The organism is Streptomyces sp. KL109B, from assembly GCF_030766935.1.
Taxonomy (GTDB): domain Bacteria; phylum Actinomycetota; class Actinomycetes; order Streptomycetales; family Streptomycetaceae; genus Streptomyces.
The window spans coordinates 687,414-744,402 of the sequence record NZ_JASERL010000002.1; the positions used below are offsets into that span (position 1 = coordinate 687,414).

Annotated in this window: 47 protein-coding genes and 1 pseudogene (2 of these 48 only partly in view); 20 read left to right on the forward strand and 28 right to left on the reverse strand. The window is 71.4% G+C overall.

Going from position 1 to position 56,989, the window contains the following annotated elements; all coding sequences use genetic code 11:
* From pucL to RBJ65_RS08940, 8 genes are all read right to left on the reverse strand, one after another.
* Window positions 1–687 carry the 5' portion of a factor-independent urate hydroxylase gene (gene pucL, locus RBJ65_RS08905; RefSeq protein WP_306323940.1) on the reverse strand. 249 nt of this gene lie to the left of the window's left edge, so only the first 687 of its 936 coding nucleotides appear in the window; it begins with the start codon at window positions 685–687; the stop codon falls past the left edge of the window.
* Between the two features lie 5 nt (window positions 688–692).
* Complete coding sequence (uraH, locus tag RBJ65_RS08910; protein WP_306323939.1) at window positions 693–1,112, reverse strand: hydroxyisourate hydrolase; 420 nt, start codon at window positions 1,110–1,112, stop codon at window positions 693–695.
* A 20-nt stretch (window positions 1,113–1,132) separates the two neighbouring features.
* Window positions 1,133–1,639 (reverse strand): 2-oxo-4-hydroxy-4-carboxy-5-ureidoimidazoline decarboxylase, encoded by a 507-nt coding sequence (gene uraD, locus RBJ65_RS08915; protein WP_306323938.1) that lies wholly within the window; start codon window positions 1,637–1,639, stop codon window positions 1,133–1,135.
* A gap of 172 nt (window positions 1,640–1,811) precedes the next feature.
* Entirely contained in the window at window positions 1,812–2,123 is a 312-nt protein-coding gene (locus tag RBJ65_RS08920) for a helix-turn-helix domain-containing protein (protein ID WP_306323952.1), read from the reverse strand.
* Between the two features lie 74 nt (window positions 2,124–2,197).
* Window positions 2,198–2,470: a hypothetical protein gene (locus RBJ65_RS08925; RefSeq protein WP_306323937.1), complete on the reverse strand. Its 273-nt coding sequence runs from the start codon at window positions 2,468–2,470 to the stop codon at window positions 2,198–2,200.
* A 49-nt stretch (window positions 2,471–2,519) separates the two neighbouring features.
* Window positions 2,520–4,145 carry an ABC transporter substrate-binding protein gene (locus tag RBJ65_RS08930; protein WP_306323936.1) on the reverse strand — a complete coding sequence of 542 codons (1,626 nt, stop codon included), beginning with the start codon at window positions 4,143–4,145 and terminating at the stop codon, window positions 2,520–2,522.
* A 1-nt stretch (window position 4,146) separates the two neighbouring features.
* A complete protein-coding gene (locus RBJ65_RS08935) occupies window positions 4,147–6,438 on the reverse strand; it encodes a hypothetical protein (RefSeq protein ID WP_306323935.1) in 2,292 nt (763 codons plus the stop codon).
* On the reverse strand, window positions 6,435–7,223 hold the full coding sequence (locus RBJ65_RS08940) for a hypothetical protein (protein ID WP_306323934.1): 789 nt from the start codon (window positions 7,221–7,223) through the stop codon (window positions 6,435–6,437). The genes RBJ65_RS08935 and RBJ65_RS08940 overlap by 4 nt, the downstream gene beginning before the upstream one ends.
* A gap of 239 nt (window positions 7,224–7,462) precedes the next feature.
* Here RBJ65_RS08940 and RBJ65_RS08945 point away from each other — a divergent pair, with 239 nt between their 5' ends.
* The 3 genes from RBJ65_RS08945 to RBJ65_RS08955 all read left to right on the forward strand — a co-directional run bounded on the left by RBJ65_RS08945 (window position 7,463) and on the right by RBJ65_RS08955 (window position 10,936).
* The gene (locus RBJ65_RS08945) at window positions 7,463–8,299 is read left to right on the forward strand and encodes a TIM barrel protein (protein ID WP_306323933.1); all 837 of its coding nucleotides are present in this window, start codon (window positions 7,463–7,465) and stop codon (window positions 8,297–8,299) included.
* A gap of 86 nt (window positions 8,300–8,385) precedes the next feature.
* Window positions 8,386–9,282, forward strand: a complete 897-nt coding sequence (locus tag RBJ65_RS08950; RefSeq protein WP_306323932.1) for a 2-hydroxy-3-oxopropionate reductase — start codon at window positions 8,386–8,388, stop codon at window positions 9,280–9,282.
* Window positions 9,283–9,478: 196 nt separating this feature from the next.
* Window positions 9,479–10,936, forward strand: a complete 1,458-nt coding sequence (locus tag RBJ65_RS08955) for a catalase (RefSeq protein WP_306323931.1) — start codon at window positions 9,479–9,481, stop codon at window positions 10,934–10,936.
* Window positions 10,937–11,336: 400 nt separating this feature from the next.
* On the opposite strand, the gene RBJ65_RS08960 is transcribed toward RBJ65_RS08955, so the two are convergent.
* Complete coding sequence (locus tag RBJ65_RS08960) at window positions 11,337–11,894, reverse strand: TetR/AcrR family transcriptional regulator (protein WP_306323930.1); 558 nt, start codon at window positions 11,892–11,894, stop codon at window positions 11,337–11,339.
* 87 nt (window positions 11,895–11,981) lie between these two features.
* On the opposite strand from RBJ65_RS08960, the gene RBJ65_RS08965 reads away from it, so the two are divergent.
* Window positions 11,982–12,479, forward strand: coding sequence for a hypothetical protein (locus tag RBJ65_RS08965; protein ID WP_306323929.1), 498 nt, complete (start codon window positions 11,982–11,984; stop codon window positions 12,477–12,479).
* Window positions 12,480–12,596: 117 nt separating this feature from the next.
* On the opposite strand, the gene gcl is transcribed toward RBJ65_RS08965, so the two are convergent.
* Window positions 12,597–14,384: a glyoxylate carboligase gene (gene gcl / locus RBJ65_RS08970; protein ID WP_306323928.1), complete on the reverse strand. Its 1,788-nt coding sequence runs from the start codon at window positions 14,382–14,384 to the stop codon at window positions 12,597–12,599.
* Window positions 14,385–14,668: 284 nt separating this feature from the next.
* On the opposite strand from gcl, the gene RBJ65_RS08975 reads away from it, so the two are divergent.
* Together RBJ65_RS08975 and RBJ65_RS08980 are read left to right on the forward strand one after the other, a co-directional pair.
* The gene (locus RBJ65_RS08975; RefSeq protein WP_306323926.1) at window positions 14,669–15,361 is read left to right on the forward strand and encodes a hypothetical protein; all 693 of its coding nucleotides are present in this window, start codon (window positions 14,669–14,671) and stop codon (window positions 15,359–15,361) included.
* A gap of 71 nt (window positions 15,362–15,432) precedes the next feature.
* The gene (locus tag RBJ65_RS08980; protein ID WP_306323925.1) at window positions 15,433–15,939 is read left to right on the forward strand and encodes a GNAT family N-acetyltransferase; all 507 of its coding nucleotides are present in this window, start codon (window positions 15,433–15,435) and stop codon (window positions 15,937–15,939) included.
* 58 nt (window positions 15,940–15,997) lie between these two features.
* Here the strand turns inward: RBJ65_RS08980 and RBJ65_RS08985 are convergent, their stop codons facing one another.
* Both RBJ65_RS08985 and RBJ65_RS08990 read right to left on the reverse strand, forming a co-directional pair.
* Window positions 15,998–17,620, reverse strand: coding sequence for an AMP-binding protein (locus tag RBJ65_RS08985; RefSeq protein ID WP_306323924.1), 1,623 nt, complete (start codon window positions 17,618–17,620; stop codon window positions 15,998–16,000).
* Complete coding sequence (locus RBJ65_RS08990) at window positions 17,617–19,308, reverse strand: AMP-binding protein (RefSeq protein ID WP_306323923.1); 1,692 nt, start codon at window positions 19,306–19,308, stop codon at window positions 17,617–17,619. Before RBJ65_RS08990 ends, RBJ65_RS08985 begins: the two co-directional genes overlap by 4 nt.
* A gap of 193 nt (window positions 19,309–19,501) precedes the next feature.
* Here RBJ65_RS08990 and RBJ65_RS08995 point away from each other — a divergent pair, with 193 nt between their 5' ends.
* Window positions 19,502–20,371, forward strand: a complete 870-nt coding sequence (locus RBJ65_RS08995; RefSeq protein WP_306323951.1) for a helix-turn-helix transcriptional regulator — start codon at window positions 19,502–19,504, stop codon at window positions 20,369–20,371.
* A 48-nt stretch (window positions 20,372–20,419) separates the two neighbouring features.
* On the forward strand, window positions 20,420–21,064 hold the full coding sequence (locus RBJ65_RS09000) for a LysE family translocator (RefSeq protein WP_306323950.1): 645 nt from the start codon (window positions 20,420–20,422) through the stop codon (window positions 21,062–21,064).
* 15 nt (window positions 21,065–21,079) lie between these two features.
* Here the strand turns inward: RBJ65_RS09000 and RBJ65_RS09005 are convergent, their stop codons facing one another.
* Window positions 21,080–22,183, reverse strand: coding sequence for a winged helix DNA-binding domain-containing protein (locus RBJ65_RS09005; RefSeq protein WP_306323922.1), 1,104 nt, complete (start codon window positions 22,181–22,183; stop codon window positions 21,080–21,082).
* A gap of 115 nt (window positions 22,184–22,298) precedes the next feature.
* Here RBJ65_RS09005 and RBJ65_RS09010 point away from each other — a divergent pair, with 115 nt between their 5' ends.
* From RBJ65_RS09010 to RBJ65_RS09020, 3 genes are all read left to right on the forward strand, one after another.
* Entirely contained in the window at window positions 22,299–23,459 is a 1,161-nt protein-coding gene (locus RBJ65_RS09010) for a magnesium and cobalt transport protein CorA (protein ID WP_306323921.1), read from the forward strand.
* An 87-nt stretch (window positions 23,460–23,546) separates the two neighbouring features.
* On the forward strand, window positions 23,547–23,951 hold the full coding sequence (locus RBJ65_RS09015; protein ID WP_306323920.1) for a hypothetical protein: 405 nt from the start codon (window positions 23,547–23,549) through the stop codon (window positions 23,949–23,951).
* A 131-nt stretch (window positions 23,952–24,082) separates the two neighbouring features.
* Window positions 24,083–25,606 (forward strand): glycosyl hydrolase family 18 protein, encoded by a 1,524-nt coding sequence (locus RBJ65_RS09020; RefSeq protein WP_306323949.1) that lies wholly within the window; start codon window positions 24,083–24,085, stop codon window positions 25,604–25,606.
* A 108-nt stretch (window positions 25,607–25,714) separates the two neighbouring features.
* Here RBJ65_RS09020 and RBJ65_RS09025 read toward each other — a convergent pair whose 3' ends face one another.
* The 4 genes from RBJ65_RS09025 to RBJ65_RS09040 all read right to left on the reverse strand — a co-directional run bounded on the left by RBJ65_RS09025 (window position 25,715) and on the right by RBJ65_RS09040 (window position 30,435).
* Window positions 25,715–28,267, reverse strand: a complete 2,553-nt coding sequence (locus tag RBJ65_RS09025) for an MFS transporter (RefSeq protein WP_306323919.1) — start codon at window positions 28,265–28,267, stop codon at window positions 25,715–25,717.
* Entirely contained in the window at window positions 28,264–28,818 is a 555-nt protein-coding gene (locus tag RBJ65_RS09030) for a MarR family winged helix-turn-helix transcriptional regulator (protein WP_306323918.1), read from the reverse strand. The genes RBJ65_RS09025 and RBJ65_RS09030 overlap by 4 nt, the downstream gene beginning before the upstream one ends.
* Before the next feature lie 136 nt (window positions 28,819–28,954).
* A complete protein-coding gene (locus tag RBJ65_RS09035) occupies window positions 28,955–30,157 on the reverse strand; it encodes a beta-ketoacyl-[acyl-carrier-protein] synthase family protein (RefSeq protein ID WP_306323917.1) in 1,203 nt (400 codons plus the stop codon).
* Window positions 30,154–30,435: an acyl carrier protein gene (locus RBJ65_RS09040; RefSeq protein WP_306323916.1), complete on the reverse strand. Its 282-nt coding sequence runs from the start codon at window positions 30,433–30,435 to the stop codon at window positions 30,154–30,156. Before RBJ65_RS09040 ends, RBJ65_RS09035 begins: the two co-directional genes overlap by 4 nt.
* A gap of 84 nt (window positions 30,436–30,519) precedes the next feature.
* On the opposite strand from RBJ65_RS09040, the gene RBJ65_RS09045 reads away from it, so the two are divergent.
* Window positions 30,520–31,233 carry a lysophospholipid acyltransferase family protein gene (locus RBJ65_RS09045; RefSeq protein ID WP_306323915.1) on the forward strand — a complete coding sequence of 238 codons (714 nt, stop codon included), beginning with the start codon at window positions 30,520–30,522 and terminating at the stop codon, window positions 31,231–31,233.
* A gap of 31 nt (window positions 31,234–31,264) precedes the next feature.
* Here the strand turns inward: RBJ65_RS09045 and RBJ65_RS09050 are convergent, their stop codons facing one another.
* Together RBJ65_RS09050 and RBJ65_RS09055 are read right to left on the reverse strand one after the other, a co-directional pair.
* Window positions 31,265–32,755: a hypothetical protein gene (locus RBJ65_RS09050; RefSeq protein ID WP_306323914.1), complete on the reverse strand. Its 1,491-nt coding sequence runs from the start codon at window positions 32,753–32,755 to the stop codon at window positions 31,265–31,267.
* Window positions 32,752–34,182 carry a lipase family protein gene (locus RBJ65_RS09055; protein WP_306323913.1) on the reverse strand — a complete coding sequence of 477 codons (1,431 nt, stop codon included), beginning with the start codon at window positions 34,180–34,182 and terminating at the stop codon, window positions 32,752–32,754. The genes RBJ65_RS09050 and RBJ65_RS09055 overlap by 4 nt, the downstream gene beginning before the upstream one ends.
* A gap of 293 nt (window positions 34,183–34,475) precedes the next feature.
* Between RBJ65_RS09055 and RBJ65_RS09060 the strand changes: the two genes are divergently transcribed.
* On the forward strand, window positions 34,476–35,651 hold the full coding sequence (locus tag RBJ65_RS09060; protein WP_306332120.1) for a hypothetical protein: 1,176 nt from the start codon (window positions 34,476–34,478) through the stop codon (window positions 35,649–35,651).
* A 98-nt stretch (window positions 35,652–35,749) separates the two neighbouring features.
* Entirely contained in the window at window positions 35,750–36,490 is a 741-nt protein-coding gene (locus tag RBJ65_RS09065) for a DUF4239 domain-containing protein (protein ID WP_306321540.1), read from the forward strand.
* Window positions 36,491–36,506: 16 nt separating this feature from the next.
* Here the strand turns inward: RBJ65_RS09065 and RBJ65_RS09070 are convergent, their stop codons facing one another.
* Complete coding sequence (locus tag RBJ65_RS09070; protein ID WP_306321541.1) at window positions 36,507–38,078, reverse strand: hypothetical protein; 1,572 nt, start codon at window positions 38,076–38,078, stop codon at window positions 36,507–36,509.
* Between the two features lie 715 nt (window positions 38,079–38,793).
* Here RBJ65_RS09070 and RBJ65_RS09075 point away from each other — a divergent pair.
* Window positions 38,794–41,814 carry a glycoside hydrolase family 3 N-terminal domain-containing protein gene (locus RBJ65_RS09075; RefSeq protein WP_306321542.1) on the forward strand — a complete coding sequence of 1,007 codons (3,021 nt, stop codon included), beginning with the start codon at window positions 38,794–38,796 and terminating at the stop codon, window positions 41,812–41,814.
* Between the two features lie 134 nt (window positions 41,815–41,948).
* Window positions 41,949–42,365 (forward strand): annotated as a pseudogene (locus RBJ65_RS09080) (SRPBCC family protein); the annotation flags it as partial.
* A gap of 87 nt (window positions 42,366–42,452) precedes the next feature.
* On the opposite strand, the gene RBJ65_RS09085 reads toward RBJ65_RS09080, so the two are convergent.
* Window positions 42,453–43,694, reverse strand: coding sequence for a glycoside hydrolase family 6 protein (locus RBJ65_RS09085; protein ID WP_306321543.1), 1,242 nt, complete (start codon window positions 43,692–43,694; stop codon window positions 42,453–42,455).
* A gap of 249 nt (window positions 43,695–43,943) precedes the next feature.
* Here RBJ65_RS09085 and RBJ65_RS09090 point away from each other — a divergent pair, with 249 nt between their 5' ends.
* Window positions 43,944–44,483 carry a GNAT family N-acetyltransferase gene (locus tag RBJ65_RS09090; protein ID WP_306321544.1) on the forward strand — a complete coding sequence of 180 codons (540 nt, stop codon included), beginning with the start codon at window positions 43,944–43,946 and terminating at the stop codon, window positions 44,481–44,483.
* Between the two features lie 27 nt (window positions 44,484–44,510).
* Here the strand turns inward: RBJ65_RS09090 and RBJ65_RS09095 are convergent, their stop codons facing one another.
* The 6 genes from RBJ65_RS09095 to RBJ65_RS09120 all read right to left on the reverse strand — a co-directional run bounded on the left by RBJ65_RS09095 (window position 44,511) and on the right by RBJ65_RS09120 (window position 52,104).
* On the reverse strand, window positions 44,511–45,119 hold the full coding sequence (locus tag RBJ65_RS09095) for a dihydrofolate reductase family protein (RefSeq protein WP_306321545.1): 609 nt from the start codon (window positions 45,117–45,119) through the stop codon (window positions 44,511–44,513).
* Between the two features lie 298 nt (window positions 45,120–45,417).
* The gene (locus RBJ65_RS09100; protein ID WP_306321546.1) at window positions 45,418–46,572 is read right to left on the reverse strand and encodes an XdhC/CoxI family protein; all 1,155 of its coding nucleotides are present in this window, start codon (window positions 46,570–46,572) and stop codon (window positions 45,418–45,420) included.
* Window positions 46,573–46,617: 45 nt separating this feature from the next.
* Window positions 46,618–48,069, reverse strand: a complete 1,452-nt coding sequence (locus tag RBJ65_RS09105) for an NCS2 family permease (protein ID WP_306321547.1) — start codon at window positions 48,067–48,069, stop codon at window positions 46,618–46,620.
* Between the two features lie 167 nt (window positions 48,070–48,236).
* Window positions 48,237–50,630: a xanthine dehydrogenase family protein molybdopterin-binding subunit gene (locus tag RBJ65_RS09110; protein ID WP_306321548.1), complete on the reverse strand. Its 2,394-nt coding sequence runs from the start codon at window positions 50,628–50,630 to the stop codon at window positions 48,237–48,239.
* Between the two features lie 5 nt (window positions 50,631–50,635).
* On the reverse strand, window positions 50,636–51,214 hold the full coding sequence (locus tag RBJ65_RS09115; protein WP_306321549.1) for a (2Fe-2S)-binding protein: 579 nt from the start codon (window positions 51,212–51,214) through the stop codon (window positions 50,636–50,638).
* The gene (locus RBJ65_RS09120) at window positions 51,214–52,104 is read right to left on the reverse strand and encodes a xanthine dehydrogenase family protein subunit M (RefSeq protein ID WP_306321550.1); all 891 of its coding nucleotides are present in this window, start codon (window positions 52,102–52,104) and stop codon (window positions 51,214–51,216) included. The genes RBJ65_RS09115 and RBJ65_RS09120 overlap by 1 nt, the downstream gene beginning before the upstream one ends.
* Window positions 52,105–52,471: 367 nt before the next feature.
* On the opposite strand from RBJ65_RS09120, the gene RBJ65_RS09125 reads away from it, so the two are divergent.
* Together RBJ65_RS09125 and RBJ65_RS09130 are read left to right on the forward strand one after the other, a co-directional pair.
* Complete coding sequence (locus RBJ65_RS09125) at window positions 52,472–54,211, forward strand: PucR family transcriptional regulator (RefSeq protein WP_306321551.1); 1,740 nt, start codon at window positions 52,472–52,474, stop codon at window positions 54,209–54,211.
* Between the two features lie 164 nt (window positions 54,212–54,375).
* A complete protein-coding gene (locus RBJ65_RS09130; protein WP_306321552.1) occupies window positions 54,376–55,152 on the forward strand; it encodes a hypothetical protein in 777 nt (258 codons plus the stop codon).
* A 303-nt stretch (window positions 55,153–55,455) separates the two neighbouring features.
* On the opposite strand, the gene RBJ65_RS09135 is transcribed toward RBJ65_RS09130, so the two are convergent.
* The gene (locus tag RBJ65_RS09135) at window positions 55,456–56,238 is read right to left on the reverse strand and encodes a GntR family transcriptional regulator (protein ID WP_306321553.1); all 783 of its coding nucleotides are present in this window, start codon (window positions 56,236–56,238) and stop codon (window positions 55,456–55,458) included.
* 137 nt (window positions 56,239–56,375) lie between these two features.
* Between RBJ65_RS09135 and RBJ65_RS09140 the strand changes: the two genes are divergently transcribed.
* Window positions 56,376–56,989, forward strand: the 5' portion of a protein-coding gene (locus RBJ65_RS09140) for a (2Fe-2S)-binding protein (protein ID WP_306321554.1). It continues 241 nt past the right edge of the window; only the first 614 of its 855 coding nucleotides appear in the window; its start codon is at window positions 56,376–56,378; its stop codon lies beyond the right edge, outside the window.

Sequence of the window (56,989 nt, forward strand, 5' to 3'; positions counted from 1 at the left end):
CAGCGAGTACGTCTCGACGAAGGCCTGGAGGATGTGCTTCTTCGACTGCTCGTACGACTTGTTCCAGTTGGGCGTGCGCTCGTCGTTCTCGCCCGTCCAGCTGTGCCGCCACCACGTCGAAAGAGACGTGGCGAGGATGCGGTCGTAGTCCTCCTGGAGCGTCGTGTACTTGTCCTTGATGTAGCCCCAGAACTCGGAGTTCGTGGTGTTCATCACGGTCAAGTCCTTGAGCCCGGACAGGACTTCGAACTTCTCGCCGTCATAGGTGACCTGAACGAGGCGCGTCTCCTGGCCCTTGCGGACGAAGGAGTGCTTGACCTCGTCGGCCCCGATGAACTTGGAGCCCGCGTCCGAGCCGGCGATCCGCTCCCAGGAGTACTCCTCGATGCGGATGCGCGCCCGGTGGATGGACGGCTGGCTGTCGACGAAGTGCCGGGCGAGCTCGATGCCGTAGCCCTCCGCGGACTCGATGCCGTGCTCCTTGGCGAACGCGAAGCAGGTGTTCTTCGTCGTGTCCGTCGGCAGGCAGTTGGCGTTCGACCCGGTGAGGTGGACGTCGTCGAGGTCACCGCTGAGGGCGACCGAGACGTTCAGGTCCTTGATGTGGTGGGTGTCGCCGTCCCGCGTGATCTTTACGACTCGGTTCTCGGCCTTGCCGTACTGGTTGGATCCCAGAATCGTGGGCATGTCTGCTAGCTCCCTCGGTAAACGGAGTAGCCGAACGGGTTGAGCAGCAGCGGCACGTGGTAGTGCTCGCCCGGCTTGACGGCGAACGTGATCGCCACCTCCGGGAAGAACGCTCCGGTCGTGTCGCTGTCCCGATTCGCGGGGGCGTCCTGCTGCGCATCGGCTTGCTGGATCCGCGCGTTGGCGGACTTCTTGTCGAAGTACGCCTCGGTCTCGAAGTCGAGGCGTACGTGGGTGGTGCCCTCCGGCAGCGCCGGCAGGTCCTTGCAGCGCCCGTCCGCGTCGGTGGCGCTGCCGCCGAGCGCCTGCCACTCGGCGGCCGAACCGGCGCGTGCCGCAAGGGAGATGGCGACGCCCTCGGCGGGGCGTCCGATGCTGGTGTCCAGAATGTGCGTGGACACCGATGCGGTGGTCTCGGTGCTCATCAGGCGTTCGTTTCCTGTTCTTACGGCGCTTCTACGATGCGGGTGAGGCGGATGCGGTTGATCTTGCCGAGTTCGGTGCGGACGATCTCCCGCTCCTGCTCGGCGGTGTGGCCGATCCGGTCCTTGAGCGCATCGAGCATCTGCTCCCCGGTGGCGCCGGTGGCGCAGATGAGGAAGACGTGGCCGAACTTGTCCTGGTAGGCCAGGTTGAGTTCGAGCATCTCCTTCTTGAGTTCCTCGGAGGCGCCCGACATGCCGCGCTGTTCGCGCGACGACGTCGGGTCGCCGGGCTTCGGGCGGCCGATCGGCGGGTGCCCCGCCATCGCCTCCGCGAGGTCGTCCGCGGTCAGCTCCGCCATGGCGTCGTCACTGGCGGTGAAGAGGGACTCTGCTGAGGTGAAGGGGCGCTGGGCGAGGAGCTTGCTCCCCCACGCCGATGAAGCACACACCTCGTGGAGCTCGGCCTGGGCCGCGCTCTCGTCCGAGGCGTTGAACCGGGTCAGACCCGGCGTCGAACCTGAAGTCACGGGGTGCCTCCGTGGCCTTGTGCTGGACGGGCTGCAGATAGCTAACGCCCCCGGAAACACCACGTCAACAGTTTGTTGAAAACTCGGAGTTACAAAAAACCGCCGTCCGGATATCGGACGGCGGTGCGGAGACGTGTTCCGGAGGCTGCTCCAGAGGCTGAGACGTCCCAGGTCAGGAGGTCTTGTCCCTGTTGAGGTAGTTGTAGACGGTGAAGCGGGATACGCCAAGGGCTCCGGCCACGGTCTCCACACCGTGCCGCACGGAGAACGCGCCCCGTGCCTCCAGAAGCCGTACGACCTCCTGCTTCTGCTTGCGGTCGAGCGCGGACAGCGGCTGCCCCTTGGTGCGCTCCATCGCGGCCAGGATGTGGTCGAGCGAGTCCGCCAACTGGGGCAGTCGCACGGCCACGACATCGGCCCCCTGCCACGCCAGGACGACGTCGTCGGGGCTCGCGCCCGCGGGCGGCACCATCTCCCCGCCCATGGCGTCGACCAGCGGCTTCACCGCTGTGATGAAGGCGTCACCCGTGGTGTCCCCGGTGGCGTCCCCGGTGTCGTTCACGCGTCGTCACCCTTCCCCGTCACCGTCGCGTCGCCCACCACGTTGACCTGCAACGAAATCCGTGTCGCGCCGCTCGCGAGACTGCGGCGCAGCAGGGCGTCGACCGCGGTGAGGACCTCGTCCGCGCCACCCTCCGCCGTATTGCCGAACGGCCCCACGTCGACCTCGTCGAGATCCGCCGCCTCGATGACCCGGCGGGCCGCGAGCGCGTGCTCGGGCGCCTCCTCCAGGTCGAACGGCTCCGTCGTGAACTCCACTCTCAATCGCACGCGTTCAACCTAACGTGTGCGCGGCGATTACCGGGAGCCACCGTGACGATCAAAGTGCGGGGCACTTGCTGTGCGGGCGCTCGTAGGTCCGGTAGAGCGGGGCGCCGCTCCGGTTCTTCTCCGGGAAGGTCACGATCGGTACCGGTTTGCACACGGGCCACTGTCCGACTCCGGCGTTGTCCGCGTTCTCGTCTGCGTCGACGAACGTGAAGTCGCCGCCCGCGGCCTGCACGCACATGGCGCAGTCGTCCTGCGGGCTGCCCTTGCGCAGCTGGCCCTGGATGTCGTCGTCGCTGACCTCGCGGTCGCCGCTCTCGCTGGACTGCTTCACGGCGTTGCTCACCGCGGCGAGGGCGTCGTGGTACATCACGGCGTAGCCGTCGTTGAGGGCCCGCTTCCCGGCGTCCGTGAAGGAGCGTTCGTAGGCGCTCGCGAAGCGTCCGAAGTGCCGGGGCGTCTCTCCTTCGCCACGCTCCCAGCGGGGCGCGTCCACGGCCGCCGCCGTCACGATCCGGATGTGCAGCCGGTCCGCCTTCTCGCGGATGGCCGGGCTCTCGGTGACCGGGTCGCGGGCCGTGCTGACGCGCAGGATGCGCAGCGGGTCGTCGGGCCCGTACCGGCAGGAGCCCGTGTGGTCGATGGCGTCCACGAAGGGCTGCAGGTCCGCGTCGCGGCCGGCCAGGAACACCGTCCTGGTGCCGACTTCGCACATCGCCTCCACCGACTCCTTGAAGTCCTGCTTGTCACCCCGCTCCGGACCCTTTTTGCCCTGGTACGTCTCGATCGTCCGGCGCACCGCGTTGTTGGTGAGGCCGTAGTCCGCGCCGAACTTCTTCAGCATGACTCCGCGCAGGTCGGAGACGTACTTGTCGTCCCGCTCGTCCGCGATCATGAACGCCTTCTCGCGGTCGACGTCGGTCCGCTCCGCGTACTGCTTCAGGGCGTCGACGAGCTGGGCGTTGGAGGGCGACACCTTGAACAGGTACGGGTTCTCCATGTCGGTGGCGCTCAGCGCGGCGCTGACGGACGGGATCCCGGCCTTTTCGAGGCCGCGCACGGAGGCGAGGGTCCTGCTGTCGCTGTTGGGGAAGCCGACGGCGGCGACGACGGGAGCGGCCACGCCGTCCCGGCTCCGGGCGCTCAACTCCTTGACCACGTCCGGCCAGTAGCCGAGGTACTCGCCCACGTTGGCGAAGAGGAGCTGGATCGCGCTGCGCCTGGTCGTCGAACCCTTGTTGTGCTCGTACTGCGCGACGTACGCGCCCTGCAGCGCGTGCAGGATCAGCGACTTGGACATGGCCGCGCCTTCGGTCTTCTGGCTGTACGGCATGACGACGGCGACGCTCACCACCTTGCGGTGCGGCGACGCGCTCGCCCGCGCCTTCGCGTTCTCGCGCGCGATGCGGTCCAGGACGCCCTTCAGCTCCGGTTCGAACGCGTACGGCCGCGCGGTGACGCCGACGCACTCCCCGGCCTCCCCCACGCGCCGCAGCTCGTGGTCCGCGGTGCAGTAGGTCCGGCTGTCCAGGTACGCGCCGACACCCCACCAGGCCCCGCCGCCGACGAGCGCCCCCACCAGCACCCACAGCGCGATCACGTCGATCAGGCCGAGCACCCGGAACCGCAGCCGCCGGGGCAGCCAGCGCCAGGTCCTGCGGTCCGTCCAGCGCCTCACGTCATCCTCCCGTCCGCGGCTGATCGCCCTGCCAGCTGCGCTCAAGCGGCCAGTCCTCGCCGTCCCGCAGGGCCCGCGGCCAGCGGACCGCGGCCTGGGCGAGGACCGCACGCCCGGTCAGGTGCTGGGCGGAGAGGAACGACAGGTCCTGGCCGATCCGCGCGGTCAACACCCGGTCCGCCTCGGCGAGTTCGTCGGCGGAGTACCACAGGGCGTGCAGGAGGCGGTGGATCGCCTGCTTCTCCAGGCCCGCCTCCGGGTCGGCCTGGAGCTGCTGCCGGTCCCTGCGCCCCTTGCCGACCTCCTGGCACTGCTCGAACCACAGGTCGCCGGGCGGGCGCGGCGCGTGCGCCACGGTCCGCAGCGTGCGCAGCCACCCCAGGGCGTCGCCGTCGGAGCGTACGAACTCCGTGTGCAGCCGGTCGACGACCTCCTGGGTCTCGCCGCCGGACAGCCGGTGCCACAGGAAGCGGGCCCACTCGTCGCGCCCGGCCCGCCCCGTACGGCTCTCGGCGCGGCGCCTGTGGTGCTGGGCGAGCAGCCCGTGGGCGTCGCTCCAGCCGACGCCGCCCGCGCCGCGCCCGCTGCGCATCTGGTGCACGAGCAGGGCGCGCAGGAAGCGGTCCGTGATGAACGGCCGGCTGCCGGGCCCGCGCGACCAGCGCTCGCGTTCCAGCTGGGCGGCGACGCCGTCGGCGGCTGCCAGGTCGTCGATCCGCCGCGGCACCCACCGCTCGGCGAGCTGCTCGGCCGCCTCCCGGTCCCAGGCCAGCGAGAACAGGCACAGCTCGTCGTGGTTCTCGCTGCCGACGAGGGTGTTGAGCAGCCGCCAGATGACGGACTCGCCGGCGCCGCCGGGCTGGTCCAGGTCGAGCAGTTCCTCGGCGGCCACCCACTCCTCGCCGCGCGCCTTGTGCACGACGGCGTCGCACATGCGGCGGGCACCCATGGGGTGGCCGCGGGTCAGGTCGTGCAGCGCGGTCGCGATGTACGGGTCGAAGGTGACGCGCTCGTCGCTCCTGAGCATGCGCTCCAGGTGCTGGGTGTCGAGCGGCGGCAGCGGCAGCATCAGCACGCCCTCGGACGGCTCCTCGCTGTCGCGGCTCCAGCGGGTGCGCGCGCCGACCTCCTGGAGGGGCTGGCGGGTGGCCTGTGTGTACGGCGCGGTCTCCTGCTCGTCCTCGGGCGTCTCGTCATCGTCGTCGGCGTCCCCGCGCAGCTCCGTGGCGAGTACGACGACGGGGTCGCGGGCGCCCTTGACCTGCAACGCCCGCTGTTCCAGGAGGAGTTCGAGGAAGTCGCGGCCGGGGTCGGTGTGCACGTTGTCGAGCAGGATCAGCGGCCTTGGGGCGCGGTTGCCGCGCCGCAGCCTGCCGTAGCGCACGTCCCGGAGGAACGCGGCCATCAGCATGCGCTCGACGCCGCGCCGGAAGCCCCGGCCCTGGTGGAACTCCTGGCAGAGCCGGGCCACGGCTCGCGCGCGCTGCGCGGAGGGGACGCGGGGCGGTTCGGTGTGCGCGTCGGGCGGCATGCCGCGCAGCCGGTTGTCGCTCTCGCTGCGGTGGGTCTCGTACCAGCTGACCAGCTCGCGGGGGCCGAGCCTGCGGGTGCGGCGGCGGTACTGGCGGCCGAGGTAGGTGCGCACGGCCGCCTCGGGGAAGTCGGCCGGGTCGGGCGAGCCGCCCTCCGGGGGCGCGGGCAGCGCGGGGCGGAACAGGGCGTCCCAGGTGGGCGGGGGTTCGCCGGTCGGCCAGGGGCCCATGAGGGCGGCGGCGTGCCGGTCGGCGACGTCGAGTTCGTCGTCGATGCCGGGGCGCCGGGCGGAGATCACGGCGAGCAGTCCCGCGGTGGTCCTGGGGAAGCGCAGGCGGCCGAACCCGGCGACGGGGAGCGACAGTTGGCGGACCAGCTCGACCAGCATCTCGACCGTGTACGAGTTGTTGGCGATCTCGGGCCCCACCCTGGCCCGCTCCTCCAGGTCGGTGCAGTTGATGCGGGCGAAGGGGACGCGCGGTCCTGGGTAGGGGCCGGTGTCGGGGGCGTAGGCCCGCTGGAGGTCGTTGAGCATGGCGCTCTTGCCGGTGCCGTGCCGCCCGCTGAGCAGCACGACGGGCAGGTCGTCGGCGAACTCCTGGTGGCGGCGCCTGCGGTGGCGCTCGCGCTCCAGGCCGATGAGGCGGGGCACGAGCTGGCGCAGCAGGGGCTGGCGCGCGTACACCTCGGGTATCTGGTCGTCGGTTTCGGTGACGAGCCCCCCGCCGCCGTGTCCCCCGTGTCCCCCGTGGTCGGTCACGGCAGCCTCAGTATCTGCCGGATGAGTTCGGCCGCGAGGCTGGTCGCCATGTCCCGGCCCTCGGACTGCAGAAGGTTGCCCGCGCGCTCGAAGAAGCCGCGCACCGCGCTGTCGTCCGGCCGGCCACCGCTGCGGCTCACGTCGGTCAGCTCACCGGCGAGTTCGACGACCTGACGCAGTTCGCCGTCGCTCGCGGACAGGTCGGGGCGGGACGCCTGGACGAGCTGGGCCAGCTCCTCGTACGAGATCACCACCCCGGCCCCCTGCTCCGCCGGGCTGACCCGCACGGGTGTGGGCAGTTCCAGGTGGGCGCCCGCGTACTCCAGGTCCTCCATGGGGAGTTGGCGCCCGCAGTAGAAGGCCTCGCTGGCCCACAGGAAGTCCTCGGGGTTGGACCCGTCGCCGCTGCGGTGCTTACCGGCCCGGTCCCAGTACGCGAACAGGGCCGCCTTGGCGTAGCGCCGCCTGGCCTCCCGGTCGGCGTACGCCTCGTCCCAGACGGCGACCTCCGCGAGGCCTGCGGCGGTCGGGGAGACGAGGGGCGGGTCGGCGCCGGAGTCGTTGTGCTCGGTGAGCCAGCCGAGCGCGGCGAGGCGCTCCACCACATCGGCGACCAGGTCCACCGTGCACCGCTCGTGCGCCGCGAACTCGGCGCTTGCCACCCGGCTCGCCCCGCCCGTGCCGGTCCGCTCGACGAGCCAGCGCAGGAATCGCGCGGACGCGGCCCCCGCCTCGTCGTAGACCGGTGACAGACCATTCGTCGGAACCGACCTCGATCCGCCCATCTCCCCCAACTCCCGTGACCGGCAACGGGCGTTCACCTTCCCCGAACTTCGAGGCCAAACACGTGTCATACGCCGGTTTCTTGAACCTCAAACACCCGCGTGAACGGGGCGAATTTCGACGGACCCTCTTGACAGCCACGAGCCCTTACAGGCAATCTTCCATCAAGTAGAAACGAACTTCCGCAATACGAAATTAACGGAGTTCGACGACTTCGAAGATGAAGGGAGCGCCGACCCCCATGGGATTCGCAGACCAGCGCTTCAACGTCAACCTGTCGATCCTCTTCACGGAGCTCCCGCTCCTGGAGCGCCCCGCGGCGGCGGCCGCGGCGGGCTTCACGGCGGTCGAGCTGTGGTGGCCCTGGGTCGACGCGCCCACCCCCGAGCAGTCCGAGCTCGACGCCCTGCGCGCCGCGATCAAGGACGCCGGCGTCCAGCTCACCGGCCTGAACTTCTACGCGGGTCAGCTGCCGGGCCCGGACCGGGGCGCCCTGTCGATCCCCGGCGAGGAGAGCGAGAAGTTCCGCGCGAACATCGACGTCGCGGCGGACTTCGCCCAGTCCCTCGGCTGCACGGCGCTCAACGCGCTCTACGGCAACCGTGTCGACGGCGCCACGGAGCAGGAGCAGGACGAGCTCGCCCTGGAGAACCTGGTGCTGGCGGCCCGCGCCGCCGACCGCGTCGGCGCCGTACTCCTCATCGAGGCGCTGAACGCGCCGGAGTCGCCGAAGTGCCCGATCGTGAGCGCCCCCAAGGCGATCGAGATCGTGGACAAGGTGAACGCGGCGACCGGCCTCGGCAACGCCAAGTTCCTGATGGACCTGTACCACCTGTCCATGAACGGCGAGGACCTCACGGCGGTCATCAGCGCCTACACCGACAAGACGGCGCACGTGCAGATCGCCGACAACCCGGGCCGCGGCGCCCCCGGCACCGGTTCGCTGCCGCTCGAGGAGCTGCTCGACCAGCTGAAGAAGGCCGGCTACGAGGGCTACGTCGGCCTGGAGTACAAGCCGGGCGACGCCCCGAGCGCCGAGTCCTTCGCCTGGCTGCCGCACGAGCACCGCGCCGCCTGAGCCGTCGCCCGACGCCTCGGCGAGCACCTCGACGGGCGCCAACTCATCGACGTACAAGCCTTATCTGAGCTTTTGGAGTCACCCTCATGAGCAACAACCTCCCCAAGGTCGCGTGGATCGGTCTCGGCATCATGGGCTCCCCCATGTCGGAGAACCTGATCAAGGCCGGCTACGACGTCACGGGCTTCACGCTGGAGCAGGACAAGCTGGACCGCCTCACGGCCGCCGGCGGCACCGCCGCGAAGTCGATCGCCGAGGCCGTCAAGGACGCCGACGTCGTCGTGACGATGGTTCCGGCCTCCCCGCAGGTCGAGGCCATCGCCTACGGCCCGGACGGCATCCTGGAGAACGCGAAGTCGGGCGCCCTGCTCGTCGACATGTCGTCGATCACCCCGCAGACCTCGGTCGACCTGGCAAAGGCCGCCAAGGACAAGGGAATTCGCGTCCTCGACGCCCCCGTCTCCGGTGGCGAGGCCGGCGCGATCGAGGCCGTCCTGTCCATCATGGTCGGCGGTGAGCAGGCCGAGTTCGACGAGGCCAAGCCGCTGCTCGACGCGCTCGGCAAGACCATCGTGCTGTGCGGCCCGCACGGCTCGGGCCAGACCGTGAAGGCCGCCAACCAGCTGATCGTCGCCGTGAACATCCAGGCGTGCGCCGAGGCCGTGGTCTTCCTGGAGAAGTCCGGCGTCGACCTGAAGGCGGCCCTGGACGTCCTCAACGGCGGCCTGGCCGGCTCCACCGTGCTGACCCGCAAGAAGGACAACTTCCTCAACCGGGACTTCAAGCCGGGCTTCCGCATCGACCTGCACCACAAGGACATGGGCATCGTCACCGACGCCGCCCGCAATGTCGGTGCCGCGCTGCCGGTCGGCGCCACCGTCGCCCAGCTGGTCGCGTCGCTGCGCGCCCAGGGCGACGGCGGCCTGGACCACTCGGCGCTGCTGCGCTCGGTCGAGCGCCTCTCCGGCGACCAGCCCAAGTAAGTCCCCCCAGACTTCCGGGCCGTGGCGGCGCTGACACCTGTCCTGTCGCGCCCAGGCGTCGCCGCGGCCCGGAACCAGTATTCGCGTACCCATAACTTCAACAAACTGTTGACGTAGCAGTTCAGGGGTCCTTACGCTCCCTGACATCGACAGCTCCATCGTCAGCAGCAACTGCACGGAAGGTCGCCTCGAACCCATGCCGAAGCGTGTGCTCACCACCGAGTCCGGCGCCCCAGTCGCCGACAACCAGAACTCCGCCACCGCAGGCGTCGGCGGCCCGATCCTCCTTCAGGACCAGCACCTCCTGGAGAAGCTCGCCCGCTTCAACCGCGAGCGCATCCCGGAGCGCGTGGTGCACGCCCGCGGTTCCGGCGCGTACGGCTACTTCGAGGTGACGGACGACGTCACCGACTACACGTACGCCGACTTCCTGAACACGGTCGGCAAGCGCACCGAGGTCTTCCTGCGCTTCTCGACCGTCGCCGACAACCTCGGTGGCGCGGACGCCGTCCGCGACCCGCGCGGCTTCGCCCTGAAGTTCTACACCGAAGAGGGCAATTACGACCTCGTCGGCAACAACACCCCGGTCTTCTTCATCAAGGACCCGCTGAAGTTCCCCGACTTCATCCACTCCCAGAAGCGCGACCCGTTCACGGGCAAGCAGGAGCCGGAGAACGTCTGGGACTTCTGGGCGCACGCCCCCGAGGCCACGCACCAGGTGACCTGGCTGATGGGCGACCGCGGCATCCCGGCGTCCTACCGCCACATGAACGGCTACGGTTCGCACACCTACCAGTGGACGAACGACAAGGGCGAGGCCTTCTTCGTCAAGTACCACTTCAAGACGAACCAGGGCATCCGCTCGCTCTCGTCCGAGCAGGCCGCGGAGATCGCCGGCAAGGACGCCAACTCGCACCAGACGGACCTCCTCCAGGCCATCGAGCGCGGCGTGAACCCGTCCTGGACGGTCTACGTCCAGCTGATGCCGGCCGCCGAGGCCGCGGACTACCGCTTCAACCCGTTCGACCTCACCAAGGTGTGGCCGCACAAGGACTACCCGCTGCAGCGCGTCGGCCGCCTGGTCCTCGACCGCAACCCCGACAACGTCTTCGCCGAGGTCGAGCAGGCCGCGTTCTCCCCGAACAACTTCGTTCCGGGCATCGGCCCCTCCCCCGACAAGATGCTGCAGGGCCGCCTGTTCGCCTACGCGGACGCGCACCGCTACCGCCTCGGCGTCAACCACACGCAGCTCGCGGTGAACGCCCCGAAGGCGACGCAGGCGAACAACTACGGCCGCGACGGCGCCATGGCCACGAACGCCTACGCCCGCGCCCACAAGAACTACGAGCCGAACTCCTTCGACGGCCCGACCGAGACCGGCCGCCCGCTGGCCGCCCCGCTCGCCATCAACGGCCACACGGGCACGCACGAGGCCCCGGCCCACACGAAGGACGACGACTTCTTCCAGGCCGGTGAGCTCTACCGCCTGATGTCGGAGGACGAGAAGGGACGCCTGGTCGCGAACATCGCGGGCGGCCTCTCCCAGGTCTCGCGCGACGACATCGTCGAGAAGAACCTGGCCCACTTCCACGCCGCCGACGCCGACTACGGCAAGCGCGTGGAGGAGGCGGTCCGCGCCCTGCGCGAGGACTGAGCCTCCCGCTGGACTGCGTACGGGGACGGCGGGAGGTCGCCCCGTACGCAAGGCCCCGCAGCGTTTTCGTGACCCGGATGAGGGGTGGTCACGAGAACGGCTGTGGGCGGACGAGGACCGCGGCGGCTTGTGCAGCGTACGAGCCAGTGCGGTGGTGAAGGTTCACCGCTCCCCTTTCGACCTGAGGAAGGGCGAACGGAGAACCGTCGTACGACAGCCGCCGCGGTCCCAGCCAACTCCTGCTCTCCGTCCGGTGGCGCGCATGCATGTTCCGCCAGTCGCGCGCCGTCGGACGGCAACAACTCCCTCCCACCGAACCAGAGCCCCGGGTACGACGGTCCGTACCCGGGGCTCTTCGGCGTGCGCGAGGGCGCTGCCCCGAGCACCCCGTCACCCGAACTCAGTCGCGCGGGAGGAGGGAGTGGAGTCCCTTCCGCAGCCGTTCGGGCTCCATGTCCCGGTCGGTACGGAGGTGGTCGACGACGTCGGCGCGCATCGCGGTGAAGACGATGTGGGCCAGGTAGTCGCTGTCCGCGGCGGGACGGGCGGCGCGGATCCTCCGGCGCAGCTCCTGGATCCACCATTGGCTCGCCGGGTTGGCGTAGTAGGCGTCGGGGCCGCGGTGCTCCAGCGCCCGGATGAGGGTGCGGTTGGCGAGGACGAAGTCGAACAGGGCGTCGATGAAGCAGTGCAGGGCGTCCTCGGGCGGGCCTCCGGGGCCGAGGGGCGCAGGGCCGTCAACGGCGGCGTCACGCAGGGCGCTCACCCGGGGCGCGAGCACCGCTTCGACCGTCCCCGTGAGGCTGCCGAAGTGGCGCAGGACCGTGGCCTTGCCGACGCCGGCGGACTCCGCGATCCGCGCGAGCGTCACGCGGCCGCCGTCCTCCTCGCGGAACAGCACGTCGGCGGCGCGCAGCACCGCGGCGCGATTGCGGGTGACGTCCGCCCGCTCGACCACTCCCACCAACTCCCTTGCTGAAACGGTCCGTTGGTCCGTACCGTATCCCGAACCAAAACGGACCGACGGACCGATTCGAGGTGGGGCATGAACCAGGACGCTTCCGAGGACGCCGCCGAACAGGCCAGGGCCCAACAGGAAGCCGCCCAGGCGATGATCGATGACCTTCGCTCCCGGCCGCCCGAGCCCTACGCGGACCGCCGGCCCGTGCCACGCGTCATCGACGTCGTCGGGCGCCGCAGCGGCCTGCCGCGGCCGTTCGGCGTCAACGTCACCGCCATCGACGGGCACTTGTACGTGTGCTCCTCGACGCGCTCACGGGATTGGGTCCGCAACCTGCTGGCGGCCGGCCACTGCCGCGTCGAGCGCGACGCGCCCGACGGCGCCGATACCGAGCGCCGCCCCGTCCTGGCCGAGGGACAGGAGGCCGCCACAGCCCTCGCGGTCTATCTGCCACAGACCGGATACCGCGACCCACGACTGCCGTTCGAGCCGGACGCCCCGGTCGACGAGATCGCCCAACACGTCCACGCGACGGCCGTGCTGCGGCTGGATCCCGTCGAGGAGACCACGGCCACCCGTTGACGGCCCGACGCCGCGCGAGCTGAACCGCCCACGCCACCCACGCCCCCACGGCGCGGCAAAAGGCGGGCCCCCGGTTCGCGTGGAACCGGGGGCCCGCCCTGAGACGTGGTGCGAGTGTCAGACCTTCAGCGGGCGCACGGACGTGGGCGCGTGGCCCGGTTCCGTGGCGAGCTCCTCGAACTCCTTGACCGCGCTGATGTCGGCCGTCGGGCTCATGGAGATGTTCGTGATGCGCTCCAGGATCGCCTCGACGACGACCGGGACCTGGAACTCCTGGGCCATCTTCTTGGCCTGCTCGAAGGCGGTGCCCAGCTCGTTCGGGTCGGTCACGCGGATCGCCTTGCAGCCGAGGCCCTCGGCGACCTTGACGTGGTCGACGCCGTAGACGCCCAGCTCGGGGCTGTTCTGGTTCTCGAACTCCAGGTTGACCTGGAAGTTGATGTCGAGGCCGATCTGGGCCTGGCGGATCAGGCCCAAGTAGGCGTTGTTCACCAGGACATGGACGTACGGGATGCGGTGCTGGGCGCCGACCGCCAGCTCCTCGATCATGAACTGGAAGTCGTAGTCACCGGAAAGGGCGACGACCTGCGTGTCCGGGTCGGCCTTCGAGACGCCGAGCGCGGCCGGGATCGTCCAGCCGAGCGGGCCCGCCTGGCCGCAGTTGATCCAGTGCCGCGGCTTGTAGACGTGCAGCATCTGCGCACCCGCGATCTGCGACAGACCGATGGTCGTCACGTACCGCGTGTCCTTGCCGAACGCCTTGTTCATCTCCTCGTAGACGCGCTGCGGCTTCATGGGGATGTCGTCGAAGTGCGTACGGCGCAGGAGGGTCTCCTTGCGCTCCAGGTGCGAGGCGACCCACACGGAGCGGTCCGGCAGCTTCCCGGCCGCCTTCAGCTCCTTCGCCACCTCGACGAACAGCTCAAGGGCCGACTTGGCGTCGGAGGCGATCCCGTAGTCCGGCGCGAAGATCTTGCCGATCTGCGTCGGCTCGATGTCGACGTGCACGAACTTCCGCCCCTCGCGGTACACGTCGAGCTTGTAACCGGTGTGACGGTTGGCCCACCGGTTGCCGATGCCGAGGACGAAGTCCGACTCCAGGAACGTGGCGTTGCCGTACCGGTGACCGGTCTGCTGGCCCACCATGCCCGCGTTCAGGTCGTGGTCGTCGGGGATCGTGCCCCAGCCCATCAGCGTAGGAATGACAGGGGTGTTGGTGATCTCGGCGAACTCGACGAGCAGGTCGCTCGCGTCCGCGTTGATGATGCCGCCGCCCGCGATCACGACCGGGCGCTCGGACTCGACGAGGAGCTTGATCGCCTTCTCGATCTGCGCCCGGCTCGCGGCCGGCTTGTAGACCGGCAGCGGCTCGTACGTCTCCGGGTCGAACTCGATCTCCGTCTGCTGGACGTCGATGGGGAGGTCGATCAGGACCGGGCCCGGACGGCCCGAGCGCATCAGGTGGAAGGCCTGCTGGAAGATGCCCGGGACCTGCGCGGCCTCCAGGACCGTGACCGCCATCTTCGAGACCGGCTTGGCGATCGTCGCGATGTCGACGGCCTGGAAGTCCTCCTTGTGGAGCAGGTGCGTCGGCGCCTGGCCCGTGATGCACAGGATCGGGATGGAGTCCCCGGTCGCGGAGTACAGGCCGGTGATCATGTCGGTCCCGGCGGGACCCGAAGTGCCGATGCAGACACCGATGTTGCCCGGGTTGGCCCGGGTGTAGCCCTCGGCCATGTGCGAGGCGCCCTCGACGTGGCGGGCGAGCGTGTGGTCGATGCCACCGCTGGCCTTGAGGTCCTTGTAGAAGGGGTTGATGGCGGCACCGGGCACGCCGAACGCGTTCGTGACGCCCTCGCGCTTGAGGATCTCAACGGCCGCGCGGGCGGCGGTCATTCGAGCCATGAGTGCTCCCGACTCCTGCTGTGACTGCGTACGCCAGTGCGCCTGTGCGCCTGGCTGTACGTCTACGGCTACGGCTGTGGCTGTCGGATTCGCGCTCCCGTCGCGCCCCGCGGCGAGCTCTGAATTCCGTCTCCCCAGCCCCACGATCAACTTCCATGATGTGGAAACTAGGTTCTGCTATATGGAAGCAATGTAGAGGGGGGCTTTGGAGGCCGTCAAGGGTGGATGATGAGACGGACGTCGAGTCGATCCGTTTCCGGGGCGGGAGCGAGGGGGGAGTTGCCATGGCCGAGCCCGTACGACTGCGCTGTCCCACCTGCCGCCGCGAGCACCTGTACGCTCCCCCGGCCCTGCCCTGCGCCTGCGGCGCGCCCGTCGCGCCCCCGATGGTCCGCGACGCCGTCCCCGTACCGGTCTCCGACCGCACCTGGGACGACGACTGGGTCACGCTGCGCTGCCCGCTGTGCGGCCGCCACGACCGCTGGCCCCGGCCCGAACTGGGCTGCGCCTGCGGCACGGTGCTGCGCGTCCCGGTCCACGACGACCAGGCCCCGGCGCCCACCCACATACCGCTGCCGCGCACGGCCGCGCCGCCGCGTCCCGCGTTCCAGCCCGTCGCCATCCGCACCGCCCGCGACGCCGTGACCGCCGTGGCGCTGTACCTGCGCTGGCTCGGCTACGACGACGTACGCAGGGCCGACCAGCGCCCACCCTCCGGCATCGGCCTCGCGGCGCGCGGGGTGCTCGCGCAGGTCGAGCCTTCGGTGCGGCCGGCGACGCTGCGCGACGTGGAGTGCCTGTGGCTCCAGGCGATGACGGAGTCCGCGACCTGCGCCTATTTCTCGCTGGCCGGATACACGGACGAGGGCCGCACCCGCGCCGACGCGCTCGGCGTCCCGCTCTTCGTGCTCGACCTGGCCGGGGTGCCGCAACCGGTGAACAGCCCGGCGGACGAGCTGATCGCGGGCGGGGCGTAACCGGGCCTGGCGTGGGCTCGTGGCGGCGTAATACGGGTGAGCGGGCGCTCCGGCGCCGACATACTTGATACGTGATCATTCGCCCCGCCGAACCCGCCGACCTGCCCCGCCTCCAAGCGATCGAGACGGCGGCCGGAGAGATCTTCCGTACGCTCGACATGGCCGCCGTCGCCGACGACGCGCCGCCCACGATCGCCGAGCTGGAGCGCTACCGGCGGGCGGGGCACGCCTGGGTCGCCGTCGAGGACACCGGAACCGTCGTCGCGTACCTGGTCGCGGAGGTGGTGGACGGCGCCTTCCACATCGAGCAGGTCACCGTGCACCCGGACGCCGCCCGCCGCGGCGTGGGTCAGGCCCTGCTCGCGTGCGCCGCCGACTGCGCGCGCGACCAGGGCCTGCCCGGTCTCACCCTGACCACGTTCACCGACGTGCCGTGGAACGCCCCGTACTACGAGCGCCTCGGCTTCCGCCGGCTCACCGGGGCCGAACTCACGCCGGGCCTGCGCGCGATCCGCGCGGCGGAGGCGGAGCACGGCCTGGACCGGTGGCCCAGGGTGTGCATGCGGAGGGAGCTGTAGGCCGGCCCCCTGCCTCTGGTTGTCGGTGCCTTGGTTATCAGTACCTTGGTTGTCGGTTCTACAACTCCCCGTACCCCTCGCGGAGTTCCACCTTCCGGACCTTCCCACTGACGGTCATCGGGAACCGTTCGAGAAGGCGCAGCCGGCTCGGGATCTTGTAGTGCGCGAGCCGGTCGCGGCAGAAGGCGCGCACGTCGTCGAGGGAGAGCGTGTCCGCGGGGTCGCGCAGGATGACACACGCGAGCACCTCCTCGCCGTACTTCTCGTGCGGCACGCCCACGACCTGCACATCCGCGATCTTCGGGTGCCCGTACAGGAACTCCTCGATCTCGCGCGGCGAGATGTTCTCGCCACCCCGGATGATCATGTCCTTGATGCGCCCGACGATCTGCGCGTACCCGTCCTCGCGGACGACGGCGAGGTCGCCGGTGTGCATCCACCGCCCCGCGTCGATGACCTCGGCGGTCTTCTCCGGCTCGTCCCAGTAGCCGAGCATCACGCTGTACCCGCGCGTGCACAGCTCCCCGGGTTCGCCGCGCGGCAGCGTGACGCCGGTGACCGGGTCGATCACCTTGACCTCGATGTGCGGCAGGACGCGGCCGACGGTGCCGGTGCGCCGCTCCAGGTCGTCGTCGCGCCGCGTCTGCGTGGACACCGGCGACGTCTCGGTCATCCCGTAACAGATCGACACCTCCGCCATGTGCATCTCGGCGACGACCCGCTTCATCACCTCGACCGGGCACGGCGAGCCCGCCATGATCCCCGTACGCAGGCTGCTCAGGTCGTACGTCGCGAAGTCCGGCAGGTTCAACTCCGCGATGAACATGGTCGGTACGCCGTACAACGAGGTGCACCGCTCCTGCTGTACGGCGCTCAGGGTGGCGACGGGCTCGAAGGACGGCCCGGGGACGACGATGCAGGCACCGTGCGAGGTGGCCCCCAGATTCCCCATCACCATGCCGAAGCAGTGGTAGAAGGGCACCGGCAGACACACCCGGTCCTGCTCGCTGTAGCCGACCGTCTCCCCCACCCAGTACCCGTTGTTGAGGATGTTGTGGTGGGAGAGCGTGGCGCCCTTCGGGAAGCCGGTCGTGCCGGAGGTGTACTGCAGGTTGACCGGGTCGTCGCAGGACAACTCGGCTTCCCTGGCCGCCAGTTGCCCGGCCCCGACGGAGCTCGCCGCCGCCACGAGCGCGTCCCAGCTGTCCGTCCCGATGAACACCCGCTCGCGCAACGAGGGGCATTCATGGGCCACTTGACGTACGAGTTCCCGGTAGTCGGTACCCTTGTGCTCGGTCGAGGCGACGAGCAGCGAGACACCCGACTGCTTCAGCACGAACGCCAACTCATGGGCCCGGTACGCCGGATTGATGTTCACCAGGACCGCACCGATGCGCGCGGTCGCGTACTGCACGAGCACCCACTCGGCGCAGTTGACCGCCCAGATGCCGACGCGGTCCCCCTTGGCGATGCCCCGGGCGAGCAGCCCGCGCGCCAACTCATCGACGTCATGGTCGAATTGGGCGTACGTCCAACGGCGCCCGCTCGGCACGTCGACGAGCGCCTCGCGCTCCGGCCACGCCTCGGCGACCCGCCGCAGGTTGGCGCCGATGGTGTCGCCGAGGAGCGGCACCTCGCTGGTCCCGTGGGTGTACGACAACTCCTTTGCCGGGCTGGTCACTTGAAGTCCTCCTCGCGGTACTCGGCGGCCGAGCCCTTGGCGGTGGCCTCGCGCAGCTCGATACGGCGGATCTTCCCGGAGACCGTCTTGGGCAGCTCGCCGAACTCGATGCGGCGCACGCGCTTGTACGGGGCGAGGACCGCGCGCGAGTGCTCGAAGAGCAACTTGGCGGCGTCGGCGCCCGGTTCGTACCCCTCGGCGAGCACGACGTACGCCTTCGGGACGGCGAGCCGCAGCTCGTCGGGGGCGGGCACGACGGCGGCCTCGGCGACCGCCTCGTGTTCGAGGAGGGCGCTCTCCAGCTCGAAGGGGCTGATCTTGTAGTCGCTGGCCTTGAACACGTCGTCGCTACGCCCCACGTAGGTGAGGTACCCGTCCGCGTCGCGCGAACCGATGTCGCCGGTGCGGTAGTAGCCGCCCGCCATCGCCTCGGCGGTCCGCTCCGGGTCGCCGTGGTAGCCGACCATCAGGCCGACGGGACGGGCGGCGAGGTCGAGGCTGATCTCGCCCTCGTCGGCACCGGGACGCCCGGTCACCGGATCGAGCAGCTCGACCTTGAAACCGGGGCTCGGGCGCCCCATGGAACCGGACTTGAGGCGCTGGCCAGGACTGTTGGACACCTGTACGGACGTCTCGGTCTGCCCGAACCCGTCGCGGATGGTGATCCCCCAGGCCCGCTCGACCTGCTCGATGACCTCCGGGTTGAGCGGCTCACCCGCGGCGACGACTTCCCTTGGCGGAGTGCGGAGTTGGGTGAGGTCGGCCTGGATGAGCATCCGCCACACGGTCGGCGGCGCGCAGAAGGAGGTCACCCCCGCCCGGTCCATGGTCGCCATCAGCCGGGCCGCGTCGAAGCGCGAGTAGTTGTAGAGGAAGACGGTCGCCTCGGCGTTCCACGGAGCGAAGAAGTTCGACCAGGCGTGCTTGGCCCAGCCCGGCGAGGAGATGTTGAGGTGCACGTCGCCGGGGCGAAGCCCGATCCAGTACATGGTCGCCAAGTGCCCGATGGGGTACGAGACATGGGTGTGCTCGACGAGCTTCGGCCGGGCGGTGGTCCCGGACGTGAAGTACAGCAGCAGCGGATCCTCTGCGCGGGTCTCCCCGTCCGGCTGATACGTCTCGTCGGCGCCGTCCGCGTCCTCGTACGACAGCCAGCCCTCCGCCGAAGCCTCGCCGCCCGCACCGACGACGATGCGCGTGTACTCCCCCGGCACCTCACCGAACTTGGCGATGTCCTCGGGGCGTACGACGACGTGCCTGGCGCGGCCGCGTTCGACGCGGTCGGTGAGGTCGGCGGGGCCGAGCAGCGGGGTGGCGGGGATGACGACGGCCCGCAGCTTCATCGCGGCGAGCATCACCTCCCACAGCTCGACCTGGTTGCCGAGCATCAGCAGCACCCGGTCGCCCGCGCCGACGCCGTGCCCGCGCAGCCAGTTGGCGACCTGGTTGGAGCGGCGCCGCAGGGTGTCGAAGGAGAAGACGGCCTCGCTGTCGTCCTCCTCGACGATGTGCAGGGCGGTCTTCTCATTGCCGTCGGCGATGGCGTCGAACCAGTCGAGGGCCCAGTTGAAACGCTCGGGGCGGGGCCAGGAGAAACCCTCGTACGCCGCCTCGTAGTCCCGTGCGTGCCGCAACAGGAAGTCGCGGGCCGTGCGGAACTGCGCCGTGGGTCCGTTCGCCGTCGTCATGTGCGCTCCGTAGGTCCGTGGGCGGTCCGGGAAGTCCGTCCGTGGCCCGGGTTCCGCCTCATGTCCCGCTCCGTCGCGGGCCGTGTCTGACATCGTGTAGTGCGTGACGCAGGTCTCACCACCCCCGTACGGGGGTGAACGGTGCGCGGTGAGGTGATGAACGGTGAGCGCGACGGCCACGGACGCGGTCGAGATGCGCGGAGCTCTGGTGCGGTTGCGCCGGGGCACGGGGCTTCCCGTGGCGTTCGGCGGGTTGACCGCGGGCGCGGGACAGGTACGGATCGCCGAGTTGAGCGGCGCGGCGACGAACGCGCTGCGCGGCCTCGGCATCACCGCGGGCAACGGCCTCGGCGGCAAGGCCCTCAGCCTCGCCAGGGCGTGCGCCGTCACCGACTACCACGGCTCGCGGCACATCAGCCACGAGTACGACGCGGCGGTCGCGGCGGAGGGCCTGCACTCGGTCCTGGCGGTGCCGGTCGTCGTACGACGCCGGGTGCGGGGCGTCCTGTACGGGGCGCTGCGCACACCCCAACCACTCGGCGACCGGGCGCTGGACGCGGCGATGGCGGCGGCGCGGGACGTGGAACAGGCGCTGGCGGTCCGCGACGAGGTCCGGTCCCTACTGGACGTGACGCGGGCGCCGGCATCGGCTTCGGCTTCAGCAGCGGCAGCGGCAGCGGCAGCGGCAGCGGCTTCGGCAGCGGCGTGCGAGGACGGCGGCGGCGCCTGGGAGGAGGTCCGGGAGGCACACGGGGCGCTGCGCGCCCTCGCCCCGAAACTCCTCGACCCGCAGCTCCGCTCCGAACTCCTCGCGGTCTGCGGCAAACTGGCCCTCGCGGCGGACCCGGTACGCCCCGCGGAGCCCCCGGTGACGCTCACGCCGCGCGAGGTGGACGTACTCGCGTGCGTGGCGGCGGGCGCCACGAACGCCACGGCGGCCGACCGCCTCGGCCTCCGCCCGGAAACCGTAAAGGGCTACCTCCGCTCCGCGATGCGCAAGTTGGGCACGCATACGCGGGGCGAGGCGGTGGTGGCGGCGCGGCGGGCCGGGCTGTTGCCGTAACCACGTTCAAGCCCCGCGACGTAGGCAGAAGGAGAGGTGGCGAAGGACATGGTGTCGATGGACCGATACCTCGCGTTCGCGGCGATGTCACTACTGGTGATCGTGATCCCGGGCCCAAGCGTCCTGTTCGTCATCGGACGAGCCCTCGCCCACGGCAGACGCACCGCCGTGGCAACGGCACTCGGCAACGTCATCGGCTCATACCTGCTGGTCGTAGCGGTAGCACTCGGCATCGGCACCCTCGTGGAACGCTCCGCGGCACTCTTCACGGCAGTGAAACTCGCAGGCGCGGCCTACCTCGTCCACCTGGGCGTACAGGCATTCCGCCACCGACGCGACATGACGGCGTCGGACATCCGCGGCCCGGCGGGCCCCGCACGCGGCGACCTGCGCACCGTGGCCGACGGCGTACTCGTGGGGATCACGAACCCGAAGGGCATCGTGTTCTTCGCGGCGGTGCTCCCGCAGTTCGTGCACCAGGAAGCGGGTCATGTCACGGCGCAGATGCTGCTGTTGGGCCTGGTCCCGATCTCCATAGGCCTGGTCACGGACACGCTGTGGGGACTCACGGCGTCGGCGGCGCGCGGCTGGTTCGCGCGCTCGGACCGACGCCTTTCGATGATCGGCGGGACGGGCGGCTTCGCGCTGATCGGCCTGGGCGTGACGGTGGCGGCGACGGGCCGCGCGGACTGACAACGGCGGGCGGTCTCAGGTGCGCACGGCACCGAAGTCCACGACAACCGGCCCAGGCGCCTCCAGCACCACGGCGGTGCGCTCCGCCTCGGCGACAAGTTCGTCCCGCTGGGCGGACGTGAGCGTCCTGAACGGCTCGAGCGTGAGCGCGCTCCCCGCCTCGCCACGCTCCTTCAACGACCACAACCCACCCAGGAACCCATCGACCAGGAACGTCAGATAGGAGGTGTTCACCTGCCAGTTGCGCCCCCGGTCGACCTCATGGATCACGCGAGTGCGGTCGGCGTGGGACAGCAGCAGGTTGTCGAACTCGGCGAGCAGCCGCGGCGGGGCGGGGGTGTCCTCGTCGGGCCGGGGTGCGTCCGGCAGGTCGAAGACCTCGACCCCGCGCTCGTCGCGAAAGGTCACGAGCCGGGGCCGCAGTCGCTCGAAGGCCTCCTTGCTGCGCGTGATGCCGGCCCACTGCTGGAAGTCCTTGACCGAGGCGGGCCCGAAGGCGCCGAGGTACCGCAGGACGGTGTCGTCGGGGGCGGGAGCCGGCTCGATGGGCCGGCCGAACCAGCGCTCCACCGTCGTCAACCGCACCCCACCACTCCTCCGCCACAGCCCGCGCGGCGTGACCTGGACGAGCGGCAGGGAGGCCCGCGCGGCGATGGTGAGGGCCTGCGGATCGGCGTCCGGCCAGTCCCGCAGGAGCCGCTCCCGGATCTCCTTCGGGGTACGCGGCTCCTCCTCGACGTACGCCCGCGTCACTTCCCGCACCCGGTCCGCATCGACGCCGACGAGCCCCTTGCGGAACATCCGCAGCTCCCGGTCGAGGGCGGGCTGCATGAGCGGCCGCAGCGCAAGGCAGTCCTCGGCGGTGTGCAGGTGGATGGTGGAGCGCATGGTGACGAGCCGGGCGACACGGCGCCGTTCCAGGGCCTCGGACAGTTCGGCGGGGGCGAAGCCGGCGAGGCGCGCGGCGAGCGCGAGATACGGCGGCCTGACCTCCTGCGCCTGCAGCCCGAGCAACCGCTGGACCGCGTCCTCCGCACTCAACGGACGCCTCTCAAGGAGTAGTTGGCGCTCCAGAGTGGCCCGCCCCAGGGCCCGCGCGCTCATCACCTTCGTCGTCATACCCGGACGCTAACCGGAAACCAGGTCACACGCCGTCCGCAATGCGCTGCGCCCCTCCGTCACCTCGCCTGGTTACGCTGCCGAGGACCGCAGTACGGAACGGAAGGAGGCGCCGATGCCGCGACGGCAGGGACGACCGGACCGGAACGGACACGGAGGGCCGCGCCGCTACTCCTGGCGCCGGGCCACCACCCCGCCCCCTCCGGCGCCCGAACCACCCGCCGAGCCCGCCACCGCCCCGGCCCCGCAGGAGCAGGGCAGTGTGGTGAACGCGGCGCTGTACCGGGACGGCCTGCGGGTCGCGACCCCGGAGACCCTCACGGACACGTACCGCCAACTGCGCGAGAAGCCGGACACGATGGCGTGGATCGGCCTGGCCCGCCCATCCGACTCCGAACTCAAGTCGCTGGCGGCCGAGTTCGACCTGCACGAGCTCGCCGTCGAGGACGCGATGGAGGCGCACCAGCGCCCGAAGCTGGAGCGCTACGGCGAGACCCTCTTCGTCGTCCTGCGCGCGGCCCGCTATCTGGACGCGCCGGAGGAGGTCGACTTCGGCGAGCTGCACGTCTTCGTGGGCCCCGACTTCGTCATCACGGTCCGGCACGGCGCGGCCCCCGACCTCTCGAAGGTCCGCGGCCGCATGGAGTCGACCCCTGGCCTGCTGCGCCTGGGCCCTGAAGCCGTCCTGTACGCGATCCTGGACGCGGTCGTCGACGGTTACGCGCCGGTCGTCGCGGGCGTCCAGAACGACATCGACGAGATCGAGACGGAGGTCTTCTCCGGCGCCCCCGAGGTGTCCCGCCGCATCTACGAACTCTCCCGCGAAATGGTCGAGTTCCAGCGCGCGACCCGCCCCCTGGTCGGCATGCTGCACGGCCTGATGGCGGGCTTCGCGAAATACGGCACGGACGAGGAACTCCAGCGCTACCTCCGCGACGTCGCCGACCACGTCACCCACACCAGCGAACGCGTCGACTCCTTCCGCCAGGCCCTCGCCGACATCCTCACGGTGAACGCGACGCTGGTGACGCAGCAGCAGAACGCGGAGATGCGGGCCCTCGCGGAGGCGGGCTTCGAGCAGAACGAGGAGATTAAGAAGATCTCCTCGTGGGCGGCCATCCTCTTCGCCCCGACCCTCGTCGGCACCGTCTACGGCATGAACTTCGACCACATGCCGGAGCTGCACTGGGGCCTCGGCTACCCCCTCTCGATCGCCCTGATGGCAACCGTGTGCGTCAGCCTGTACTTCATCTTCAAGCGCCGCGACTGGCTGTAGCCGGAGTCCGTGCCTCCGTAGGAGTGGTTCGGCGCCGCCTCGGGTGACGAGCCGTTACCCATCGCGGGGAGTGACGTTCCCTTGATCATGAGAAAGATCAACATGATGGTTTCCGTGCTCGCGCTCGCCGTCGCCGCGGCGATCCCGACGGCGGCGCCCGCCGGTGCGTCCCCTGGCGCGAAGCCCCTCGTCAAGGCCGACAAGTCCGCGTGCACGCACGACTTCTCGGGCCCCCAGGTGTGCATCCGGATGTCGGGCGACGCCATGTACACCCGCGTCACCGGGTTCTGGTCGAATCCTCCGAAGTCCGTGAAGTCACGCAAGACGTGGCTCACTTCGGACGGGAGCCGGACCACCGAGGTCGAGACGGCGACGCGGGCCGGGGAGACGATCAGCCACTCGTGGGGGCGGGGAGCGAACTACGAGGGCGCGCGGGTCTGCGTCCACTTCAAGGGGATCGACCGCGCGGCCTGCATGGACGCGCCGATCTGACCGGGGCGCGGGATATTGGTCTAGTCCTCGTTTGGTCCGGACCATTGACCAAGGCATGATCACAGGGCTATCCGTAAGGCAACTCGAGTGCGTCACAACCCCGTTGACGCAACCTCACCTCTTGGATGGCCATGAGACGTATCCGTTCGCTCCGAGCCGCTCTCACCGCGGTCGCCACCACGGCGGCCGCCCTGGGCCTGACCGCGGTCGCGGGCGCCCCCGCCCAGGCCGCGACCCCGCTGCCCGCCCATGTCTTCGCCCCGTACTTCGAGTCGTGGACCGGCGAGAGCCCCGCCGACCTCAGCGCCAAGTCCGGTGCCAAGCACCTGACGATGGCGTTCCTGCAGACCGCGCAGAAGGGGTCGTGCACCGCGTACTGGAACGGCGACACCTCGCTGCCGATCGCCGCGTCGTCGTTCGGCGCCGACATCAAGACGATGCAGGGCCGCGGCGGCGACGTCATCCCGTCCTTCGGCGGCTACACGGCGGACACCACAGGGACCGAGATCGCCGACAGCTGCACGGACGTCGACCAGATCGCCGCGGTCTACGAGAAGGTCGTCACGACGTACGACATCCCGCGGCTCGACATGGACATCGAGGTCGACTCGCTCGACAACAGCGCGGGCATCGACCGGCGCAACAAGGCGATCAAGAAGGTGCAGGACTGGGCCGCCGCGGGCGGCCGCAAGCTGGAGATCTCGTACACCCTGCCGACCACCACCCACGGCCTCGCCGCCAGCGGCCTCGCCGTGCTCAAGAACGCGGTGGCCAACGGCGCGAAGGTCGACGTCGCGAACATCATGACGTTCGACTACTACGACAACGCCGCACATGACATGGCGAAGGACACCCAGACCGCGGCGCAGGGCCTGTACAACCAGCTCGCCGCGCTCTACCCGAGCAAGACGCCCGCCCAGCTGTGGGGCATGATCGGCGTCACCGAGATGCCCGGCGTCGACGACTTCGGACCCGCCGAGACCTTCACGCTCGCCAACGCGAAGACCGTGTACGACTGGGCCGTCGCCAAGGGGATCAACATGATCTCCTTCTGGGCGCTCCAGCGCGACAACGGCGGCTGCCCCGGCGGCGCCGCCGCCGACAACTGCTCCGGCATCGCGCAGAACACCTGGGACTTCTCGCACATCTTCGCGCCCTTTACCAGCGGCAACACGGCGCCCAGCAACGACTTCTCGCTGACGGCGAGCCCCGCCTCCGGCTCGGTCACCGCGGGTGGCTCCACCGAGGCCACCGTCAAGACCGCCGTCACCGCGGGCTCCGCCCAGACCGTGAACCTCACCGTCAGCGGCGCGCCCGCCGGCGTCACCGCCACCCTCAGCCCCAACTCGGTGACGGCGGGCGGCAGTTCGACGCTGAAGATCTCCACGACCTCGGCCGCGGTCAACGGCACGTACACCCTCACGGTGAGCGGCGCGAGCCCGTCCGCCGCCCACTCGGCGACGTACACCCTGACCGTGACCGGCGGCAGCGGCAACCAGTGCACGGCCCCCGCCTGGTCCGCCACCGCGATCTACACCGGCGGCCAGCAGGTCTCGCACAAGGGCCACACCTGGAAGGCCAAGTGGTGGACGACGGGCGAGGAGCCCGGCACCACCGGTGAGTGGGGCGTGTGGCAGGACCTCGGCGCCTGCTGAGCATGCCCGCTGAAGGCTGAGTACGCCCGCTGAAGGACGAAGGCCGTGGCCCGGCACCCGGAGGTGTCGCACCACGGCCTTCGCCGTGTCACTCGCCGGTTCGGCGCCTCAGTGGCTCAGCTCCACGTCGACGTCGTTGCGGCCGCTGCCGTTGAGGCTCAGCGGCAGCGCCTGCGGGGCGTAGCCGCTGGCGACGACGGTGTACTGGCCGGCGTCCAGGTCGTCGAAGGCGTACGCGCCGTCGACTCCCGTGACGGACGTGCCGACCGTGTTGCCCGCGGCGTCGAGCAGCGTGACGCGGGCGTCGTTCAGCGGCTCGCCGGACGTGCCGCGGACCACGCCGTGGACGCGGGCGCCGGGCACGAGCCGGACCTCGCAGCGGTTCGGGCCGCCCTCGGCCACCTCGACCGGGAGCGCCGTGGGCCGGTGGCCCTCCGCGCTGACGGCGAGGGTGTAGGCGCCGGTGGCCAGGTCGCCGAAGGCGAAGGCGCCCGTGGCGTCGGCGGCGCCGGAGGCGATCACCTCACCGCGCACATCGGTGGCGATGACCAGGGCGCCGGGCACCGGCAGGTCACCGGCCGCCGTGACGACGGTGCCGGTCAGGCCCGTCGAACCGGCCAGCATCAGGTCGAAGTCGAGGAAGTCCTCGCCGACCGTCAGGGTCTGCGCCTGCGGCTGCCGGGAGCCGCCGGAACCGATCAGGACGTACGTCCCGCCGGCCGGGGCGCCGAGCCGGTACGCGCCGTCGGCCCCCGTCGTCGTACGGCCGAGCTGACCGCCCCTCAGGTCGATCAGGGTGACGACGGCGCCCGCGAGCGGGGAGCCGTCGCGTTCGCGGACGTACCCCTGGATGCCGGCGCTCGCGCCGACGGCCGTGTCCACCGGTGCGGCCTGCGCCGGTACGGGGGCCGGGTCGTCGGCGGGGGCCATGGGCTCGGCGGGCGGGGCGTCGTCGCCGTTCTCGGCGGCCTCGCGCGCCTGCAGGCCCGACAGCTTGCGCAGCGGCACCTCCTTGGTCCACAGGACCATCAGGAACGCGACGACGATGACGCCCGCCGCGATCAGGAACACCACGTGCATGGCGTCGGAGAAACCCTGCTTGAACGGCTCCGCGAGGCGCGGGTCGAGGTGCTGGATGAACGAGGAGTCGGACAGTACGTCGCCGCCGCCTCCGCCGTTGCCCTTGACCATGTCGAGGACCGGCTTGTTGGCGGGGTCGGAGACGACCGACGGGTCGTGCAGCGCGGCCTGGAAGTCCTGCGTCTTCGCGGCCGACCTGAACGCATCGGAGATCTTGTCGCCGACGTTCGAGAAGAGCACGGACAGGAAGATCGCCGTACCGGCGGTGGCGCCCATCTGCCGGAAGAACGTGGACGAAGCGGTCGCCACGCCCATGTCCTGCGGCGGCACCGCGTTCTGCACCGCGAGCACCAGCGTCTGCATGCAGCAGCCAAGGCCGAGCCCGAACAGGCCCATGTAGAGCATGGTTTCCCACAGCGGGGTGTCCCACTGGACCTGGAAGTGGAAGCAGAGCAGCGCCGCCACCATGAAGAGGGTGCCGAGGGTCGGGAAGATCTTGTAGCGCCCGGTCTTCCCGGTGATCTGGCCGGAGATGATCGAGGCGATCATCATGCCCGCCATCAGCGGCAGCATCTCGAGACCGGACCTGGTGGGGCTCGCGCCCTTCACGATCTGGAGGTACTGCGGGATCATCAGCATCCCGCCGAACATGCCCGCGCCGATCAGCACGGACAGGAAACTGGTCTTGCTGAAGATGGGGTTGCGGAACAGCCGCATCGGGATGAGCGCGTCGTCGCCGACCGCCCTCTCCACGAAGATCCACGCGACGATGCCGACCGCGCCGACGACGTAACAGACGATCGAGCCCGTGGAGCCCCAGCCCCACTCGCGGCCCTGTTCGGCGACGAGCAGCAGCGGCACGACACCGATGGCGATGGTGAGCGCGCCCCACCAGTCGATGCGCCGGTCACGGCGCACGTGCGGGATGTTCAGCACCTTCGCGACGACGAACAGCGCGATGATGCCGATCGGCACGTTGACCAGGAACACCCAACGCCATCCGGTGACACCGAAGATGCTGTCCTGCCCGGCGAGGGCGCCGCCGATGAGCGGGCCCGCGACGCTGGACGTGGCGAAGGTGGCGAGCATGTAGCCCTGGTAGCGGGCGCGTTCGCGCGGCGGCACGATGTCGCCGATGATCGCGAGCGCCAGCGACATCAGACCACCGGCACCGATGCCCTGCACCGCGCGGAACGCGGCGAGTTCGGGCATCGACGTCGAGAACGTGCACAGCGCCGAGCCGACGATGAAGATGCTGATCGCCGTCAGGAAGTACGGCTTGCGGCCGTGCAGGTCGGACAGCTTGCCGTAGAGCGGCGTACAGATCGTCGAGGTGATCAGGTACGCCGTGGTGGCCCAGGCCTGCTGGCTGAGCCCGTCGAGGTCGTCCGCGATGGTGCGGATCGAGGTGGAGACGATGGTCTGGTCGAGCGCGGCCAGGAACATGCCCAGCATCAGGCCGCTGAGGATGGTCAGGATCTGCCGGTGGCTCAGGCCGCCGCCGGACGTGGGGGTCGGTTGTGGGGTGGATATTGCTCGGGTAGCGGTGTCTCCGCGGGACGCGGACACGGCCTCAGTCATTCTTGCGTTGCTCCCTGCTCGCCACCGTGCCCGGGGGCTTCCCCGGACTCGGGACGCGCGTATTCAAACTCTTCCAGATCGTCATTGAGGCGGGAGAGCAGCCGGATCAGCTGGTAGCGGTCCTCCGCCGACCAGGGTTCGAGCAGCTTCTCGAAGCCCGCGTCGCGCTGGCGCCGGTACTCCTCGAACCTGGCCCGGCCGGCGTCGGTGGCCCGCAGCAGCGTGCCCCGCCGGTCCTCCGGGTCCTGGCGCCGTTCGACGAGTCCCCGGTCGACCATGGCCCGAATCTGCCGACTGACCGTCGACAGATCGAGAAAGGTCGCGGCGGCCAGGTCGGTGGCACGGCGTTCGCCGTCGCGCACCAGCTTGGCCAGGAGTACCCGTTCGCCGGACCGGCTCTCGAACGTGGCCCGCTGCCGGTAGGCAGTCAACAGCCTTGAGAACCGCACCAGTTGGATGCCGAGCCCGGCTGCCGCCCGCTCGGCGCTCACGCTTCCCTTCGCCGGGTCGCCGTCCGCTGCCGCACGGTCATGGACCGTCCCCTTGTCCATGACCGCCTCCCGTATTCGCTTCAGTTGCTTGTATCGAGCAAGTGAGTGTAACCGCCTTTTTTAAGCGCCTCGGCCAGGGGTCGCGGGGCGGGTACACGGCGGGTCTAGGGCCGGTCTACGACGGGTTTTACGCAGGTCAAGCGGGGGTCAAGAGCACGGCGGCGTTGTGCCCTCCGAAGCCGAAGGAGGTGCTGAGGGCGAGGGTCGTGGGGTGCTGTCGGGCGGTGCCCGAGACGAGGTCGAGGTCGAAGGCGGGGTCCGGTTCGGTGAGCCCCGCCGTGGGCGGTACGACGTCCAGGCGCAGTGCGAGAACCGTGAGCGCCGCCTCGATCGCGCCCGCCGCCCCGAGCGTGTGCCCGATGGTGCCCTTCGAGGACGTGACGGGCGGCCGGTGCGGGAAGAGCCGGGAGAACAGCGCGGCCTCCATGGCGTCGCCGCGCGGGGTCGAGGTGCCGTGCGCGTTGATGTGGTCGACATCACCGGGCGCGGCGCCCGCCTCCGCGAGCGCGGCCCGCACCGCCCGCTCCGCCTCGCGGCCCTCGGGGTGCGGCGCTACGAGGTGGTGGGCGTCGGTGCTGGTGCCGTAGCCGGCGAAGTGCGCGAGGCGGGGCGCCGAGCGGGCCGCCGCGTGCTCCGCCCGCTCAAGGACGAGCGCGCCCGCGCCCTCCCCCATGACGAAGCCGTCGCGGTCCACGTCGAACGGGCAGGAGCGCCGGTCCGACAGCGCGCCGAGCTGGCTGAACCCGGCGACGTACAGCGGCAACACGTTCGCGTCGACGCCGCACACCACGGCGATGTCGCACTGCCCGGACGTCAGCAGCTGCCGCGCGGCGCCGAGCGCGGTGGCGCCCGCGGCGCACGCCGTCACGACGGGCAGGGTCGGCCCTCTCGCCCCGATGTGCAGCGCGATCGTGGCGCACACCATGTTCGGCAGATAGCCGGTGAGGAAGTACGCGGAGACGCTGCTCGCCCCGCCGTCAGCGAGCCGCTCGGCGGCCTGCTGCCGGGTGTGCTCGCCGCCCGTGGAGCTGCCGGTGACGACGGCGACCCGCGAGCCGTCCCACTCGGCGGGGTCGAGCTTGGCCCGGTCGAGCGCCTCACCTACGGCGGTCAGCGCCATCCGCGCGGCGGGGTCGATGTGCGCGACGCCGCGCGGCCGCGCGGGCAGCTCGTCGGCGCCCTCGACGCGGCAGCTCAGGGTGACCGGGAGCCCGGCGGCCGCGAGCGTCGGGTCGGGGCGCGCGGTGGCACGCCCCGCGCGGACGGCGGCCCAGGTGCTCTCGGCGTCCGGGCCCGCCGCGGTGACCAGGCCGAGCCCGGTCACGAGAACGGCGCTCACCGGCCACGCCGGCCGTCGACGCGGGAGGCGAACTCGGCGAACGGCAGCTCCCGCAGCTCGTCCTCCGTGACGACGACCTTGAGCTCGTCCTTCAGCGTGACCGCCAGCTCCACGGCCATCAGCGAGTCGACGAGCAGATCGGTCATCAGGGCGTCCGGGGTGACGGCGGCGCGGTCGACCTCGAACTTGTCGACGAGCATGCCGGTGATCAGGTCGGAGGTGCCGGGGGCCTGGGGGGATGCGGTGCGGGGGCTCTGGGGGGATGCGGGGGTGTCCATGGCGTTGTCCATGGCGTGAAACAGACCACCCCATTGGGACCCTTAGCCTTGCGGGCGCTCATTTTCAGCACAAAGTGGGACCTTGTGGGCAACCTTGAGACCAATGTGGGCGACGCGCTGGACTGGCTGACGGACGACTACCTGCGCGTCGAGATATCGGGGCTCGAACACATCCCGGCAACGGGCCCCGCGATCCTGACCGCCAACCACTCCGGCGCCTGGGGCTTCGACGGCCTCGTCCTCAACACGGTGCTGCGCCGCGAGCTGGCCCGCCCCGTCCACCTCTACGCCGACAAGCTCGTCTTCCGGCTGCCCGCGGTCGCCGCGTACGCGCGCCGGCTCGGCATCTTCTGCGACGACCCGACGCTGGGCCGCGACCGGCTCGTGGAGGGCGGGCTCGTCGCGGTGTTCCCCGAGGGCATGGCGGGCGTCGGCAAGGACTTCTCGCAGCGCTATCGGCTACGTCCCTTCAACCCGGGCTTCGCCGCCACCGCGCTGCTCACCGGGGCGCCGGTCGTGCCGGTGTCGATCGTGGGGGCGGAGGAGACGTTCCCGAAGCTCGGCGAGATCGGGGCGCTCGCCCGCCGGTTCGAGCTGCCGTACTTCCCCGTGACGACGCCGCTGCCGCTCCCGGCCAAATGGCTCGTCACGTTCGGCGAGCCGATACCGGCCCCGGCCGCCGACCCCTCGTACGCGCGGCGCTCGGCCGCGGCGCGGCGGCTGAGCGACGAGGCGTGGTTCACGGTGCAGGCGATGGTGGACCGGGACAGGGGACGCAGGAAGACGCCGTTCTGGTAGGCCTGGTAGGTCAACTTCCGTATAAGTACTGCTAGTTGGCGAGCCAGTCAGCGGCCTTACGGGCGTCGGCCGCCGCCGCGGCGCAGCGCTCCGCGTGCGCGAGCAGGGTCATCCGGCAGCGCTCGCCGAAGGCGTCGTGGTCCCAGCCGGGCCGCCGCGCGCAGTCGGCGAGGCGGCGCGCGTGCTCCTCCAGGCGGCGGGCGCCGGCGGAGGCGAGCGCGGCGTAGTGGGCGGGGTCCGCGCCCATGGCGGTACCCGAGGTGTCCGGCGCCTCGCGGGTGTCCGTGGGGGCGTCCGCGGCGGCGAGGGCGCGGACGAGTTCGGTGGCGGCGAGGACGGCGAGGTCGGCGGCGGCGCAGGGGACGCGGGCGGCGCAGAGCTCCGCCGCGAGGGCGTCGTCCGGGCGATCCGTCGACGTATCCGGGTGCGGGTGCGGGTGCGGGTGCGGGTCGTCGAACCGGGTGTCGTACAGGTCGTCCGAGGGGGCTGCCCCGTCCTGGACCCCGTCCTGATCCCCGTCCTGATCCCCGCCCTGATCCCCGTCCTCGTCCAGGTCCCGCAGCCACGCCGTCGCGCACAGGATCTCGGTGTCCGCCCCGACCGTCATGTCCTCCCACTGGAACGGCGCGAGGACCGCGTGGACGGTGGCGGGCAGCGGCGGTCGGCGGCGCAGCGCCTCGGCCACACACTGCTCCGGGTTCTCGGTCTCGTCGGCGGTGAGCAGTTCGAGGGCGTGCGGCGCGGTCTCGGTGAGCGCGAGCGTGACGACGTCCAGCGCGTGCTCCAGGTAGGCCGCTTCCGCCGCCGCGCCCTCGCGGTCCCGTACGTACGGTTCGACGCGGCGCCGCAACGCCGCGCCGCGCGCCTCGTGTTCGGCCGGGTCGGCGGAGCGCGCCGTGGCGTCGAGGATCTCGCTGACGAGGGTGTCGTCCGCGGCTTCGACGCCGAGGACGAGGCGCCGGGCGAGCCGTCGGGCGGCGGCGCGCCACGCGTCGCGGCCGAAGGTGCCGTCCGGCAGCCGCGCGGCGAGCAGCCCCGTGGCCGCCCCGGTGGCGGCGGAGCGCACGGCCACCGGGTCGACGGACGGCGGTGGCGCGGCGTGCGGGGTCAGGATCGTGCGGCGGCCCTCCGCGTCGAGGGCGGTGACGGCGCCGAGGACGCCGGCCTCGGCCGCCCGCCGCACCAGGGAATCGGCGTCCGCCCCGGAGAACGGCATGAGGAACGCGCCGAAGGCCGTGGCCATCCGCGCGGGCCGCCCCGACCGCGTCCGCCGCACCTGGGCGAGCGCCTGCCGGGTCAACTCCCGCCGGGTGAACGGCTTGAGGCCGAGGGCCCGGGCCGGAGCGTCGATCCACGGGACGCGTTGGGCCGCGAGCGCGGCGCTGACCAGAACGTTCTCCGGGAACCAGGCCGTGGCGGGCCCGGCGTCGACTGTCTTCATGGCGTTCATCGCCGGACTCCTCGTCGTGGTCGTCGTCGTGGTCGTCGTCGTGGTCGTCGTCGTGGTCGTCGTCGTGGTCACTTGTCGAGCAGCTGGTACGGCTGGTTGCCGGCGATCTCACCGTCGTACGCGGTGATCAGCTCGTTGACGCGGGCGCGGTGCGGCAGGTCCGCGCCGCTGAGGGTGTCGGCGTACGCCTGTGGGGCGTGCGAGAGCGGGTAGTCGTACGTCTCGTCGAGCCAGGCGAGTTCGAGCCAGGTGTCGGGGACGTCGTAGGCGGAGGCGGGGCCGCGGCCGTCGAGCCCGGGGATCACGTCGTGCTTGTTGACGAGGCTGATCACCTGGACCGCGGGGTCGAGCGGGCGCTTGTTGTCGATGGGCGAGCCGACGGTGATCACGTGCGTGAGCTTGTACGTCGACACGATGTCGAGGTCGCAGGCGAGGTTCATCGCGGTGATTCCGCCGAGGCTGTGGCCGACGACCATCACCTCGGAGCCGATCGGCACCCCCGCGCGTACCAGCAGGTCCTTCACCGCGCGGGTGTACGTGGTGTCGGTGCGCAGCGCGCCGTCGAAGGCGCCGACGACGTCCTGCGGGGTGCTGTTGCGCAGCCGGGCGAAGCTGGTGCCGGGCAGCATCAGGACGTGCCGCCGCTCGCCGTCGGCGCAGTCGATGCGGCGCAGCAGGGCGAGGCCGTGGTTGCCGAGGGCGGAGATGTCGTCGATGTAGCGGACGATGTCGTTGCCGGAGCGGGTCAGGACGCGGGCGAGCATCGCGTCGGGCTCGACGCGTTCGGCGCGGCCGGGGCCCGGGTTCAGGTGCCGGATGAGTCCGGCGGGCAGGCCGAGGACCGGGTCGGTGGTGGGGACGCCGCCCGCCAGGGTGACCCAGGAGAAGGCGTCGTTGGTCGGGTTCTCGTCGAGGAGGCCCTGCAGCGCGAGCAGCTCCATGATGACGGGGCTGAACGTGGTGAGGGTGCGGGTGAGGCCGAGCAGGTCGACCAACTCCCGTGCGGCGCGCAGCGCTTCGAGCCTGCGGCCCGCGATCACCGCGTCGGTGAGGCGCTTGGCGAGCGGCTCGGTCAGGCTCGGGTGCTCCTGGGCCGCCGCCTCGATGCGCAGCGCGAAGGCGTCGACGGCCATCGCCACGGCGGCGGGTCTGCGGCGGGCGAGGGTGCCGAGGGAGCGGACGGTCTCGCCGAGGACGCCGCCGTTGAAGGAGAAGCCGAGCCCGGCCGGGTTCGTCAGGGCGCGGGCCGCCGTGGTGGCGGCGCCGAGGGCCCAGGCGGGGCGGCGCAGCGCCTGGATGCCGACCCGCCAGCTGGACGCGGCGGCGGTCAGCTCCGCGCCGGTGCGGCGGGCGGCGAGCGCGGCGTCGGCGAGCAGCACGGATGCCTCGATCAGGAGGTCGGCGTCGGTGCGGTCGGCCTCCGGCGGTGGTGTCGGCTCCGGCCGCGCGGTGTCCCCCGTGGCGCGCGGCTCGCGCGTGTGGGCTGTCTGGACTGCCATCCCGGCCACCTCGTCCCTGGAAACGGTGTCGGCGGGGCCGGCCCGCCGCTCATCAGCAGTAGACCCGGACCGGGCGGTCCCCGGCAGGGCCGCGGCCACCACTCGGGTGAACCACGGAGCGTGTGCGCGTGCCGGGGGTTTCGTGGGGCGGGCGCCGTGACCAGCATTTCGGTGTGATCATCGGGAGGTTTGCCGGGAATGTTGTGCGTCGGTCGGGGTCCACGTCGCGGGGCTCTGCCCCGGACCTCGGTCCTCGATCGCCGGACGGGCTCGAAGCGGGCACGCTCGCACGGATGGCGAAGGGAGCGTTCGTGGCGGGTCTTGTGATGTGCTGCTGGCCCGCGGCCGGGACGGCGGTCGCCGACGGGGCCGGGACGCACGGGCTGGCGCTCGACGTCACCGTGAACACCCGGCCCGGCACCGGCGCGACGCGCCCGGGCATCCGCAGCGGCGACGAGGTCGTCGTCTCGTACCGGCTGACGAACAAGGGCAGCGCCGACCTCCGCGACGTACGGGTGCGGGACCCCTCGATGCCGGGCGCCCGGATCCGCTGCCCCGGCGGAGCCGACCACGTGCCGCTGCTCACCGGCCTGCGTTCGGCGCGCTGCACGGCGACCGGCACCGCCAGGACCGGTACGTGGGTCGGCGAGGTGCGGGCCACCGGGCGGCAGCCGTATCTGCGGGCCGACGTGCGGGCGACGGCTCGCTCCGGGTACGCGGGGGTGGGCGCAGGTCTGACGCTCGATCAGTCGGCGCGGGTGGCGGGCCCGGAGCGGGCCCGCGTCACGTACACCGTCGCCAACCCCGGCAACCGGCCGCTGCGCGACATCCGCGTCACCGACCCGGGGCTCGCCCCCGACCGCGTCGACTGCGCCGACGGCCGCCCGGTGGTGCCGCGGCTCGCGCCCGGCGCCACCGCCGAGTGCACGGCGGAGGTGCGGCGCGGCCCGGGCACGTACACCGGTCGTGGGCTCGCCGAGGGCAGCGACGGGATCCGTACGATCGGCGCGGGCGGCGAGGAGGTCGCGGCGCCCCGGCTCTCGGCGCGCGCCACGGCGCGGTTCGCTATCCCGGCGGCGCCCGCGCCCCGGCCGAGCACCGCCCCCGCGTCCCCGCAGCCACCGGCGGAGCCGCCCGCCGCCCCGCCGGTGGAGCCGCCGGTGCCCGCCGCCGTGCTGGCCCTCGTACCGCCACCGCCGGGCATCGCCCCACCGGACCGGCCGTCCGGGCCGCGTCGAGTCCCCGTACGCCCGCCGGGGCAGCCCCGGCAACAACCCGACGCGCGAGAGCAGGCGGAGCGGAAGGCCCAGGAACAGGCCGAGAAGCGCGAGGCCCAACGGGCCCCGATTCTGGGGCGGTTCGTGCGCAACGACGGCCGGCCCACCGGGCTCGGTGTCATGGCGGCGCTGTTCCTCGTACTGCTGCCCGCCGCGATCGCGGCCGCCGTACTCGGCTCCCGCAGGCACTGACCGAACCGGAACCGCCCAACGCCGGAACCGACCGAACCGGAACCGACCGAACCGAGACCGACCGAACCGAGACCGACCGAACCGAAGCGGACTCCCGAATGATCCTGAGCCTGGCCATCGTCCTCGGCGTCGCGCTGCTCGCCGCCGCCGTCGTCCTCGTCAAGCACCGCTTCTGGCCGCTGGGCCCGGACGAGGAGCCGCGTGAGGACGTCGCCGAGTACATCTCGATGATGGTCGGCGTGCTGTACGCGCTGGTGCTCGGCCTCGCCCTCGTGTCGGTCTGGGACACCCACTCGGGGGCCGAGGACCACACGGCCGCGGAGGCGAGCGCCGCGCACCAGATCCATCTGCTGTCGGCCGGTCTCGCTCCGGCCCAGGGCGAGCGGGTGCGCGCCGACATCGAGGCGTACGTGTCGCACGTGTCCGACACGGAGTGGCCGGCCATGACGGAAGGGCGTCCGCTGGGCTCCACGGGCTGGCGGCTGCTCGGCCGGGTGCGCGCGGCGAGCCAGGTGCCCGCCGATGCCACGCCCTCCCAACAGGCCACGGTCCAGGAGACGTTGGCCCAGCTGAGCGTCCTCGACGAGGCGCGCAGGGGCCGGGAGGCCGACGCGGGCGAGCGGCTGTCGCCGATGATCTGGTTCGGCCTGATCGTCGGCGGGCTGCTCACGGTCGCGTTCATGTTCATGTTCGGCGTGGAGCGCAGCTTCACGCACGTCGTGATGGTGATGGGCCTGTCGGCGCTGATCGCGTTCACCGTGCTGCTGATCTACCAGCTCGACGGCCCGTTCGGCGGCCTGATGGCGGTCGACCCGACCCCGTTCACGAACACCCTCTGACGCGCCGCCGCCTCCCTCACAGCTCCGCGCCCAGATCGCTCCTGACGACGTAACTGCACTGCGTGTACGTGTATCCGGGCTGGATCCGGCCGCCCGCCGCGCGCCCGGTCGCCGTCGCGCTCGAACCGCCGGGCTTGTGCAGGAAGTGGTACGTGCCCGCGGGCAGCCGCAGCGTCTTCTTCGGGTAGCTCTTGCCGCTCGCCTTGCACGCCTTGGCGCGGCCCGCCGCCTCGGTGGGGTACGTCTTGCAGGAGCCGCAGGCGGCGATGGTGATCCGGCCGGTGACGGGGCCGGTGTAGAGGACGTCGACGGGGTCGGGCCCGTCGTTGCTGATCACCATCTCCATGCCGGAGCCGCCCGCCCCGCCGCTCGGCGGCAGCCGGTCACCGGCCGCCGGACGCAGCTGCGCGATCTCGGCGGCGATGGCGACCTGCTGGGCGCGGGCCCGCCGCTTGTCGTGCTTGTACGTGCCCGCGAACGACGCCAGCGACTTGCGCGCGGCGCTGAACTTCTTGTCCTTGAACTGGTCGATGCCACAGGCGTACGCGCCGTCCGCCACGGCGGTCGCGACCGCGCCGCGCACATGCTCGGGCACCGGCGCGGGCAGCTGCTTCGCGGTGTCACCGATGCGCCGCAGCGCCTGGGTGGCCGGGCACGGGGCGGCGCCCTTGAGCTCGCCCGCGCGCCGGTCGACGGCCGCGCGCACGGCGGGCTCCACCCGGTCCGCCTGCGCCGACTCGGGGAACGTACGCAGGAGTTGACCCAGTTCGCCGCCCTTGCCGTCGGACTCGGCGGTGCCGAGCCTGCCCGTGCCGCACTTCAGCAGCGACGCGGCGAGCGGCTTGTCGGGCCACGTGGCGAGGGAGCCGAGGACGGCGCGGTCGATGGTGTGCGGCACGGCCCGCAGATGTTCGAGCGGCGCGAGTGCGGCGCAGTGCTCGCCGTCGGCGTACGGGGCGGACACCGCCTTGTAGTAGGCGTCGAGGCTGTCGTGCACCCGGTGGGCCGCCTTGGAGTCCGGGTGGTCCTCGGTGAGGGCGCGGTACCGGCGCAGCGCGTCGCGGTAGTCGGCGCGCGCCGCGGCGAAGTCGCGGCCCGAGGCCTTCTCGACGAGGGCGTCGGCGCGGTCGAGCCGGTCGAGGAGCATGTCCTCCACGGCGTCGTCGCGCAGCCTGTCGTACCCGACGGCGCCCGCGGCGGGCACGGCGAGCAGCGCGACGGCGAGGCCGATGGCCACAACTGGCCTGATGTGCGCGGCAGTTGTTGTCGTACGCAGCCCGCGGCGCGCGCCGTCCGCCGCCGCGGCGAGCAGCAGCACCCCGTACCCGACGAGCGCCCAGGCGGGCACTCCGTCCGGGTCGGCGGGCAGCGCGACCGTGAGCAGCGCGGCCGTCGCGGCGACGCACAGCAGGGCGAGCAGCCGGCGGCGTACGAGGACGTAACCCAGGCCGAGCCCGCTGAGGTTGAGCAGCCCCGCGGCGACGGCGCGCACCGGGTCGGCGGGCCCGGCGGGCGGCCGGGCGGGCCGGGGCGGCGGCCCGAAGCCAAGTTCTTGCGCGGGCCCGAAGGCGGGCGGAGCGACCGGCATCGGCGGTACCTCCGGCGGGACTTCCGGCGGTACCTCCGGCGGGCCCCCCGGCCGGACTTCCGGCGACATCCCCGGCGGAACTTCCGGCGACATCCCCGGCGGGACCTCCGGCGGGACTTCCGGCGACATCCCCGGCGGAACTTCCGGCGACATCCCCGGCGGGACCTCCGGCGGGACTTCCGGCGACATACCCGCACGCGCCTCCGGTGGCATCCCCGGACGCGCCTCCGGCGACATCCACGGCGGCACCTCCGGCGGCATCTCCGGCGGGACCCCCGATGGGAGCCCCGATGGCACCTCGGGCGGAACCCCCGGTGGCATCTCCGACGGGACGCCCGGTGGGACTTCCGGCGGAACCCCCGATGGCACCTCCGGCGGAACCCCCGATGGCAGCTCCGGCGGGACGCCCGGCGCCATCTCCGGTGGCGGGCCGAACCCGCCGCTCCCCTGCTGTTCCGCGTCGCCGGACGACGCGCCCCCCTGCCACCTCATCGCGGTCCCCCAACCGTCAGGTGTCACACCCCGAAGCAAACGATCGGGGGCGGGGCCCCGCCTGTCAATCGGTTACTGGTGGCCAAGTCGGCCCCAACTCCCTTTACATTCCGAACCCTTGACGCCCCCACCCGTCCCCCTTTAACTCAAGCCTTGAATTTAGAACCGCCGGCACGGCACGACGCACCACAAGCACCCGCAACGGGACCACCGGGAGGGAACCTTGCGTCACATCGACTCCACCACCAGATCGGGCCGCAGAAGCCGTAGGAGACGCGCGGCGTTACTCGCCGTGTCCGCGCTCGCCGCCGGCCTGCTGCCGCTGACCGGCACCGCGACGGCCTCCGCCGCCGACGACCCCGCCCCCACGCCCGTGGACCGCTTCGAGGGCGAGGTGCCCTTCGCGAATCAGCCCGCCGAGGGCATCTTCACCTGGGGCGGCGACACGGACGACCACCCGAAGCTCGAACTCAAGGAGCGCGCGGACGCCCCCGAGGGCGCCAAGGTCCTCGAAGGCGCCTACGACATCAGCGGCTACGGCGGCTTCAGCCACGACTACGCCGCCGACAAGCCCGCCCACGACTGGTCGGCGCACAAGGGCATCCGCTTCTGGTGGTACGGCGACAACAGCGGCCGCAAGCTGAACTTCGAGCTCAAGGACGGCGGCGCGCACGGCGAGGCGTCCGAGCTGTGGACGACGTCGTTCACGGACGGCTGGACGGGCTGGAAGCAGGTCGAGATCCCGTTCACACAGTTCGAGTACCGCACGGACTACCAGCCGGTCGGCGGCATCGACCACGTCCTCGGCCTCGACAAGATGTGGGGCTACGCCTTCACGCTCCCGGCCGGCGGCGGCAAGACCGACCAATTCGCCATGGATGGCGTGGAGTTGTACGGCAAGGCCGACCAGTCGCTGCGCGCGCAGGTGTCGACGGACGCGGCCGTGTACCCGGTGAAGGAGGGCGGTTCGGCGGCGGTGAAGCTCTCCGTCACCACCACCGGCAACGTACCGATCGAGGACCCCGTCACCATCGAGTACGCGACGCAGGGCGGCACCGCCGACGCCGGCAAGGACTACACCCCGGCCAGCGGCACGCTCACCTTCCCCGCGGGCACGGCCTCCGGCGCGTCCAAGACGGTCACGGTCGCCACGACCAGGGATTCCGTGAAGGCCGAGCCCGCCGAGACGGTCCCGCTGAAGCTGACCGTCACCGGCGCCAAGGCGCCCGCCGAGCCCCCGCAGGTCGTCATCGACGCGCACGGGCTGCCGTATCTCGACGCGAAGCTCCCGGTGAAGAAGCGGGTCGCCGACCTCGTCTCGCGCATGTCCCTTGAGGAGAAGGTCGGCCAGATGACCCAGGCCGAGCGCGCTGCCCTCAAGTCCCCCGGAGACATCGCCAGTTACAGCCTCGGCTCGCTGCTCTCCGGCGGCGGCTCGGTGCCGACACCGAACACGCCCGAGGCCTGGGCCAAGATGATCGACGGCTATCAACTGCGGGCGCAGGCAACGCGGTTCCAGATCCCGCTGCTCTACGGCGTGGACGCGGTGCACGGCCACAACAACGTCGTCGGCGCCACGATCATGCCGCACAACATCGGCATCGGCGCGACCCGCGACCCCCAACTCGCCGAGCGGACAGGGGCGGTGACGGCCTCCGAGGTCCGCGCGACCGGCATTCCCTGGGACTTCGCCCCTTGCCTGTGCGTGTCGCGCGACGAGCGGTGGGGACGTTCGTACGAGGCGTTCGGCGAGGACCCCGCCCTCGTCGAGTCCATGGAGACCGTCATCAAGGGCTTCCAGGGCCGCGCGAACGGCTCCGACCTGGACCGTAACGACAAGGTGCTGGCCACGGCGAAGCACTTCGTCGGCGACGGCGGCACCGAGTACGGCTCCTCGACCACCGGCTCGTACACCATCGACCAGGGAATCACGAAGGTGACGAAGCAGGAGCTGGAGGCCGTGCACCTGGCGCCCTTCGGCGAGGCCGTGGACCGCGGCGTCGGCACGGTCATGCCGTCCTACTCCTCCCTCGACATCATCGGTGACGACGAGGGCCCGGTGAAGATGCACGCCAACGCGGCAATGATCAATGGGGAGTTGAAGGACAAGCTCGGCTTCGACGGCTTCGTGATCAGTGACTACGCGGGCATCGACCAGATCCCCGGCGACTACGCCTCCGACGTCCGTACGTCGATCAACGCGGGCCTCGACATGATCATGGTGCCGAACGCCTACCCGGACTTCGTGAAGACCCTGCTCGCCGAGACGACCTCGGGCCGGGTCACTGAGGCGCGCGTGGACGACGCGGTCTCCCGCATCCTCACGCAGAAGTTCAAGCTCGGCCTCTTCGAGAAGCCGTACGCCGACACGGCCAACAGCGACCGGATCGGCAGCGCCGAACACCGCGCGGTGGCGCGCGAGGCCGCGGCGAAGTCGCAGGTGCTCCTGAAGAACGACGGCGACGTGCTCCCGCTCAAGCCGTCCCAGAAGGTGTACGTCGCCGGGTCCAACGCCGACGACATCGGCAACCAGACCGGCGGCTGGACCGTCTCCTGGCAGGGCTCGTCCGGGAACATCGTGCCCGGCACGACCGTCCTCCAGGCGATGAAGAAGGCGGCGCCCGGCGCGAAGGTCGACTACTCGAAGGACGCCTCGGCGCCCACCTCCGGGTACGACGTCGGTGTCGTGGTCGTCGGCGAGACCCCGTACGCGGAGGGCGTCGGCGACGTCGGCAACGGACACGACCTGTCCCTCTCGGCCGCCGACAAGGCCGCGGTGGACAAGGTGTGTTCCGCGATGAAGTGCGCGGTCCTCGTGGTGTCGGGACGGCCCCAGCTCATCGGTGACCAGCTCGGCGACATCGACGCGCTCGTCGCGTCCTGGCTGCCCGGCACGGAGGGCGACGGCGTCGCCGACGTCCTCTACGGCAAGCGCCCCTTCACCGGCCAACTCCCGGTCACCTGGCCGAAGTCGGAGGCCCAGCTGCCCATCAACGTGGGCGACGCGTCGTACGATCCGCAGTTCCCGTACGGCTATGGGCTCACGACGAAGGCAAGCGCGAGCGGGGCCGGGGCCGGGGAGCGGGCCGCGGTGACGGAGGCGCGGCTCAAGGTCCAGTCGAAGGCGGGCGGCAAGGTGACGGCGGCGTGGGCGAAGCCCTTCGCCGAGGCCGAGCACCTGGCCCTCACCGGGGACTACAAGGGGGCGCTGAAGAAGCTGGCGGCGGCGTACAAGGCGGCATGACGCGTCTTCGGAGGTGAGTCAACTGGTCGCGCGGGTCCGGGTATTGGCGTCGGTTTGCGACGGACGGGCCCGCGCGACACGCCGTCCACCCCGTGGCGGCCCACCTCACCCGAACGTGTGCCTACCATCGCGACATGGCCGCCCATATCCACATCGTCCGTGACACACCTCTGCGCGCCCCCGAGGCGTGGCGGCGGCTGACCGACTGGGAGCGGCACGGTGACACCGTGCCGCTCACGCGCGTCACGGTGTCGACTCCGCCGCCGGACGCGGCGGGGACGGTGTTCGTGGCGCGCACCGGTGTCGGCCGGTGCGGTTTCGACGACCCGATGGAGGTCGTCGCCTGGCAGCCGCCGCGGCGCTGCCGGATGGAGAAGCGGGGCCGGGTCGTCACCGGCTGGGCCGAGTTCGAGGTGCGGGGGCTCGGCGGCGGGGGCTCGCGCGTCGAGTGGCGCGAGGAACTCCGGGTACGCGGGGTGCCCCGCGCCGCGGACCGGGTGGTCGCGGCGGCGGGGCGGTGGGTGTTCGGGCGGGCGGTGGACGGGTTGTTGGCGGATGCCGACGCCGATACCGATACCGATGCCGATGCCGATGCCGATACCGCGGATCCGGTCACCGATGAGGAGCGGCCGAGCGGGTCAGTTCCCGGGCAGTAGCGGCGGGTTGGCGTATCTGGCCAGTTCCAGCGCCTGCTGCGGGAACCAGTCGCCCGCCTTCGGGTCGACCGTGCCGCGCTCCGGGTCCTGCGGGCCCTCGGTGCCGCGCAGGCACAGCCCGTCCGACTCCCCCGGCGTCTTGATCCACAGGCGGGCGTCCTGGAGGGGGTCACCGGTGCGCAGGGTGGGGCGGGCGCCGAGGCCGCGGTCCGGCGGATTGCACCAGTCCTGGGCGTCGGTGTACTTGCCCGGGGGCGGGGTCCAGGGGCCCTGACCGTTGCGGCTGGAGTCGGTCACGAAGTGCGCCATGCGGTCGGCCGGGGTGTGCACGTTCGCCTCGATCCAGGCCTGGGCGTCGGCGCGCGGCGTCGACTGGTTCGGGCAGTCGCCGACGTCGCCGTGGGACTCCTCCACGTACGCGATGCACGACGAAATGAGCTTGCCGTACCAGGAGTTGGCGTCGTCGGTCTGATAGTTGGAGGCGTTGGTGTAGAACCCGGCGGCCTTGTCGACGCCGCCCTTGATGAGGCGCGGCACGATGGAGTTGACGCTGTGCCAGGCGGGGTGGCCGGTGTCGAGGTAGACGCGGACGCCGGACAGCGGCTCAAGGTGGTCGACGGCGTAATTGACCTCGTCGTACCGGGCGGCGGTCTTCGTCCCCTCGGCGTCGTCCTGACCGCAGTCGGCCGGGAGCAGGGCGAGCGCGTCGGGTTCGAGGACGACCATGGCGTCGACGTCGCGGGCGCCGATGCCGCGGGCGACGGCGTCGATCCAGGCCTGGTACTCGGCGGTGTTGGCGGCGCCGCCTGCCGAGTAGTTGGAGCAGTCGCGGCCTGGGATGTTGTAGAGCGCGAACACGGGGACGGCGTCGCGGCGGTCGGCGTCCACCACGACGTCCCGCGTGAGCTTCTCCACCTCCGCCGGCGTCTGGTCACCGAACCAGACGGCCTGCGGCGTGGCGACCATCGCGGCGACGCGGGCGGCGTCCCGGTACTGGCCCCCCTTGACGAGCCCCGCGACCTGGCGGACGGCGTCGGGATTGGGCTCGGGGGTGTAGAGCCTGGGCCCGCGCCCGGCGGTTTCTGTCGCTGCGACGGCACCCGTCGGCTTCTCGTGCTCGGCACCGATGGCGTGCGGCGCGCCGGTGAGCATCCCGGCGCACACGAGGGCGAGTGCGGCGATCGCTGTACGGGGCTGTGGAGCGCGTCTGAAAGGTCTTCGCACGGTGACTCCCGGGGGTCCGGTCGGTCGGACAGGGGCGGCGGATCGGCCTTGCGGAGCGCCCCCACACAACGGCGCGGGAGCGCTCCCACAGCCTCGGGGGCCTCCCCCGCGCCGTCAAGTACGGTGCACGCGCCTCTTGTTGGTGTTGGTATTGATGTTGATGCTGGTGTTGATGTTGGTGGGCAGCCGAGCGGCTGAGCGGCCGCGCAAGTCTTGATGCCTGCCGAGCCCGCTGATTGGCTGGTCCGCATGACTGACCTCGGCCCCGTCGCCTGGCCGCCCGCACCGATCAGGACCGCGAGGCTCGTGCTCCGCGGGCCAGAGGCCCGGGACCGTGCGACGTTCATCGAGTTGCTGGCATCGCCGGATGTGCACCGCTACCTCGGTGGACCGCGCCCGCGTAACGAACTTGAGCGCGGGCTGCCCGAAGTGCCCGAGCGGTGGCCCGGAAGCTTCGTCGTCGAACTCGACGGGGCGATGATCGGTCACATTCTGCTGAGGAGAGCATCGGAGCACCATCGCCCGGCTGCCGCGGGAAAGGCCGATCTCGGCTACCTGTTCCTGCCGCGGGCGTGGGGATTCGGGTATGCCGCCGAATCGTGCGCGGCGGCACTGGACTGGCTCGACGGCGTCCTTCCCGGTGAGCCGGTGGTGCTCGCCACACAGACCGCCAACGTCGGTTCGATGCGCCTCGCGGCGAAGCTGGGATTCGTGGAAGTGGAGCGGTTCCGGGCCTGGGACGCCGACCAGTGGCTCGGCCTGCGGGCACCGGCGGTGCGCTCCGCTTGAGGTGGCGCTCGGCGGACGGGGTGACGGTCACGCAGGGGCGCCGAGCGGTGGGTGGTCGGGTACGCGGGGCTTGTACTCGACCAGTTGGATGCGGCCGTCGAAGGTGCGGTGGTCGGTCATTTCGAGGGCGACGTCCGGATAGCCGTCGTAGATGCGCTCCTCGCCCGTGGCCCCGGTGATCACCGGGAACATCACGACCCGGAAGCGGTCGACGAGTCCGGCCCGCAGCAGGGACCGGCACAGGCTGAGGCTGCCGATCGTGCTGAGGAGCCCCGAGCCGCCGCTCGACTTCATGGCGCGGACCGTCTCGACGGCGTCGTCGCGGACGAGCGTGGAGTTGGGCCACGTCAGCGGGTCCTTGAGCGAGGAGGAGAACACCACCTTGGGCGCTTGCGTGAGTCCGTCGACGGACGCCTCTTCCTCGGGCCTGAACTCGTCCTGGCCAGGCGGGACCTCGCCTGCGGCGAAGCTCGACATCAGGCGGTAGGTGTTCGCTCCCATCAGGTGGGTGGCCGCGGGCTGCTCTTCGAGCCATGCGAGGTACTCCGGGCCTTCGAGGCCCCAGAAGCCGGGCCAGCCCTCGCCCGAGGCGTAGCCGTCGAGGGAGGTGATGAAGTCGACGAGAAGCTCTGGCATGGCGGTGGCCTTTCCGTGGGGTGTCATGAGCTTGGACCGGCTGAGAGCGGCGAACTCATCGACCGGTGTCCGTTCCCACGCCGCGGGGCTCCGCCCCGGACCCCGCGCCTCAAGCGCCGGCGGGGCTGGAAAAGACATGGGGCTCCGCCCCGGGCCCCGCGCCTCAAATGTCGGCGGGGCTCCAAAAGATATGGGGCTCTGCCCCATACCCCGCGGGCTATCGTCCGACGGCGGGGCTTGATCTGGTCACCCGTCGCTGGAGCTCGACTGGCTCACCCTCCGCAAGGGCTTGATCGCCTCACGCCACCACCCCGATCCGCCGCGCCACCCCCGGCTCATGGTGGATCGGCGTGTGCGCGCCCGTCAGGGACACCCCCGTGCCGCCCCGCCGGTTCGCCACGATCTCCGAGGCGATGGAGAGCGCCACCTCCTCCGGCGTACGGGCGCCCAGGTCGAGGCCGATCGGGGAGCGGAGGCGGGCCAACTCCAGGTCTGTTACGCCGACTTCGCGCAGGCGCTCGTTACGGTCCAGGTGGGTGCGGCGTGAGCCCATGGCGCCCACGTAGGCGACCGGGAGGCGCAGCGCGAGCTGGAGCAATGGCACGTCGAACTTGGCGTCGTGGGTGAGGACGCACAGGACCGTGCGGCCGTCGAGCTCGGGCTCCACGCGCTCCAGGTACTTGTGCGGCCACTCGACCAGCACCTCGTCCGCCTCGGGGAACCGCGCCGCCGTCGCGAACACCGGCCGCGCGTCGCACACCGTGACCCGGTAGCCGAGGAATTTGCCCATCCGTACCAGCGCCGACGCGAAGTCGATCGCGCCGAATACGATCATCCGCGGCGGCGGGACCGACGACTCGACCAGCACCGTGAGCGGCGCGCCGCAGCGCGAGCCCGCCTCTCCGATCTCCAACGTCCCCGTACGCCCCGCGTCGAGGAAGGCCGCCGCCTCCCCCGCCACGGTGCGGTCCAGCTCCGGGTGGCCCCCGAACCCGCCTTCGTACGAGCCGTCGGGGCGCACGAGCACCGCCCGCCCCATCAGGTCCGCGGGCCCGGACACGATCCGCGCCAGCGCCGCCGCCTCCCCCGTCGCGGCGGCGCCGAGCGCGGTCGCGAGCACGCTGCGTACAGCCGTATCAGACGCCCGTACAGGAGTGACCAGGATGTCGATGACGCCGCCGCACGTGAGGCCCACGGCGAAGGCGTCGTCGTCGCTGTACCCAAAGCGCTCCAGCACGGACTCCCCGGATTCCAGGGCCTGCCCGCACAGTTCGTAGACCGCGCCCTCCACACATCCGCCGGAGACCGAGCCGATCGCGACGCCCTCGCGGTCGACGGCGAGCGCCGCGCCCGGCTGCCGGGGCGCGCTGCCGCCGACGGCCACCACGGTGGCCACGGCGAAGTCGCGTCCCTGCTCGACCCACCGGTGCAACTCTTCGGCGATGTCCAGCATGTCTCGGTCTCCTTAACGGTTCAGGGAACGGTCCGGCCGGCAGGGCTACTTGACGCCCATCCAGCTCTCGATCGGGTGCAGGCCGAAGTACACGAGGAACACCAGCGTCAGCACCCACATGAACGCGCCGACCTCGCGGAACTTCCCCTGCGCCGCCTTGATCGCCGCGTAGGCGATGACGCCCGCGCCGACACCGGCCGTGATCGAGTACGTGAACGGCATCAGCGCCACGGTCAGGAACACCGGCACCGCCACGGCCCGGTCGGACCAGTCGACGTGCCGCGCGTTCTGCATCATCATCGCGCCGATGACGACGAGCGCGGCGGCCGCCACCTGCCCCGGCACGATCTGCGCGAGCGGCGTGAAGAACAGGCCGAGGGCGAAGAGGAAGCCGGTCACCACCGACGAGAGGCCCGTGCGCGCCCCCTCGCCGACGCCCGTCGCGGACTCGATGAAGACGGTCTGGCCCGACGCGCCCGCCACACCGCCGATCGCGCCGCCCGCGCCGTCGATGAACAGCGCCTTGGACAGGCCTGGCATGCGGCCCTTGTCGTCGGCCAGCTTGGCTTCCGTGCCGACACCGATGATCGTGGCCATCGCGTCGAAGAAGCCCGCCAGGACGAGCGTGAAGACGATCATGCCGACCGTCATCCCGCCGATGGAGTCCCAGCCGCCGAACTCGACATGGCCGAAGAGCGAGAAGTCGGGCATCGACACCGCGCTGCCGGTCAGCTCGGGCGGGCTGCCGCCCCACACCTTCGGGCTGAGGTCGAAGACCGCGTTGACGATGACCGCGAGGATCGTGCCGACGACGATGCCGATGAGGATCGCGCCGGGGATGTTGCGGGCCTGGAGCATGAAGATCAGGAGGAGGGTGACGGCGAAGAGCAGGACCGGCCAGCCCTTCAGCTGTCCGCCCGTGCCCAGCGTCACCGGGTCGCCCTTGCCGACGAACCCGGCGTTGACCAGGCCGATCAGCGCGATGAACATGCCGATGCCGATGGTGATGCCGTGCTTCAGGGCCAGCGGGATCGCGTTCATGATGATCTCGCGCAGCCCGGTGACGACGAGCAGCACGATCACCACGCCGTACATCACACACATGCCCATGGCCTGCGGCCACGTCATGTTGGGCGCGACCTGCGTGGCGAGCACGCCGGACACGGACAGGCCCGCGGCGAGCGCCAGCGGCACCTTGCCGAGGAAGCCCATAAGGAGGGTGCAGACGGCGGCGGCGAGCGCGGTCGCGGTGATCAGGCCCGCGTGGCTGAGCTTGTTGCCCGCGGCGTCGGGGCCGCCGAGCAGCAGGGGGTTGAGCAGGAGGATGTAACACATCGCCATGAAGGTGGTGATGCCGCCGCGCACCTCGCGCGCGAACGTCGATCCTCTGTCGGATATGTGGAAGTAACGGTCGAGCCAAGACCTGCCGGCCGGCTGACGCGAGCCCTCGCCCGCGTCGTCGGCGGTGGTCTTCGGCTCCACGGACTGCTGGGCCATGGTGCCTCGTTTCCCAAGGTTCATAGGGGCACCCGTGAACTCGTCGGCGACGCACGGGTTTTGGGACGGAGCTGCACGACCCGGGGGACGGCCCGAGACGCAGTTGGTACGGGGCGGGGTGCCGGCCACTCCCAAGGGACCAGCCGGCACCCCGCGGGGAGGCGGGACTAGGCCTGAGGGGCCGTTCCCGTGAGGTGCTCGGGCCGCACCGGGGTGCGGTCGAGCTCCAGACCCGTCGCGTTCCGAATGGCCGCGAGAACGGCCGGAGTCGACGACAGGGTCGGTGCCTCACCGATGCCGCGCAGCCCGTACGGGGCGTGGTCGTCGGCGAGTTCGAGCACGTCGACCGGGATGGTCGGCGTGTCGAGAATCGTGGGGATCAGGTAGTCGGTGAAGGAGGGGTTCCTGACCTTCGCCGTCTTCGGGTCGACGACGATCTCCTCCATCACGGCGACGCCGAGTCCCTGCGTGGTGCCGCCCTGGATCTGGCCGATCACGGACAGCGGGTTGAGCGCCTTGCCGACGTCCTGCGCGCAGGCCAGCTCGACGACCTTGACCAGGCCGAGTTCGGTGTCGACCTCGACGACGGCGCGGTGCGCGGCGAAGGAGTACTGGACGTGGCCGTTGCCCTGGCCTGTGCGCAGGTCGAAGGCCTCGGTGGGGCGGTGCCGCCACTCCTCCTCGACCTCGACCGTCTCGCCTTCGAGCACCTCGGCCAGGTCGGCCAGGACCTCGCCGCCGTCGGTGACGACCTTGCCGCCCTCCAGGAGGAGTTCGGCGGTGGCCCACGCCGGGTGGTACGTGCCCATCTTGCGGCGGCCGATGTCGAGGACCTTCTCGCGGACGAGCTCGCAGGCGTTCTTGACGGCGCCCCCGGTGACGTACGTCTGGCGGGACGCGGACGTCGAACCGGCCGAGCCCACCTGCGTGTCGGCCGGGTGGATGGTCACCTGCGTGACACCCAGCTCGGTGCGCGCGATCTGCGCGTGCACGGTGACGCCGCCCTGGCCGACCTCGGCCATCGCGGTGTGCACGGTCGCGACCGGCTCGCCGCCGACAACTTCCATACGCACACGGGCAGTTGAGTAGTCGTCGAAGCCTTCGGAGAAGCCGACGTTCTTGATGCCGACCGCGTAGCCGACGCCTCGTACGACGCCCTCGCCGTGCGTGGTGTTGGACAGGCCGCCGGGCAGGGCTCGCACGTCGGCGCCCTCGCTCGACTCCCACTGGCGCTCCAGCGGCATCGGCATCGCCTTGACGCGGCGCAGCAGTTCGGCGACCGGGGCCGGGGAGTCGACGGGCTGGCCCGTCGGCATGATCGTGCCCTGCTCCATGGCGTTGAGCTGCCGGAACTCGACCCGGTCCATGCCCAACTTGTCGGCCAGCTTGTCCATTTGGGCCTCGTACGCGAAGCACGCCTGGACCGCGCCGAAGCCGCGCATGGCGCCGCAGGGCGGGTTGTTGGAGTAGAGCGCGATGGCCTCGATGTCGACGTCGTCGAGCACGTACGGGCCGACGGCGAGGGACGAGGCGTTGCCGACGACGGCCGGGGAGGCCGAGGCGTAGGCGCCGCCGTCCAGGACGATGCGGCACTTCATGTGCGTGAGCTTGCCGTCCTTCGTCGCCCCGTGCTCGTAGTAAAGCTTCGCGGGGTGGCGGTGGACGTGGCCGAAGAAGGACTCGAAGCGGTTGTAGACGATCTTGACGGGCTTACCGGTGCGCAGCGCGAGCAGGCACGCGTGGATCTGCATCGACAGGTCCTCGCGGCCGCCGAAGGCGCCGCCGACGCCGGAGAGCGTCATCCGCACCTTGTCCTCGGGCAGGCCGAGGACCGGGGCGATCTGCCCGAGGTCGGAGTGCAGCCACTGGGTGGCGACGTAGAGGTCGACGCCGCCGTCCTCGGCGGGCACGGCGAGGCCGGACTCGGGGCCGAGGAAGGCCTGGTCCTGCATGCCGAAGGTGTACTCGCCCTTGACGACGAAGTCGGCCTTCTTGGCGGCCTCTTCGGCGTTTCCGCGGATGATCGGCTGGCGGTGCACGATGTTCGGGTGCGGGACGTGGCCCGCGTGGTGGTCGGTGCGGCCCTCGTGGACGAGGACGGCGTCGGGCGCGGTCGCGGAGGCCTCGTCGGTGACGACGGGCAGCTCGCGGTACTCCACCTTGATCTTCGCGGCGGCGCGGCGCGCGGTCTCCGGGTGGTCGGCCGCGATACAGGCGACGGGCTCGCCGTGGTGGCGGACCTTGCCGTGCGCGAGGACGGGCGTGTCCTTGATTTCGAGCCCGTAGTTCTTCATCGCGGCGGGGAGGTCGTCGTACGTAAGTACCGCGTAGACACCGGGAGTTGCGATCGCCTCGGCCGTGTCGATGGACACGATCTCGGCGTGCGCGACGGTGGAGCGCAGGATGTGGCCCCACAGCATGTCCTCGTGCCACATGTCGGACGAGTACGCGAACTCGCCGGTGACCTTGAGGGTGCCGTCGGGGCGGAGCGTGGACTCGCCGATGCCGCCCTTGGTCTGCGACCCCTGGGTGACCTTTCCGGGGATTCCTGTCGTACCCATGTTGCTCAGACTCCCTCGGGCGTCGACTGCCGCGCGGCGGCGAGCCGTACGGCGTCCATGATCTTCTCGTAGCCGGTGCAGCGGCAGAGGTTCCCGGACAGCGCCTCGCGGATGTCCGCGTCGGACGGCGTCGGGTTCTGCTCCAGCATCTCGTCGGCCGCGACGAGCAGTCCGGGCGTGCAGAAGCCGCACTGGACGGCGCCCGCGTCGATGAACGCCTGCTGGATCGGGGCGAGTTCGCCGCCCTCGCCGGTCTGCGAGTCGGTGCCCTTCGCCGACCAGCCCTGCGCGTCCTGAAGCGTCGTACCTTGTGAACCGCCGCTACAGCTACGGGACTTGGCGTGGTCGGCGAGCCCCTCGACGGTGACGACCTCGCGGCCCTCGACCTGCCCGGCGGCGACGAGACACGAACACACCGGGACCCCGTCGAGCCGGACGGTGCAGGATCCGCACTCGCCCTGCTCGCACGCGTTCTTCGAACCCGGAAGCCCCATCCGCTCGCGCAGCACGTACAGCAGGGACTCGCCCTCCCACACGTCGTCGGCTTCCTGCTTACGGCCGTTGACCGTGAAATTGACGCGCATTACGCGACTCCCTCCGTACGAATGCCGGTGCCCCGGTACGACTCCCAGGCCCAGGTCAGCGTGCGGCGCGCCATGACACCCACCGCGTGCCGGCGGTACGAGGCGGTGCCCCGCACGTCGTCGATCGGGTTGCAGGCGCCGGAGCACAGCGCGGCGAACTGCTTGGCCACCGACGGGGCGATGATCTTGCCGTTGTCCCAGAACCCGCCTTCTTCCAAAGCGGAGTTGAGGAATTCCTCGGCCTCCTTGGCGCGGATCGGGGTGGGCGCCGCCGAGCCGATTCCGGTGCGCACGGTGCGGGTCTCGGGGTGCAGGGCGAGGCCGAAGGCGCACACGGCGATCACCATCGCGTTGCGCGTGCCGACCTTGGAGAACTGCTGCGGCCCGGTCGCCTTGGGCAGGTGCACGGCGCGGATCAGCTCGTCCTCGGCGAGAGCGTTGCGCTTGACCCCCGTATAGAACTCGTCGATGGGGATGCGGCGTTCGCCACGCACCGAAGCCACCTCGACCTCGGCGCCGGAGGCGAGCAGCGCCGGGTGGGCGTCGCCGGCCGGGGAGGCGGTGCCGAGGTTGCCGCCGACGCCGCCGCGGTTGCGGATCTGCGGGGACGCGACGGTGTGCGAGGCGAGCGCGAGGCCCGGCAGTTCGCCGCGCAGGTGCTCCATGATCTGGCTGTACGGGACGGAGGCGCCGAGCCGGATGCCGCCCTCGCTCGCCTCCCACTCGCTCAGCTCACCGATGCGGTTGAGGTCGAGCAGGTACTCGGGGCGCCGGTGGTCGAAGTTGATCTCGACCATGACATCGGTGCCACCTGCGATCGGCACTGCTGTGGGGTGCTCGGCCTTCGCGGCGAGCGCCTCCTCCCAGCTGCCGGGGCGAAGGAAGTCCATGACGGCTCTCTTCTCCGTGAGGTTCGTGATCGGGCAGGGATCGTGCGTGGTGCGTACGTGGTTCGTGCGTCGTGTCGTGCGGGGTCGATGCGAGACGTTCGAGCCACGGGACGTGCGGATCACAGGGGCTCGTTCATGTGCTGTTCACGCTTCTGTTCACGCGGAGTGATGCCAGTACACCCCCTGTGCTCCGGCAGTGTCAGTCACGGAAAACATGAACGCGTTGGCTGGCCCGCATGGGTGTCTTGTAGATTCGTATGAACGGGCGGCATCAGTGACCTCACCGTTTTCCCCGGGAACCCCAGGCCACAGGTCCATGGGCTTCCACTTAGGCACGACTTCGAGACAGATCGGCGGCGACGAACACATGCGGCTGCGCGCATTGCTGGACACGGACGCGCTGGGCCTCAGGCTCCTCGGCGGCGAGGAGGAGCTCGACCGCACGGTCCGCGGCGTGATGACGACGGACCTGCGGGACCCCAGCCGCTATCTGTCCGGCGGCGAACTGGTCCTCACGGGCCTGGCCTGGCACCGCGAGCCGGCCGACTCGGAGCCGTTCGCCCGGCTGATGGCGGCGGCGGGCGTCGCGGCGGTCGCCGCGGGCACCGCCGAGTTCGGCTACGTCCCCGAGGACTTCGTCGAGGCGTGCGCGCGGCACCGCGTCCCGCTGTTCTCGGTGGCGCAGTCGGTGGCGTTCGGGACGATCACCGAGCATGTCGTACGTCAGGTGTCCGGCGAGCGCGCCGGGGACCTCGCGGCGGTCGTCGACAGGCACCGGCGCCTGATGACCTCGGGGCCCGCGGGCGGCGGCCCGGACGTCGTCCTCGACCTGCTGGGCAGCGACCTCGACCTGCGGGCATGGGTGCTGTCCCCGACCGGGCGGGCGATCGCCGGTTCGGCGGCGGCCGGGCCGGAGCCCTCCGCCGAGATCCGTACGCGGCTGGCGGCCGAGCATCTGGCGGCGCTGCGCACGGGGCGGCGCGCCCCGCACCGGGTGACGGTGGAGGGCGTCACGTACTCCCTCTTCCCGATCGCGTCGGCGCCGAAGGAGACGGCGCCCGCCGCCGCGTCGGACACCCGGGAGAGCGTGCTCGCGGACTGGCTGCTCGCCGTCGAGGCGGACGCGGGCGACTGGCCGGAGGAGCGGCTCGACCTGCTGCAGGGCGTCACGCAGCTGATCTCGGTGGAGCGGGAGCGGCGGGACGCGGCGCGCACGGTGCGGCGGCGGCTCGCGCAGGAGGTCCTGGAGCTGGTGCAGGCGGGCGCGGCCCCCGCGGAGATCGCGGCGCGCCTTCGGGTCGCGGCGCCTGTGCTGCTGCCGGGGCTCGGCGCGGCGCCGCACTGGCAGGTGGTCGTGGCGCGCGTCGAGTGGGAGGGCACGAACGCCACCAAGGGCGAGAGCGGCGCGAAGGCCGAGGGCGGCGGCGCGAAGGGCGAGGGCGGCGCGCTGGCCCAGTCCCTCCTGGAGGAAATCCTCATCGACCCGGAGTCCGGCGCCCGCCCGGACGCCGCCGAGCCCTCCGACCGGATCGCCGTGGCGCACACGGGCGACGAGGCGATCGCACTGGTCCCGCTGCCCGCGGTGGCCGCGGAACACGACGGCTCGGAACAGGGCCTGCTCGCGGACACGCTCCTCACGGCCGTACGCGAACCCCTCGCGGCCGGCCTCGCCGACGACGGGCGCCTGACGATCGGCGTGAGCGCGGCCGTGCACTCGGCGGAGGGGCTGCGCGGCGCCCTGGAGGAGGCGCGGCACGCGCGGCGCGTGGCGGCGGCCCGGACGGGCACGGTCTGCGCTGCGGGCCACCAGGAACTGGCCTCGCACGTCCTGCTCCTCCCGTTCGTCCCCGACGACGTACGCCGCGCCTTCACGGCCCGCCTCCTCGACCCGCTTCGTGATTACGACCACAAGCACCGCGCGGAGCTGATCGCGACGCTTGAGGCGTTCCTCGACTGCGACGGTTCGTGGACCCGGTGCGCGTCCCGGCTGCACCTGCACGTGAACACGTTGCGGTACCGCGTCGGCCGGATCGAGCAGCTGACGGGGCGTGATCTCTCGCGCCTGGAAGACAAGTTGGACTTCTTCCTGGCGTTGCGCATGAGCTGAGCGCATGAGCCGAGCGCACGAGCCGAGCCCTTAGCGATCTTGGGAGCGCTTGGGAACCCCAACCCTTTGTGAAATCTTTCACCCACCCCCTTGGCCGGGCACCTTGATCCGTGCTGAGATGCCCCACGGCAAACTCGGCTCGATGGCGTGCTCGGGAGGGCAATGTGGCGCATACCGCCATGTCTGGTACCGGAACGAACGCAGGGGACGATCCACTCCAGACCGCGGTATGGCGGCTGCGTTCGCGCGGCTGCTGGGCCGACGCGGCGGCGCTGCTCGACCATCATGCGGAGGCGGACGCGGGAGCGGCGTTGCAGCGGGCGGCACTGCTTGTGGAGCGCTGCTTGTACACGGAGCGGGGCTGGGCGGAGGCGGAAGACGCGCTGCGCGCGGCGGAAGCGCTCGCCCATACGGACGAGGAACGCGGCGCGGCGGCCTGCGAACGCGGCCAACTCGCCTACGCGGCAACTTTGTTGAAGGTCCGCGACCGCTCCGACGAGGCCCGCTCGGCCTTCGGCCGCGCGGCGGCGCTGATCGCCCCGGGGGCCTCGGCGCGCGCGCTGCTCGACTTCCGCCGCGGCCTGATGTCGGAGAACCTGGCCGACTCGCCACAAGCGGCCCGCGCGGCCTACCGGCGGGCCCACGCGGGCGCCACCGCCCACGCCGACCCGCTCCTCTTGTCCTTCACCTGGCGCCACCTCGCCGGACTCGCCCTGCGCGAGGGCGAGTTGACGGAGGCCCGGCACGGCTTCTCCGAGTCCCTGCGCCTGCGCGAAGAACTCGGCTACCTCGTCGGCACGGCCCCCGCCCTCGCCTCCCTCGCCGAGGCCGAACCCGACCCCGACACGAAGTCGCGCCTGCGAGCGGAGGCGGGCCGCCTGTTCCGGCTCCTCGACGGTGTGCCGGTGTGGTTGGCCGGTGTCCTACCAGCGGCGGCGTAACCCTCTACTTCCCGTTGCGCGGCACCGTGCGCCGCCTTGCCCACCCTGCCGCCCAAGGCGGCAGATTGCCCAAGGCGGTTGCGGCACCCCGTGAGGCCGACGCCCCCCGGAGGGGGCGGGTGGTGGGAGAGGGGCGGGGTGACAGCCCTTGGCGGTGGCGCTCGGTCACCACGGGTGGGCCAATCAAGCCCCGCCGGCGCTTGAGGCGCGGGGTCCGGGGCGGAGCCCCGATCCTTCCAGCCCCGCCGGCGTTTGAGGCGCGGGGTCCGGGGCGGAGCCCCGGGGCGTGGGGACGGGCGGCCGTCAACCCGCGATGTGCTCCTGCACCAAGAGGCTCACCGCACCACAGTCCTGCGCCTCCAACGCATCCAGCAACGCCCCGTGCTGCACCGCATCCACCGCGAGATCAGCCATCGCCCACCCCACCTGCCGGTGCAGATCGTCCGCGACACGTATCACCTGGTCATTGCCGGCGAACGCCAGAACGGCCCGGTGGAAGGCACGATCCGCCTCCGCGTACCCGGCCCGGTCCCCCGCGGCGGCAGCCGCGGCCGTCGCCCGCACCAACGGCCGCAACTCGGCCCACCGCGCCGGCGCCACCGTCCGCGCGAGCCGCGTCACCACCGGCACCTCCACCAACGCCCGCACCTCCGCGAGCTCCGCGAGCTCCCGCTCGGAGCGCCGCGTCACCCGGAACCCCCGGTTGGGTACGACCTCGACCGCGCCCTCCCGCGCGAGCTGCTGCATCGCCTCGCGCACCGGCGTCGCCGACACCCCGAACCGCTCCCCGAGCACCGGCCCGGAGTACACCTCACCGGGCACCAGCTCCCCGGAGACCAGCGCGGCGCGCAACGCGTCAAGGACCTGCCCCCGCACCGACGTCCGCTCGACGGCCCCCCGCGCGGCGACCCGCGGTGCGGGCGGTTCACTATGGGTGTGCTCGCCGCGGCTCTGCTCGGGAACGGCCCCGACCCCGGCCCCGGGAACACCGGACCGCGGCACCCACGCCGACGCCGTCCGCTGCTCCGGCACTCCGACGGAGGAACCGCGCGCCTCGCGTGGTCTCGTCCGCTCCACCCCGGTCATCCCGTTCGCCGCCGTTCCTTGCCGTTTGTCCGAAGCTCAACGACGAACGATAGAGGGCCACGCCGACAGTTCAAACCCCACCTCGTTCGGGTAAGGTAAGGCTTACCTGTAAACGATCGTGAATCGGCGGCCCCCGCATGCCCCTCACCACGTCGGCGCTCGGCGCGCCTCCCAGCGCGGTCTCGGCCGCGTACGCCCGCCTCAACGAGGTGTTCCCGGGCCTGCGCGTCATCGAGGTGCCCGCGGGCGAGGCGCTGCCCGAGGGCGCCGGATGGGTGCGCACGGAGCAGCTCGCCGAGGGCGGCGCCGCGCTCGACGCCTTCCTCGCGTGGGACAACGCACAGATCCTGAAGGACTACGGCACCCACGCCCGCCCCGACGTCATCGCCAGCTTCGGCCTGCACCGCTACGCCTGGCCCGCCTGCCTGCTCATCACGATCCCCTGGTTCCTGCACCGCCGCGTGCCCCGCTTCCCGTCCTCCGGCGTCGCCTTCCAGCGCACGCTCGGCCGCCTCGCGGTCCACGTCACCGAGTTCGCCTGCCTCCCCGGCGACCCGGCGGCGGGGCGCCCCGGCGCCCGCGTCGTCCCCGACGAGGAGGCCCTGCGCGCCGAGGTCCGCGCGGCCGTCGCCGAACACCTCCAGCCGGTCCTGACCGGTTTCGGCCCGCGGATGCGGCGCGGCCCGCGCGCCCTGTGGGGCATGGCGACGGACGAGATCGTCGAGGGCCTCTGGTACCTGGGCCATCTGCT

What these genes read in the sequence shown, in the direction of transcription:
- RBJ65_RS08955 (WP_306323931.1), top strand. Translation starts at nt 9,479, where the DNA reads ATGCCGAAGCGTGTGCTCACCACCGAGTCCGGCGCCCCAGTCGCCGAC.
- RBJ65_RS08965 (WP_306323929.1), top strand. Translation starts at nt 11,982, where the DNA reads ATGAACCAGGACGCTTCCGAGGACGCCGCCGAACAGGCCAGGGCCCAA.
- RBJ65_RS09070 (WP_306321541.1), bottom strand. Translation starts at nt 38,078, where the DNA reads ATGCCGGTCGCTCCGCCCGCCTTCGGGCCCGCGCAAGAACTTGGCTTC.
- RBJ65_RS09010 (WP_306323921.1), top strand. Translation starts at nt 22,299, where the DNA reads ATGCCGCGACGGCAGGGACGACCGGACCGGAACGGACACGGAGGGCCG.
- RBJ65_RS08940 (WP_306323934.1), bottom strand. Translation starts at nt 7,223, where the DNA reads ATGGGCGGATCGAGGTCGGTTCCGACGAATGGTCTGTCACCGGTCTAC.
- RBJ65_RS09020 (WP_306323949.1), top strand. Translation starts at nt 24,083, where the DNA reads ATGAGACGTATCCGTTCGCTCCGAGCCGCTCTCACCGCGGTCGCCACC.
- RBJ65_RS09055 (WP_306323913.1), bottom strand. Translation starts at nt 34,182, where the DNA reads ATGGCAGTCCAGACAGCCCACACGCGCGAGCCGCGCGCCACGGGGGAC.
- RBJ65_RS08995 (WP_306323951.1), top strand. Translation starts at nt 19,502, where the DNA reads ATGCGCGGAGCTCTGGTGCGGTTGCGCCGGGGCACGGGGCTTCCCGTG.
- RBJ65_RS09000 (WP_306323950.1), top strand. Translation starts at nt 20,420, where the DNA reads ATGGTGTCGATGGACCGATACCTCGCGTTCGCGGCGATGTCACTACTG.
- RBJ65_RS09110 (WP_306321548.1), bottom strand. Translation starts at nt 50,630, where the DNA reads ATGGGTACGACAGGAATCCCCGGAAAGGTCACCCAGGGGTCGCAGACC.
- RBJ65_RS09095 (WP_306321545.1), bottom strand. Translation starts at nt 45,119, where the DNA reads ATGCCAGAGCTTCTCGTCGACTTCATCACCTCCCTCGACGGCTACGCC.
- RBJ65_RS09115 (WP_306321549.1), bottom strand. Translation starts at nt 51,214, where the DNA reads ATGCGCGTCAATTTCACGGTCAACGGCCGTAAGCAGGAAGCCGACGAC.
- RBJ65_RS09015 (WP_306323920.1), top strand. Translation starts at nt 23,547, where the DNA reads ATGAGAAAGATCAACATGATGGTTTCCGTGCTCGCGCTCGCCGTCGCC.
- RBJ65_RS09135 (WP_306321553.1), bottom strand. Translation starts at nt 56,238, where the DNA reads ATGACCGGGGTGGAGCGGACGAGACCACGCGAGGCGCGCGGTTCCTCC.
- RBJ65_RS09040 (WP_306323916.1), bottom strand. Translation starts at nt 30,435, where the DNA reads ATGGACACCCCCGCATCCCCCCAGAGCCCCCGCACCGCATCCCCCCAG.
- RBJ65_RS08945 (WP_306323933.1), top strand. Translation starts at nt 7,463, where the DNA reads ATGGGATTCGCAGACCAGCGCTTCAACGTCAACCTGTCGATCCTCTTC.
- RBJ65_RS09065 (WP_306321540.1), top strand. Translation starts at nt 35,750, where the DNA reads ATGATCCTGAGCCTGGCCATCGTCCTCGGCGTCGCGCTGCTCGCCGCC.
- uraH (WP_306323939.1), bottom strand. Translation starts at nt 1,112, where the DNA reads ATGAGCACCGAGACCACCGCATCGGTGTCCACGCACATTCTGGACACC.
- RBJ65_RS09030 (WP_306323918.1), bottom strand. Translation starts at nt 28,818, where the DNA reads ATGGACAAGGGGACGGTCCATGACCGTGCGGCAGCGGACGGCGACCCG.
- RBJ65_RS08950 (WP_306323932.1), top strand. Translation starts at nt 8,386, where the DNA reads ATGAGCAACAACCTCCCCAAGGTCGCGTGGATCGGTCTCGGCATCATG.
- RBJ65_RS09060 (WP_306332120.1), top strand. Translation starts at nt 34,476, where the DNA reads ATGGCGAAGGGAGCGTTCGTGGCGGGTCTTGTGATGTGCTGCTGGCCC.
- RBJ65_RS08920 (WP_306323952.1), bottom strand. Translation starts at nt 2,123, where the DNA reads ATGGGCGGGGAGATGGTGCCGCCCGCGGGCGCGAGCCCCGACGACGTC.
- RBJ65_RS09120 (WP_306321550.1), bottom strand. Translation starts at nt 52,104, where the DNA reads ATGGACTTCCTTCGCCCCGGCAGCTGGGAGGAGGCGCTCGCCGCGAAG.
- RBJ65_RS08975 (WP_306323926.1), top strand. Translation starts at nt 14,669, where the DNA reads ATGGCCGAGCCCGTACGACTGCGCTGTCCCACCTGCCGCCGCGAGCAC.
- RBJ65_RS08990 (WP_306323923.1), bottom strand. Translation starts at nt 19,308, where the DNA reads ATGACGACGGCGAACGGACCCACGGCGCAGTTCCGCACGGCCCGCGAC.
- RBJ65_RS09100 (WP_306321546.1), bottom strand. Translation starts at nt 46,572, where the DNA reads ATGCTGGACATCGCCGAAGAGTTGCACCGGTGGGTCGAGCAGGGACGC.
- RBJ65_RS09125 (WP_306321551.1), top strand. Translation starts at nt 52,472, where the DNA reads ATGCGGCTGCGCGCATTGCTGGACACGGACGCGCTGGGCCTCAGGCTC.
- RBJ65_RS09090 (WP_306321544.1), top strand. Translation starts at nt 43,944, where the DNA reads ATGACTGACCTCGGCCCCGTCGCCTGGCCGCCCGCACCGATCAGGACC.
- RBJ65_RS09105 (WP_306321547.1), bottom strand. Translation starts at nt 48,069, where the DNA reads ATGGCCCAGCAGTCCGTGGAGCCGAAGACCACCGCCGACGACGCGGGC.
- gcl (WP_306323928.1), bottom strand. Translation starts at nt 14,384, where the DNA reads ATGGCTCGAATGACCGCCGCCCGCGCGGCCGTTGAGATCCTCAAGCGC.
- RBJ65_RS09005 (WP_306323922.1), bottom strand. Translation starts at nt 22,183, where the DNA reads ATGACGACGAAGGTGATGAGCGCGCGGGCCCTGGGGCGGGCCACTCTG.
- RBJ65_RS09025 (WP_306323919.1), bottom strand. Translation starts at nt 28,267, where the DNA reads ATGACTGAGGCCGTGTCCGCGTCCCGCGGAGACACCGCTACCCGAGCA.